This is a genomic window from Streptomyces sp. NPDC005017 (assembly GCF_042873115.1).
Lineage (GTDB): Bacteria > Actinomycetota > Actinomycetes > Streptomycetales > Streptomycetaceae > Streptomyces.
The window spans coordinates 57,672-114,578 of sequence record NZ_JBIALD010000001.1 but is presented as its reverse complement, the minus strand read 5'-3'; the positions used below and the strand labels follow the sequence as shown (position 1 = coordinate 114,578).

At 73.5% G+C, this 56,907-nt stretch carries 45 protein-coding genes and 1 riboswitch (1 of these 46 cut by a window edge); of the genes, 18 read left to right on the top strand and 27 right to left on the bottom strand.

Going from position 1 to position 56,907, the window contains the following annotated elements; translation table 11 throughout:
- A protein-coding gene (locus ACFYR0_RS00415) for a PLP-dependent aminotransferase family protein (protein ID WP_389319922.1) crosses the window boundary here: on the bottom strand, positions 1-1,160 show its 5' portion. It extends 232 nt beyond the left edge of the window; only the first 1,160 of its 1,392 coding nucleotides appear in the window; the start codon lies at positions 1,158-1,160; its stop codon lies beyond the left edge, outside the window.
- A gap of 47 nt (positions 1,161-1,207) precedes the next feature.
- Here ACFYR0_RS00415 and ACFYR0_RS00410 point away from each other — a divergent pair, with 47 nt between their 5' ends.
- Positions 1,208-1,705 carry a carboxymuconolactone decarboxylase family protein gene (locus ACFYR0_RS00410; protein ID WP_389319919.1) on the top strand — a complete coding sequence of 166 codons (498 nt, stop codon included), beginning with the start codon at positions 1,208-1,210 and terminating at the stop codon, positions 1,703-1,705.
- Entirely contained in the window at positions 1,702-2,469 is a 768-nt protein-coding gene (locus ACFYR0_RS00405; RefSeq protein ID WP_389319916.1) for an isocitrate lyase/phosphoenolpyruvate mutase family protein, read from the top strand. The genes ACFYR0_RS00410 and ACFYR0_RS00405 overlap by 4 nt, the downstream gene beginning before the upstream one ends.
- Positions 2,470-2,751: 282 nt before the next feature.
- On the opposite strand, the gene ACFYR0_RS00400 is transcribed toward ACFYR0_RS00405, so the two are convergent.
- The 5 genes from ACFYR0_RS00400 to ACFYR0_RS00380 form a co-directional block, all read right to left on the bottom strand.
- Complete coding sequence (locus ACFYR0_RS00400) at positions 2,752-3,705, bottom strand: ABC transporter substrate-binding protein (RefSeq protein ID WP_389319913.1); 954 nt, start codon at positions 3,703-3,705, stop codon at positions 2,752-2,754.
- Between the two features lies 1 nt (position 3,706).
- On the bottom strand, positions 3,707-5,647 hold the full coding sequence (locus ACFYR0_RS00395) for an ABC transporter permease subunit (protein ID WP_389319910.1): 1,941 nt from the start codon (positions 5,645-5,647) through the stop codon (positions 3,707-3,709).
- Positions 5,647-6,690, bottom strand: coding sequence for a glycine betaine/L-proline ABC transporter ATP-binding protein (locus tag ACFYR0_RS00390; RefSeq protein WP_389319907.1), 1,044 nt, complete (start codon positions 6,688-6,690; stop codon positions 5,647-5,649). The genes ACFYR0_RS00395 and ACFYR0_RS00390 overlap by 1 nt, the downstream gene beginning before the upstream one ends.
- The gene (locus ACFYR0_RS00385; protein WP_389319905.1) at positions 6,690-8,237 is read right to left on the bottom strand and encodes a GMC family oxidoreductase; all 1,548 of its coding nucleotides are present in this window, start codon (positions 8,235-8,237) and stop codon (positions 6,690-6,692) included. Before ACFYR0_RS00385 ends, ACFYR0_RS00390 begins: the two co-directional genes overlap by 1 nt.
- Positions 8,238-8,302: 65 nt before the next feature.
- A complete protein-coding gene (locus tag ACFYR0_RS00380) occupies positions 8,303-9,811 on the bottom strand; it encodes an aldehyde dehydrogenase family protein (protein ID WP_389319903.1) in 1,509 nt (502 codons plus the stop codon).
- Between the two features lie 204 nt (positions 9,812-10,015).
- On the opposite strand from ACFYR0_RS00380, the gene ACFYR0_RS00375 reads away from it, so the two are divergent.
- Positions 10,016-10,801, top strand: coding sequence for a hypothetical protein (locus ACFYR0_RS00375; protein WP_389319900.1), 786 nt, complete (start codon positions 10,016-10,018; stop codon positions 10,799-10,801).
- A gap of 671 nt (positions 10,802-11,472) precedes the next feature.
- On the opposite strand, the gene ACFYR0_RS00370 is transcribed toward ACFYR0_RS00375, so the two are convergent.
- The 4 genes from ACFYR0_RS00370 to ACFYR0_RS00355 all read right to left on the bottom strand — a co-directional run bounded on the left by ACFYR0_RS00370 (position 11,473) and on the right by ACFYR0_RS00355 (position 15,816).
- On the bottom strand, positions 11,473-12,462 hold the full coding sequence (locus ACFYR0_RS00370) for a malate dehydrogenase (protein WP_389319897.1): 990 nt from the start codon (positions 12,460-12,462) through the stop codon (positions 11,473-11,475).
- Between the two features lie 444 nt (positions 12,463-12,906).
- Complete coding sequence (locus tag ACFYR0_RS00365; RefSeq protein ID WP_389319894.1) at positions 12,907-14,085, bottom strand: DUF2690 domain-containing protein; 1,179 nt, start codon at positions 14,083-14,085, stop codon at positions 12,907-12,909.
- Between the two features lie 413 nt (positions 14,086-14,498).
- Positions 14,499-14,972 (bottom strand): DUF3017 domain-containing protein, encoded by a 474-nt coding sequence (locus tag ACFYR0_RS00360; RefSeq protein ID WP_389319891.1) that lies wholly within the window; start codon positions 14,970-14,972, stop codon positions 14,499-14,501.
- Entirely contained in the window at positions 14,959-15,816 is an 858-nt protein-coding gene (locus ACFYR0_RS00355; RefSeq protein WP_389319888.1) for a bifunctional methylenetetrahydrofolate dehydrogenase/methenyltetrahydrofolate cyclohydrolase, read from the bottom strand. The genes ACFYR0_RS00360 and ACFYR0_RS00355 overlap by 14 nt, the downstream gene beginning before the upstream one ends.
- A gap of 273 nt (positions 15,817-16,089) precedes the next feature.
- Here ACFYR0_RS00355 and ACFYR0_RS00350 point away from each other — a divergent pair, with 273 nt between their 5' ends.
- Entirely contained in the window at positions 16,090-16,656 is a 567-nt protein-coding gene (locus ACFYR0_RS00350; RefSeq protein WP_389319885.1) for a hypothetical protein, read from the top strand.
- A gap of 263 nt (positions 16,657-16,919) precedes the next feature.
- A complete protein-coding gene (locus tag ACFYR0_RS00345) occupies positions 16,920-17,501 on the top strand; it encodes a peptidoglycan-binding protein (protein WP_389319883.1) in 582 nt (193 codons plus the stop codon).
- Positions 17,502-17,572: 71 nt separating this feature from the next.
- On the opposite strand, the gene purH is transcribed toward ACFYR0_RS00345, so the two are convergent.
- Positions 17,573-19,138: a bifunctional phosphoribosylaminoimidazolecarboxamide formyltransferase/IMP cyclohydrolase gene (gene purH / locus ACFYR0_RS00340; RefSeq protein WP_389319880.1), complete on the bottom strand. Its 1,566-nt coding sequence runs from the start codon at positions 19,136-19,138 to the stop codon at positions 17,573-17,575.
- On the bottom strand, positions 19,135-19,764 hold the full coding sequence (gene purN, locus ACFYR0_RS00335) for a phosphoribosylglycinamide formyltransferase (protein WP_389319877.1): 630 nt from the start codon (positions 19,762-19,764) through the stop codon (positions 19,135-19,137). Before purN ends, purH begins: the two co-directional genes overlap by 4 nt.
- A gap of 313 nt (positions 19,765-20,077) precedes the next feature.
- On the opposite strand from purN, the gene ACFYR0_RS00330 reads away from it, so the two are divergent.
- A complete protein-coding gene (locus ACFYR0_RS00330; protein WP_389319874.1) occupies positions 20,078-20,878 on the top strand; it encodes a hypothetical protein in 801 nt (266 codons plus the stop codon).
- Positions 20,879-20,905: 27 nt separating this feature from the next.
- Here ACFYR0_RS00330 and ACFYR0_RS00325 read toward each other — a convergent pair whose 3' ends face one another.
- Positions 20,906-22,648, bottom strand: a complete 1,743-nt coding sequence (locus tag ACFYR0_RS00325; protein ID WP_389319871.1) for a DUF6350 family protein — start codon at positions 22,646-22,648, stop codon at positions 20,906-20,908.
- A 97-nt stretch (positions 22,649-22,745) separates the two neighbouring features.
- On the opposite strand from ACFYR0_RS00325, the gene ACFYR0_RS00320 reads away from it, so the two are divergent.
- On the top strand, positions 22,746-24,128 hold the full coding sequence (locus ACFYR0_RS00320; RefSeq protein ID WP_389319868.1) for a helix-turn-helix domain-containing protein: 1,383 nt from the start codon (positions 22,746-22,748) through the stop codon (positions 24,126-24,128).
- Between the two features lie 82 nt (positions 24,129-24,210).
- Here ACFYR0_RS00320 and sucD read toward each other — a convergent pair whose 3' ends face one another.
- The 7 genes from sucD to ACFYR0_RS00285 all read right to left on the bottom strand — a co-directional run bounded on the left by sucD (position 24,211) and on the right by ACFYR0_RS00285 (position 34,577).
- Positions 24,211-25,095 carry a succinate--CoA ligase subunit alpha gene (gene sucD, locus ACFYR0_RS00315; protein ID WP_386377411.1) on the bottom strand — a complete coding sequence of 295 codons (885 nt, stop codon included), beginning with the start codon at positions 25,093-25,095 and terminating at the stop codon, positions 24,211-24,213.
- 27 nt (positions 25,096-25,122) lie between these two features.
- Positions 25,123-26,304 carry an ADP-forming succinate--CoA ligase subunit beta gene (gene sucC / locus ACFYR0_RS00310; protein WP_389319865.1) on the bottom strand — a complete coding sequence of 394 codons (1,182 nt, stop codon included), beginning with the start codon at positions 26,302-26,304 and terminating at the stop codon, positions 25,123-25,125.
- Between the two features lie 427 nt (positions 26,305-26,731).
- Positions 26,732-28,351: a hypothetical protein gene (locus ACFYR0_RS00305; RefSeq protein WP_389319862.1), complete on the bottom strand. Its 1,620-nt coding sequence runs from the start codon at positions 28,349-28,351 to the stop codon at positions 26,732-26,734.
- Positions 28,352-28,609: 258 nt separating this feature from the next.
- On the bottom strand, positions 28,610-29,554 hold the full coding sequence (locus ACFYR0_RS00300) for a hypothetical protein (protein WP_389319859.1): 945 nt from the start codon (positions 29,552-29,554) through the stop codon (positions 28,610-28,612).
- Between the two features lie 230 nt (positions 29,555-29,784).
- Positions 29,785-30,951: a VWA domain-containing protein gene (locus ACFYR0_RS00295; protein WP_389319857.1), complete on the bottom strand. Its 1,167-nt coding sequence runs from the start codon at positions 30,949-30,951 to the stop codon at positions 29,785-29,787.
- Positions 30,948-33,281, bottom strand: coding sequence for a DUF5682 family protein (locus ACFYR0_RS00290; RefSeq protein WP_389319854.1), 2,334 nt, complete (start codon positions 33,279-33,281; stop codon positions 30,948-30,950). Before ACFYR0_RS00290 ends, ACFYR0_RS00295 begins: the two co-directional genes overlap by 4 nt.
- A 153-nt stretch (positions 33,282-33,434) precedes the next feature.
- A complete protein-coding gene (locus ACFYR0_RS00285; protein ID WP_389319851.1) occupies positions 33,435-34,577 on the bottom strand; it encodes an AAA family ATPase in 1,143 nt (380 codons plus the stop codon).
- 134 nt (positions 34,578-34,711) lie between these two features.
- Here ACFYR0_RS00285 and ACFYR0_RS00280 point away from each other — a divergent pair, with 134 nt between their 5' ends.
- Together ACFYR0_RS00280 and ACFYR0_RS00275 are read left to right on the top strand one after the other, a co-directional pair.
- Complete coding sequence (locus ACFYR0_RS00280) at positions 34,712-36,049, top strand: SWIM zinc finger family protein (protein ID WP_389319848.1); 1,338 nt, start codon at positions 34,712-34,714, stop codon at positions 36,047-36,049.
- A gap of 256 nt (positions 36,050-36,305) precedes the next feature.
- Positions 36,306-38,063, top strand: coding sequence for a DUF5691 domain-containing protein (locus tag ACFYR0_RS00275; RefSeq protein WP_389319845.1), 1,758 nt, complete (start codon positions 36,306-36,308; stop codon positions 38,061-38,063).
- A gap of 188 nt (positions 38,064-38,251) precedes the next feature.
- On the opposite strand, the gene ACFYR0_RS00270 is transcribed toward ACFYR0_RS00275, so the two are convergent.
- Positions 38,252-38,668 (bottom strand): cobalamin B12-binding domain-containing protein, encoded by a 417-nt coding sequence (locus ACFYR0_RS00270; RefSeq protein ID WP_386377400.1) that lies wholly within the window; start codon positions 38,666-38,668, stop codon positions 38,252-38,254.
- Positions 38,669-39,195: 527 nt separating this feature from the next.
- Here ACFYR0_RS00270 and ACFYR0_RS00265 point away from each other — a divergent pair.
- Both ACFYR0_RS00265 and ACFYR0_RS00260 read left to right on the top strand, forming a co-directional pair.
- Positions 39,196-40,080 carry an esterase/lipase family protein gene (locus ACFYR0_RS00265; protein WP_389319842.1) on the top strand — a complete coding sequence of 295 codons (885 nt, stop codon included), beginning with the start codon at positions 39,196-39,198 and terminating at the stop codon, positions 40,078-40,080.
- Between the two features lie 312 nt (positions 40,081-40,392).
- Positions 40,393-41,958, top strand: a complete 1,566-nt coding sequence (locus tag ACFYR0_RS00260) for a M23 family metallopeptidase (RefSeq protein ID WP_389319839.1) — start codon at positions 40,393-40,395, stop codon at positions 41,956-41,958.
- A gap of 270 nt (positions 41,959-42,228) precedes the next feature.
- Here ACFYR0_RS00260 and pcrA read toward each other — a convergent pair whose 3' ends face one another.
- On the bottom strand, positions 42,229-44,709 hold the full coding sequence (gene pcrA / locus ACFYR0_RS00255) for a DNA helicase PcrA (RefSeq protein ID WP_389319836.1): 2,481 nt from the start codon (positions 44,707-44,709) through the stop codon (positions 42,229-42,231).
- Between the two features lie 229 nt (positions 44,710-44,938).
- Positions 44,939-45,108: riboswitch (cyclic di-AMP (ydaO/yuaA leader) on the top strand.
- Between the two features lie 7 nt (positions 45,109-45,115).
- On the opposite strand from pcrA, the gene ACFYR0_RS00250 reads away from it, so the two are divergent.
- Positions 45,116-46,312 carry an NlpC/P60 family protein gene (locus ACFYR0_RS00250; RefSeq protein ID WP_389319833.1) on the top strand — a complete coding sequence of 399 codons (1,197 nt, stop codon included), beginning with the start codon at positions 45,116-45,118 and terminating at the stop codon, positions 46,310-46,312.
- Between the two features lie 427 nt (positions 46,313-46,739).
- The gene (locus ACFYR0_RS00245; protein WP_389319830.1) at positions 46,740-47,756 is read left to right on the top strand and encodes a tellurite resistance/C4-dicarboxylate transporter family protein; all 1,017 of its coding nucleotides are present in this window, start codon (positions 46,740-46,742) and stop codon (positions 47,754-47,756) included.
- Here the strand turns inward: ACFYR0_RS00245 and ACFYR0_RS00240 are convergent.
- Positions 47,734-48,087: a hypothetical protein gene (locus tag ACFYR0_RS00240; protein ID WP_389319827.1), complete on the bottom strand. Its 354-nt coding sequence runs from the start codon at positions 48,085-48,087 to the stop codon at positions 47,734-47,736. The two genes, ACFYR0_RS00245 and ACFYR0_RS00240, sit on opposite strands and share 23 nt — an antisense overlap.
- 456 nt (positions 48,088-48,543) lie before the next feature.
- Between ACFYR0_RS00240 and ACFYR0_RS00235 the strand changes: the two genes are divergently transcribed.
- Entirely contained in the window at positions 48,544-49,617 is a 1,074-nt protein-coding gene (locus tag ACFYR0_RS00235) for an NlpC/P60 family protein (protein WP_389319824.1), read from the top strand.
- Between the two features lie 108 nt (positions 49,618-49,725).
- Here ACFYR0_RS00235 and ACFYR0_RS00230 read toward each other — a convergent pair whose 3' ends face one another.
- Positions 49,726-50,460, bottom strand: coding sequence for a LuxR C-terminal-related transcriptional regulator (locus tag ACFYR0_RS00230; RefSeq protein ID WP_389319821.1), 735 nt, complete (start codon positions 50,458-50,460; stop codon positions 49,726-49,728).
- Entirely contained in the window at positions 50,457-51,749 is a 1,293-nt protein-coding gene (locus ACFYR0_RS00225) for a PspC domain-containing protein (RefSeq protein WP_386377391.1), read from the bottom strand. Before ACFYR0_RS00225 ends, ACFYR0_RS00230 begins: the two co-directional genes overlap by 4 nt.
- Before the next feature lie 180 nt (positions 51,750-51,929).
- On the opposite strand from ACFYR0_RS00225, the gene ACFYR0_RS00220 reads away from it, so the two are divergent.
- Positions 51,930-53,558: a PspC domain-containing protein gene (locus ACFYR0_RS00220; protein WP_389319817.1), complete on the top strand. Its 1,629-nt coding sequence runs from the start codon at positions 51,930-51,932 to the stop codon at positions 53,556-53,558.
- The gene (locus tag ACFYR0_RS00215) at positions 53,545-53,772 is read left to right on the top strand and encodes a hypothetical protein (protein ID WP_389319815.1); all 228 of its coding nucleotides are present in this window, start codon (positions 53,545-53,547) and stop codon (positions 53,770-53,772) included. Before ACFYR0_RS00220 ends, ACFYR0_RS00215 begins: the two co-directional genes overlap by 14 nt.
- Before the next feature lie 154 nt (positions 53,773-53,926).
- Here the strand turns inward: ACFYR0_RS00215 and ACFYR0_RS00210 are convergent, their stop codons facing one another.
- Complete coding sequence (locus ACFYR0_RS00210) at positions 53,927-54,442, bottom strand: DoxX family protein (RefSeq protein WP_389319813.1); 516 nt, start codon at positions 54,440-54,442, stop codon at positions 53,927-53,929.
- 214 nt (positions 54,443-54,656) lie between these two features.
- Positions 54,657-55,460 (bottom strand): class II aldolase/adducin family protein, encoded by an 804-nt coding sequence (locus tag ACFYR0_RS00205; RefSeq protein ID WP_389319810.1) that lies wholly within the window; start codon positions 55,458-55,460, stop codon positions 54,657-54,659.
- A 190-nt stretch (positions 55,461-55,650) separates the two neighbouring features.
- Between ACFYR0_RS00205 and ACFYR0_RS00200 the strand changes: the two genes are divergently transcribed.
- The gene (locus tag ACFYR0_RS00200) at positions 55,651-56,277 is read left to right on the top strand and encodes a hypothetical protein (protein ID WP_389319807.1); all 627 of its coding nucleotides are present in this window, start codon (positions 55,651-55,653) and stop codon (positions 56,275-56,277) included.
- Between the two features lie 136 nt (positions 56,278-56,413).
- On the top strand, positions 56,414-56,887 hold the full coding sequence (locus ACFYR0_RS00195) for a pyridoxamine 5'-phosphate oxidase family protein (RefSeq protein WP_389319804.1): 474 nt from the start codon (positions 56,414-56,416) through the stop codon (positions 56,885-56,887).
- Positions 56,888-56,907: the final 20 nt, after the last annotated feature.

The following is a 56,907-nucleotide window of genomic DNA, read 5'->3' as shown; positions in this document are numbered from 1 at the left end:
GTGACCTGCGGGGCGCGTTCGGCGAGGGCCGCGACCAGGGCGTCGCGGCGGCGCCGGTAGCGCAGCCGGGCGGCGCGCAGATGGCGGTCGTAGGCGCCGGAGGCGATGAACTCGGCGAGGGTGAGCTGCTCGACGACGCCGGCCGAGCGGGCCCCGCCCAGTGCGGTGACCTCCTCCACCAGCGGGCGCGGCAGCACCAGCCAGCCCAGACGCAGGCCGGGGGCGAGGGACTTGCTGGCGGTGCCGAGATAGGCGACGCGGTCGGGGTCGAGGACCTGGAGGGCGCCGACGGGCTGGCGGCGGTCGTAGCGGAACTCGCCGTCGTAGTCGTCCTCCAGGATCACCCCGCCGGTGCGGCGGGCCCAGTCGACGAGGGCGGCGCGGCGGTCGGAGCGCAGTGCGAGACCCATGGGGAACTGGTGGGCGGGGGTGAGCAGCACCGCGCCCTCGGCGGCCAGGCCCTCGGTGACGGTGCCGTGGTCGTCGAGCGGCAGCGGGGCGGTGCGCAGGCCCTCGCGTTCCACCAGGCCCCAGTGCGTGTCGAGGCCGTAGGACTCCACGGCGAGGGTGTCGAGGCCGCGCCGGCGCAGGGCCTGGGCGAGCAGCCGCAGCCCGTCCGCGAAGCCCGCGCAGACGACGATGCGGTCGGGGTCGGCGCGCACCCCGCGGGCGCGGGAGAGGTATCCGGCGAGGGCCGTGCGCAGTTCGACGCGGCCGCGCGGGTCGCCGTAGCCGAGGGCGTCGTGCGGGGCGGCGGCCAGGGCGCGGCGGGCGGCCGTGAGCCACTGGGCGCGCGGGAAGGAGGAGAGGTCGGGGGTGCCGGGGATCAGCGAGTAGGCGGGGCCGGCGGCCGGGCGGCGGTGCGGGGGCGGGAGCGTCTCGGGCGCGGCGGGCGCGGTGCGTTCGGCGACCCTGGTGCCCGAGCCCTGCCGCCCGGTGAGCCAGCCCTCGGCGACGAGGTCGGCGTAGGCGTCGGCGACGGTGTTGCGGGCGATGCCCAGGTCGGCGGCGAGCGCGCGGGAGGACGGCAGCCGGGTGCCGGGGGCGAGCCGGCCGGTGCGCACGGCCTCGCGCAGGGCGTCGGTCAGACCGCGGCGCAGCCCCGGTCCGGCGGGTTCCAGATGCAGGTCGATGCCGAAAGTGGCCCACGGTTTCGCCATGACAATGGACCATACCCGTGGGCCTTCGGGTTCCTAGGGTCGTAGGCATGACTACGGAAGAGACGGTCGAGTACGCCCCCGAACGCCCCGCCCGCCTGGCCTGGGCCGAGCTCGCGCCCGATGTGTACAGGGCGATGGTCCGGCTGGAGACGGCCGCGAGGAAGGGCCTGGACGCGCGGCTGGTGGAGCTGGTCAAGATCCGTGCCTCGCAGCTCAACAACTGCGCCTTCTGCCTCGACATGCACAGCAAGGACGCGCTCGCCGCGGGGGAGAGCGTGGAGCGGATCGTGCAGCTCGGCGCCTGGCGGGAGTCGGAGCACTTCTACACGGAGCGGGAACTCGCGGCCCTGGAGCTGACCGAGGCGGTGACCGTGCTCACCGACGGGTTCGTGCCGGACGAGGTCTACGGGCGGGCCGCCAAGCGGTTCGAGGAGGCGGAGCTGGCCCAGGTGATCGCGGTGATCACGGTCATCAACGCGTGGAACCGGTTCGGTGTGACCTGCCGGATGGCGCCCGGGCACTACCGGCCGGGGGCGCACACGTGAGCGACGGGCGGTCCGGCCCCGGGAGCGGCGGCGGGGCGGCGGTCCTGCGCGCCCTGCACCGGCGCCCCTCCCCCGCCGACCCCCTGGTCCTGCCCGGCCCCTGGGACGCGGCCGGTGCCCGGGTCCTGGTCGAGGCGGGGTTCCCCGCGCTGGCCACGCCGAGCGCCGCCATCGCCGCCTCGCTGGGGTACGAGGACGGGCGGACCCCGGCCGACGAGATGTTCGCGGCGGTCGCGCGGATCGCCCGGGCCGTGGACGTGCCGGTGTCCGCGGACGTCGAGGGCGGGTACGGACTCGCCCCGAAGGAGCTGGTGGAGCGGCTGCTGGAGGCCGGGGCCGTCGGGTGCAACCTGGAGGACTCGTCCCACGGCGTTCTCAAGGACCCGCGGCGGCATGCCGACTGGCTGGCCGAGGTGCGGTCGGCGGCGGCGGACCAGCTTTTCGTCAACGCGCGCATCGACACGTTTCTGTACGGGGTCACCGATCCCGACCGGGCCATCGAGCGGGCCGCGCTGTACGTGGCGGCGGGCGCCGACTGCGTGTACCCGATCGGCGCCCCGCACGCTCTGCTGCCGCTGCTGCGGTCCGGGATCCAGGGGCCGGTCAACGTCCTCGCGCCGCTGGGGGACGGCGGGGACGGCGGAGGCGAAGGCCTCTCGCTCGCCGAGCTCGGTGAGCGAGGGGCCACCCGGATCACGTTCGGCCCCGGCCTCCAGCGCCGGGCGAACCGCGCGCTGCGCGAGATCGCCGAACGGCTGGGATGACGGCGGGGACGGCCGCGTACGGGCCGGCCTCCGGCCGAGGGCCGGGCCGGCCCGTACGCCGGGCCTGCGTGCGCGGGGGCGTCAGGACCACCACGCACGCCGGGCCCGCTCGGGGGGGGTGTCAGGACCATCACGCACGCCGGGCCCGCCCGGGGGACGGTGTCAGGACCACCGCACACGCCGGGCCCGCTCATGGGCAACGTCAGGACCACCACGCACGCCGGGCCCGCTCGGGGGCGGCGTCAGGACCACCACGCACGCCGGACCCGCCCGGGGGCGGCGTCAGGAGAGCCAGGCGCGCCAGGTGGACTCGTGGCCCTCGACCCACTTCCGCGCCGCGTCCTCGGGGCTGAGCTTCTGGTCGGCGATCATCAGGGAGACCTCGTTCTGGTCCTCGGTGGTCCACTCGAACTTCTTCAGGAACGCGGCCGCCTCGCCGCCGGACCGGGCGAAGTCCGCGTTGAGGTACTTCTGGAGCGGGGTGTGCGGATAGGCGCAGGCGACCTTCTCCGGGTCGGCGTCGCAGCCCTCCTTGTACGCGGGCAGCTTCACCTCGGTCATGGGGACCTTCTCGAACAGCCACTGCGGCGCGTACCAGTAGGTCAGGAACGGCTTCCGGGCCTTGGCGAACTGCTGGATCTGGGTGATCTGCGCGGCCTCGGACCCGGCGAACACGACCTGGTAGTCCAGGTCGAGGTTCTTCACCAGGGCCTTGTCGTTGGTGATGTAGGACGGGGAGCCGTCCATGAGCTGGCCCTTGCCGCCGCTCTCCGGGGTGCGCATCTGCTCGGCGTACCTGTCCAGGTTCTTCCAGTCGGTGACGTCCGGGTGCTTCTTCGCGAAGTACGTCGGCACGAACCAGCCGATGTGCCCGGTGACGCCGAGGTCGCCGCCGCGGGCGATGGTCTTCTTGTCCTCGACGTAGCGCTGTTCCTCGTCGGGGTGGCCCCAGTCCTCCAGCAGGGCGTCGACGCGGCCCTGGCTGAGCGCGTCCCAGGCGGGCACCTCGTCGATCTGGACGGTGTCGACGCGGTAGCCGAGCTCGTGCTCCAGCAGGTACCGGGCGACGGCCACGTTGGCCTGGGCGCCCACCCAGGACTGCACGGACAGGGTCACGGTCCGGGCGCCCTGGGCGTTCGCGAAGGGCGAGGCCTGCCGGGTCATGTCGGCCGCGCCGCAGCCGGTGAGCAACAGCAGCGCGCCGGCGGCGGCCAGGGCGGTGGTACGGGTACGCATCTCAGGCTCCCTTCGTCGCGCGCCGTTCGGTGGGCTGGGTCACGCGGTCCAGCATCAGGCCCAGGCAGACGATGGCGGCGCCCGCGACCAGACCGGTGGCCAGATCGCCCTGGGCGAGGCCGAGGACGACCTCGTAGCCGAGCGCGCCACCGCCGACCAGGCCGCCGATGATGACGACGGCGAGGACCAGGACCACGCCCTGGTTCACCGCCAGCAGCAGCGCGGGGCGGGCCAGCGGCAGCTGCACCTGGCGCAGTTGCTGCCAGGCGGTCGCGCCGAGCGAGCGGGAGGCCTCCAGCGCGGCCGGGTCGACCTGGCGCAGGCCCTGGGCGGTGATCCGCACGACCGCGGGCAGCGCGTAGACGACGGCGGCGACGACGGCCGGAGCGCGGCCGACGCCGAACAGCGCGACCACCGGGATCAGGTAGACGAACTGCGGCATCGTCTGGAAGACGTCGAGGACGGGCCGCAGCAGCTTCTCGAAGCGCTCGCCGCGGACCGCGGCGACGGCGGTGGCGACGCCCAGCACCAGGGTGACGGCGACGGCGGCCAGCACCTGGGACAGCGTGTCCAACGCGGGCTCCCACACGCCGAGCACACCGATCGCGGCCATCGCGGCGACCGCGGTCAGCGCGGTGCGCCAGGTGCCGATCAGCCAGGCCAGGGCGGCGACGGCGAGCAGCACGGACCACCAGGGCAGCCACAGCAGGCCGTCGCGCAGCGGGTCGAGCACCCAGGTGGTGAAGTGCCCGGCCCAGTCGGCGGTGCCGCCGACCACGGGCACGCCCGAGTACAGGTGCGCGGTCATCCAGCCGACCGCGCGGTTCACGGGCGCGGCGATGTCCAGCACCCAGGCCTCGGGCCACTCCAGACGGCTCGTCAGCCACCCGGCGAGGGCGGTCGCGGCCGCGGCGACCAGGGCGTACGGCCATGCCGAGCGCGCCGGTGCCGGAACCCGGCCGCTGCGGCCGGCGGCCGCGGTGACCCGGTCCAGCACGACCGCGAGCAGCACGATCGGGATGCCGGCCGCCAGGGCCGCGCCCACGTCGACGGAGGCCAGCGCCTGGTAGACGCGGTCGCCGAGGCCGCCGGCGCCGATCACCGACGCGATGACCGCCATGGACAGGGCCATCATGATCGTCTGGTTGAGGCCGAGGAGGAGTTCCTTGCGGGCCAGCGGCAGGCGGGCGGTCAGCAGCCTCTGCCTGGCGGTGGCGCCCAGCGAGTCGACGGCCTCCAGCACGCCCGGGTCGGCGCCGCGCAGGCCCAGCGCGGTGAGGCGGGCCATGGGCGGGGCGGCGTAGACGACCGTGGCGAGCACGGCCGCGGGGACGCCGATGCCGAAGACCAGGACGACGGGCAGCAGGTAGGCGAAGGCCGGCAGCACCTGCATGGTGTCGAGCACGGGCCGCAGCGCGCGGTGCGTCCGCGCGGACAGCCCGCCCGCGAGCCCGAGGAGGGCGCCGACGGCGACGGAGGCGGCGACCGCCACCACCATCAGCGCCAGCGTCTGCATCGTCGGCACCCACATGCCGAGGGCGCCGCAGGTCAGGAAGGCCGCGGCGGTGCCCGCGGCGAGCCGTGCCCCCGCCACGCGCCAGGCGACGGCCGCACCGATCGCCGTCACACCGGCCCAGCCCACGGCGAGCAGGGTGAGGTAGACGGCGCGTACGGCGAGGACGACGCCGTTGCTGACGTGGCCGAGGCCGTAGAGGAACACCGGGTGGGTGTCGCGGTTGTCGATGATCCACGCACCGGCGTCGGTGAGGGGCTTGTCGAGGTCGACGGTGAGCGCGTCGGGCCAGGCACCGCCGGCCCAGCGGGCCTGGGCCAGGGGGACGAGGACGGCGGCGGCGAGCGCCAGCAGCAGGAGCTTGCGCGCGGCCGGGCGTTTGAGGAAGCCGGGCAGGCTGTGGGGGGCGGGAGCGGTGAGGGTGGCCATCACGCCACCTCCTCACGCGGCTGGGCGCCCGCGACGACGCCCAGCAGCCGGGCGTGGTCCACGACGCCGAGGCAGCGACCCGACTCCATCACCCGGGCGGACTCCCCGGTGCGGGCCACGGCCTCGATCGCCTCGGCGACCGTCGCCGTCGGCGCCACGGCCGGACCGGAGACGGACTCCTCGGAGGTCGCCGGGCGCATGGCCGTACGGACGGTGATGACCTGCTCGCGGGGCACGTCACGGACGAAGTCGCGGACGTAGTCGTCGGCCGGGGAGCCGACGATCTCCTCGGGGGTGCCGAGCTGGACGACCTGGCCGTCGCGCATGAGGGCGATGCGGTCGCCGAGTCTGAGGGCCTCGCCGAGGTCATGGGTGATGAAGACCATCGTGCGGCCCTCCTCGCGGTGCAGGCGCACGACCTCCTCCTGCATGTCCCGTCTGATCAGCGGGTCCAGCGCGGAGAACGGCTCGTCGAACAGCAGCACCTCGGGGTCCACCGCCAGCGCCCGGGCGAGGCCGACGCGCTGCTGCTGGCCGCCCGACAGCTGGCTCGGCCGGCGCTGCTCCAGGCCTTCGAGGCCCACCTTCCGCACGACCTCGGCGGCCTTGGCGCGGCGCTCGGCCTTGCCGACGCCCTGGATCTCCAGGCCGTAGGCCACGTTGTCGAGGACCGTGCGGTGCGGCAGCAGGCCGAAGTGCTGGAAGACCATCGCGGCGCGGTGGCGGCGCAGTTCGCGCAGCCGGGCGGTGTCCATGGCGCGGACGTCCTCGCCGTCGATGGCGAGGGAGCCGGCCGTCGGCTCGATCAGCCGGGTCAGACAGCGCACCAGGGTGGACTTGCCGGAGCCGGACAGGCCCATCACGACGAAGACCTCGCCCTTGCGGACGTCGAAGGACACATCGCGGACGGCGGCCGTGCAGCCGGTGCGGGCGCGCAGCTCGGCCGGTTCCAGCGCCGCCAGCGCGGGGTCGGCGGGGACGCGGTCGGCCTTGGGGCCGAACACCTTCCACAGGCCCCGGACGGAGAAGACGGGGGTACTCATCACGCACCGCCTCCGATCAGCTCGACGGCCTTCTCACCGACCATGAGCACCCCGATCATCGGGTTGACGGCGGTCATGGTCGGGAACACGGAGGCGTCGGCGATCCGGATGCCGTCCAGGCCGCGGATCCTCAGCTCCGGGTCGACGACGGCCAGTTCGTCGTCGCCCGCGCCCATCCGGCAGGTGCCTGCGGGGTGGTAGACGGTGTGGGCGGCCTTGCGGGCGTACTCGCTCAGCTCCTCGTCGCCGGTGACCTCCGGGCCGGGGCACACCTCGCGCTTGAGCCAGCCGGCCAGCGGCTCGGCCTTGGCGATCTCGCGGGCGATGCGGATGCCGTCGACGAGGGTGCGGCCGTCGTAGTCGTCCTCGTCGGTGAAGTAGCGGAAGTCCAGCGCGGGCTTGACCGACGGGTCGGCGCTGGTGAGGTACAGCCGCCCGCGGGACTTCGGTTTGGGGATGTTCGGGGTCATGGAGACGCCGAACTCCGGCCGCTCGTAGCCCAGTCGCTCCGGGTTGTCCGTGAAGGGGATCTGGTAGAAGTGGAACATCAGGTCGGGGCCCTGGTGTCCGGGGTCGCGGCGGACGAACAGGCCCGCGTCGGAGTCCATCGCGGAGTTCTCCGGGATGGGGCCGTGGGTCTCCCACACGATCACCGACTCGGGGTGGTCGAGGAGGTTCTCGCCGACGCCGGGCAGGTCCAGCACCACGGGTATGCCGAGCGCCTCCAGGTCCGCGCGGGGGCCGATGCCCGAGTGCAGCAGCAGCCGCGGCGAGTCGACCGCGCCCGCGCAGAGCACGACCTCGCGCCGGGCCCTGACGAGGATCTCCTCGCCGTCCTTGGTGCGCGCGTGGACGCCCTCGGCCCGGGTGCCGTCGAGCTCCAGGCGGTGCGCCCAGGTCTCCAGCAGGATCGTCAGGTTGGGCCGCCGGTCCATCACCGGGTGCAGATACGCCACCGACGCCGAGGAGCGCTTGTTGTTCTCGGGGTGGTAGGCGAGGTCGAAGAAGCCGGCGCCCTCGGTGAAGGGTCTGGTGTTGAAGCCCTCGACGCGCGGGACGCCCAGCGCCGCCCGCGCCGCGTCCACGAAGTCGCGGGCGATGGCGTTCCGGTCCTTCTCGTCGACGGGGACGATGTTGTTGAGCAGCCGGGCGTAGTACGCCTCCATCTGCACCGCGCCCCAGCCCTTGGCGCCGGCCGCCTCCCACTCGTCCCAGTCGGACGGCAGCGGCTTGAAGGCGATCAGGGTGTTGTGGCTGGAGCAGCCGCCCAGCACACGGGCGCGGCTGTGCCGGATGTGGGAGTTGCCGCGGGGCTGCTCGGTGGTCGGGTAGTCGTAGTCGAGCTCACCGCCGAGCAGGCCCATCCAGCGGCGCAGCGTCAGTACGTCGTCGCGGCCGACGTCGCTGGGGCCGCCCTCGATGACGGCGACCGTGACGTCCGGGTTCTCCGTGAGCCGCGAGGCGATGACGGAGCCGGCGGTGCCGCCGCCGACGACGACGTAGTCGTATGTGCGGGGGTCGTGGGGGGTGTGCGTGTCATGGGTCATGCGGGGTACTCCTGGAGGCGTGGGGGCCTGGGGACTCGGGGGTCCTGAGGGACCGGGGCGGCGGGTCAGCCTCCGAACCAGCGGACCGGACGGGGCGCCAGGTTCTGGTAGACGTGCTTGGCCTCCCGGTACTCGGCGAGCCCGGAGGGGCCCAGTTCCCGGCCCACTCCGCTGCGGCCGAAGCCGCCCCACTCCGCCTGCGGCAGGTAGGGGTGGAAGTCGTTGATCCAGACGGTGCCGTGCCGCATCCGGTCCGCGACCCGCCGGGCCCGCCCCGCGTCGGCGGTCCACACCGCGCCCGCCAGGCCGTACTCGGTGTCGTTGGCGAGGAACACCGCCTCGTCCTCCGTGCGGAACGTCTCGACGGTGAGCACCGGGCCGAAGATCTCCTCGCGGACGACCTTCATCCCGCGGTGGCAGGCGTCGAGCACGGTCGGCTCGTAGAACCAGCCGGGCCCCTCGGGGCGCTTGCCGCCGGTGCGCAGTACGGCGCCCTCCGCCAGCGCGGAGGCGACGTGGGCCTCGACCTTGGCGCGGTGCTGCTCGGAGACGAGCGGGCCGCACTCGACGCCGTCCTCGGTGCCGCGGCCCAGGCGGATCCGGGAGGCGCGCAGGGCGAGTTCGGCGACGAAACGGTCGCGGACGGACTCCTCGACGATGAGGCGGGAGCCGGCCGAGCAGACCTGGCCGCTGTGGATGAAGGCGGCGTTGAGGGCCTGGTCGACGGCGGTGTCGAAGCCCTCCTCGCTCGCACAGGCGTCGGCGAAGACGACGTTGGGGTTCTTGCCGCCGAGTTCGAGGGCGACCTTCTTCACCGAGACCGCCGCGGCCTGGGCGACCTTGACGCCGCTGGCCAGGCCGCCGGTGAAGGAGACCAGGTCGACGTCGGGGTGCTCGGCGAGCCGCACGCCGGCCGAACCGCCGGGTCCCGTCACGAGGTTGGCCACGCCGTCGGGCAGTCCGGCCTCGACGAGCAGGTCGATCAGGGCGATCGTCGTCAGCGGCGTGATCTCGCTCGGCTTGACGACGAAGGTGTTCCCGGCGGCCAGGGCCGGGGCGATCTTCCAACTGGCCTGGAGCAGGGGGTAGTTCCAGGGCGTGATCAGCGCGCAGACGCCGACGGGCTCGTGCACGACGACGCTGTGCACCTCGGGGGTGCCCGCGTCCACGACCCGGCCCGGGGCCTCGGCGGCGACCAGGTCGGCGAAGTAGCGGAAGGCGTCGGCGACGCAGTCGATGTCGACGCGGCCCTCCTCGACGGTCTTGCCCGCGTCGCGGCTCTCCAGCAGGCCGAGGCGCTCGCGGTCGCGCACGAGCAGGGCGGCGACGCGGCGCAGCAGGGCGGCGCGCTCCGCGGCGGGCGTGCGCGGCCAGGACCCCTGTCCGCCGTCGAAGGCGCGGCGGGCCGCCTCGACGGCCAGGTCCGCGTCCTTCTCGTCGCCCTCCGCGACGACCGCGAAGGGCAGGCCGTCCGCCGGGTCGAGGATCTCGCGCGTCGCGCCCGAGGCCGCGTCGCGCCACTGTCCTGCCACGTGGACGGTCCGCCCGGTCCGATGTTCCGCTGTGTCCGCCATTGCCTGGTTCTGCCTTCCGTTCCTGTTCCGTGCCCCTGTGTCACTCGCGTGTCACTGTCGGGGACCGGGTTCGCCTGCCCCTCCGGTACGAGGGCATGCGGAATCCGCGGTCGAAAGTGCTCGGCGTCACTGAGAATCCCGGCAAACGGGCCATCTCGCCGCAGGATGTGCGGGCAAAAGGTGCGAAACGTACGCTGAGGGGACATGCGCACCGGAGGTGACGCCATGGCCGCACGAAGGCTGACGACCTGCCTGGCGGCGAGCGCGGCCCTGCTCCTCGCGCCCGCCCTCGCCCCGGTCGCCCGGGCGTCCGACGGTGACGACCTCTCCGCCCGCGAACTGGCCGACCAGGCGCGGAACAACCTTCTCGACGCCGAGTCCGTCCATCTGAGGCTGACGGACCGGAGCAAGGGCGTGGAGGTCAGCAGCACCCAGCCGACCTCGATGGACCTCGCCCTGGACCGCGACGGCAACTGCGCGGGCGAGATGGAGATGGGCCGGGACGGCGGCACCGTGGAGATCGTCAAACAGGGCGACGAGGTGTGGATGCAGCCGGACACCGACTTCTGGAAGGCCCAGGTGCCCGGCAGCCAGGGCGAGGCGGCGGCCGAGCTGTTCGAGAACCGCTGGATCCACGGCTCCACCGACGACGCCCTGCTCAAGGGCATGGCCGACACCTGCGACCTGAAGACCTTCCAGAAGGACATCGGCGCGGGCAACGGCACGGCGCCCACCCTGGCCAAGGGCGGGAAGACCGAACGCGACGGCACCGAGGTCTTCCCGCTGACCGGCAGGGAGAACGGCACCACCCTGACGATGTACGTCACCGCCGACTCCCCGCACCGCGCGATCCTGATCACCCAGCGCGGCGACGGCACGGACATGTCCGTCACCTTCAAGGACTACGACAAGCCGGTCCCCACCCGGACACCGCCTCCCGGCGAGAGCGTCGACGTGAGCAGGCTCCAGGAGGAACTCCAGAGCATCTGACACCGCGGCGACCCTCCGGGTACACCCGAACTCCCTCGCCGCACGGGCACCTGGTGCACCGCCTCAACGCGGCACCGGAGGCGACGGACCGAGCCGGAATCGGCCTGCTGTCCCCTGGAAGAGTCCAGTAACGCCGCAAGGCCCCTGCCGCGGTGAGCGGAAGGGGCCTTGCGATATGGAGCGCCGGGCAGGCCTTGCACCTGCATTTCCCCGCAGGAAGCGGGGCGTCTTTCCTTGGACCACCAACGCACAGTCGACTTCAGGAAGTTCCGTCGGCCGGTGTGTGATCAACTATACCGCACCCCCACCCCAAAATCACCCACCCCCAACGATCCCTCTCGGAGGCGCGAGGTCGGGGGGCGCGAGCCTTTTTGGGGGCGCGGGGAACTGCGCAACCTTCCAGGGACGCGGGGAACCACGCGATCTTCGAGGGACGCGAGGACCCACCCACCCCTTAGAGGCGCGGGGAACTGCGCGATCTTTAAGGGACGCGAGGACCCACCCACCCCCTAGGGGCGCGGGGAACTGCGCGATCTTTAAGGGACGCGGGGAACTGCGCAACCCGGGCCACGGGCAACCGCTCCACCCCGAGGCCCAGTTGACGCCGACCGCAGGTTACGCGCGCGGCCGGCCGCACAGTCCCCCGCCCCTCAACACCGAGGCAGGGCGACTCAGATGAGCCCGAGCGCCCGCACCGCCTCGCGCTCCTCCGCAAGCTCCTGAACGGACGCGTCGATCCGCGCACGGGAGAACTCGTTGACGTCCAGCCCCTGCACGATCTCGTACTTGCCGTCCCTGCAGGTGACGGGGAAGGAGGAGATCAGACCCTCCGGCACGCCGTAGGAGCCGTCCGACGGAATACCCATGGAGGTCCAGTCACCCTCGGCCGTGCCGTTCACCCAGGTGTGCACGTGGTCGATCGCGGCGTTGGCCGCGGAGGCCGCGGACGAGGCGCCACGGGCCTCGATGATCGCCGCACCGCGCTTGGCGACGGTCGGGATGAAGTCCTCGGCCAGCCACTTCTCGTCGCTGACGACCTCCGCGGCGTTCTTGCCCGCGACCGTGGCGTGGAAGATGTCCGGGTACTGGGTGGCGGAGTGGTTGCCCCAGATCGTCAGACGCTTGATGTCGGCGACCGTGGTGCCGGTCTTCTTCGCCAGCTGGGTCAGCGCGCGGTTGTGGTCCAGACGGGTCATCGCGGTGAAGCGCTCCGCCGGGACGTCCGGGGCGGCGGCCTGCGCGATGAGCGCGTTGGTGTTGGCCGGGTTGCCGACGACCAGGACCTTGATGTCGTCCGCGGCGTTGTCGTTGATGGCCTTGCCCTGCGGCTTGAAGATGCCGCCGTTGGCGGAGAGCAGGTCCCCGCGCTCCATGCCCTTGGTGCGGGGGCGGGCACCGACGAGGAGGGCTACGTTGGCGCCGTCGAAGGCGACGTTCGGGTCGTCCGAGATGTCGATCCCCTGGAGCAGCGGGAACGCGCAGTCGTCGAGCTCCATGGCCGTGCCCTCGGCGGCCTTGAGCGCCGGGGTGATCTCCAGCAGGCGCAGCTTGACCGGCACGTCCGCGCCGAGCAGCTGGCCGGAGGCGATGCGGAAGAGCAGGGCGTAACCGATCTGGCCGGCCGCGCCGGTGACGGTGACGTTCACGGGAGTGCGGGTCATGGCGTTCTCCGTATGAAGCTGGGGGTGGGGCGGCACTGCCCCGGTGCGGACGTACAGATGATCGATCTCTTGGCATCAAGAGACTTCAGCGGTCAGGCTATCGCGCCCGCGTGATCCCCGACGTCCGGGTCGGTGTGGCCCGTCCCACAGGATGGGCCCGAACGGCGAGAACGAGCCTGCCGGCGCGAACGGCCGCCGCCCCGGCGGAAGGTGCCCGCGCGAACCGTCCGGGCCGCCTGTCGCGAACGCGGACGGCGGTGGCGGGGCGGGCCGCCGTGAACGCGGACGGCGGCCGCCCGTCCGGGAGAGGCAGAGACGGGACGGCCGCCGGGCGGGGGACCGATCTGACCGGACTCCCGTGGGGGTACGGGACGCGTGCCCCGTATCCCGGCGGCCATTCCTGTTCCCGCGGATTTCCCGGAAAGAATCCCCGGGTTCGTGGCGTCAGTCCGTGCAGCCGGTCGTCCCGGCCGCCAGCGTCACGCACGCGACCGCGTCGCCCGCGTCCTTCACGGCCACCATCGGCGTGTACGCGCTGGTGTCACCCGCCTGGGTGATGTCGCCGGTCTCGGTGGCCTTGCCGGCCGTCACCTTCACCTCGTCGCCGGGCGCGGCGGCGGTGATCCGGCCCCACGCGGTCTGGCAGGTCTCGCTGTAACGGACCTCCACGACGGTCGTGCCGACGGTGGCGGTCGCGGCGGTGGTCACCAGGTCGCCGCTGCACCCCATGGCCTCCGCGTCCTTGCCGGTGCAGGTCTCGCCGAGGCAGTCCACGCCCGGCGGCAGCACGGGTTCCTTGGTGACGGTGGGCGAGGGCTTGGTGCCGCCCTCGTTCTTCTTGTCGCCGTCGCGGTTGGTGAACAGGTACGCGCCGACCAGCACGACCACCACGCCGACCACGCCCGCGAGGAGCATCGGCGTCCGCCGTCCGCCCTTGCCGCGGCCGCCCGTGCGGGGGCCGCTGGGGGGCGCGCCGAACGTGCCCGCGGGCTGCGCCGCGTGTGCGCCGGAGGGCGCCGCGGGGGCCGACGGACCCGCCGGGCCCTCGCCGGGGCGGCGCCCGCTCGGGGAGGGCCCGCGGTATCCGGCGATGTTCCAGGAGTTGACGGACGACGCGTCGTCGTCGGAGGGCCCCGCGGCGCGCGGCGGCACGGCGTCGCGCACGTCGGCGTCCGCACCCGACGGGTGCACGGGCACGCCCGGCATGGCCGTCGTGCGGCCCGCCCCGGACGGCCTCGACGACCCCGACGACCCGGAGCGCCCGGCGCCCCCCGGCTGCGGCCCGAACTCGCTGAGCGCGGCCCGGGCCTGCGATATCCGGATCGCCTCCATGGTCATGTCGTGCCGCATCTCCGAACGGCTCCAGGCGCGCTCGGCGAGCTCCCACATGGTGGTCAGGTGGACCGGGTTGGTGCCGGTGACCTCGGCGAGGGCGACGATCGCACCTTTGGGCGCGAGCAGCCGTCCGTTCAGATAGCGCTCCCAGGACGTCTTGCTGTAGCCCGTGCGGTCGGAGACCGCGGCGACGCTCAGGCCGCTGCGGTCCACCAGGCGCCGCAGCTGGCTGGTGAACTCTCTGACCTGTGGATCGAGTTCATCGGGCAAGGCCTTCCAGCGAGGCATTGCGTTCCCCCTCTTCCCCCCGGTACGTGCTCAATGGTCTCCCCCCGCGCATGGTCGCCCGCCTGCCGAGTCCCGTGCTGGCTACTCTCAGGGATGCGCCCGCTCAGGATCTCAGTTCCCGGGGTGGGGGCGCACGGGAGCGTCCGGACCTGTGGCGATGCACCGTTGCACGCCGTCCGGCCCGCGGTCCAGTGTTCCACCGACTTCGTCGGGGCGCGGCGGCAACCCCCTGGTAAATCGGCCCACGCAGGCGTTCAGGACGTCCGGGAACGTCCCGGTCCAGGACGAAACGTCCAGGGACGTCGAGCCCGCGGAGCGCGTCCGCGAACTTGTCAATACATCGACACAACGGACACGGATACGTGACCTCACGCGTCCCGCCGCCTCCTGAGAGGTCGCGGGACGCGCCGCGGTCAGCCGTCGACCGTGAAGTGCAGGGTGTCCTTCAGGAACGGGACCTCCAGCCACGGATCCGGCTGGACCATCAGCGCCAGCAGCACGATCGCCAGCCCCAGCACCCCGTACGTGACGATGTCCGTGAAGCGGGAGCGCACGGCGAGCATGCCGACGCCGGGCAGCAGCCAGCGCAGCAGCGCCCCGCCGAGCAGGGCGGCGCCGATCAGCAGCGTGCCGACGCGGAAGCGGTCCAGCGCGGTGACCAGCAGACCGGCTGCGACCGTGCCGAGCACGACGAGCATCGGCCACTGCCGGGCGGGCGCGGGCGCGGCACCGGAGGCGGCCCTGCCCCCGCCCTCGGGCCGCGCGGTGTCCGCGGTGGTCCGGGGGAAGCGCCGGGTCGTACGGCGCGGGTGCCCCTCGGCGTCGGGCGCGCTGACCGCGTCCCGTACCTGGGGCCCGTCGCTCTCGGGGTTCCTACCGTCCGACACTGCGCTCCGCCGCCTCGACGACGTTGACCAGCAGCTGGGCCCGGGTCATGGGGCCGACACCGCCGGGGTTGGGGGAGACCCAGCCGGCCACCTCGCGCACGTCCGGGTGGACGTCGCCGACGATCCTGCCCTCGGCGCTGCGGGAGACACCGACGTCGAGGACGGCCGCGCCCGGCTTGACGTCCTCGGCGCGGATCAGATGGGCGGAACCGGCGGCGGCGACGATGACGTCGGCGCGCTTGAGGTGGGCCGACAGGTCGCGGGTGCCGGTGTGGCACTGGGTCACGGTGGCGTTCTCGCTGCGGCGGGTCAGCAGCAGCGGCATCGGGCGCCCGATGGTCACACCGCGGCCGACGACCACGACCTCGGCGCCCTTGATCTCCACGCCGTAACGGCGCAGCAGGGTGAGGACGCCGTTGGGGGTGCAGGGCAGCGGGGCGGGCTCGTTGAGGACGAGCCGGCCGAGGTTCATCGGGTGCAGACCGTCGGCGTCCTTGGCCGGGTCCATCAGCTCCAGGATGCGGTTCTCGTCGATGCCGCGGGGCAGCGGCAGCTGGACGATGTAACCGGTGCAGGCCGGGTCCTCGTTGAGCTCCCGGACGACCGTCTCGATCTCCTCCTGGGTGGCCGTGGCGGGCAGTTCGCGCTGGATGGAGGCGATGCCGACCTCCGCGCAGTCGCGGTGCTTGCCGGCGACGTACTTCTGGCTGCCGGGGTCCTCCCCCACGAGAATGGTGCCGAGGCCGGGCGTGACGCCCTTCTCCTTCAGCGCCGCCACGCGGGCGGTCAGATCGGACTTGATCGCGGCTGCGGTGGCCTTGCCATCGAGAATCTGGGCGGTCATGACCCCATCCTCCCGGATGACCGCCCCCTGGTTCCAATCCGGGTCCGCGCGGGTGCCCCGGCCGGCGATACGCCCGCTTGCGCCCAAGATCGACGAGGTTGCACTTGCACAACACCTCCGCTCCCCGGCTGGACAAGGCCTCGGCCGCTGAAGAACGATGAGCGGCACAGTGCCGCGGACAGTACCGGGGGGACCAACCGCATCTGTCGAACTCTCCTCCGCACAGTGCCGCGCCTCGTCCCCGCACTCGGAAACAACGGAGGAAACAGCGCCATGAGTTTCGGCGATCCCAACAACCCCTATGGCGCCCCCCAGGGCCAGCAGGGCTACGGCCAGCCCGGTTACGGCCAGCCGCAGCAGCCCGGCTACGGCTACCCGGCCGCCCCGCCGGTCGGCGGCTACGCCCCGCAGGCGCCGACGTCGATGCCGGGCACGGTGAGCACGGCCCGCATCCTGCTGTGGATCATCGTGGGCTTCCAGCTCCTGGGCACGGCCCTGTTCGCGTTCTCGGCCGCGAGCGTCAAGGCCGCGCAGGACGACGAGCGGCTCAAGGACGACGCCGCCTTCCAGCAGCTCGCCGACTACTCGGCCGGCATGCTGTGGGGTCTGACCGCGTTCGCCCTGGCCTGGGGCGTGTTCGCGCTCGTGCTGGCGCTGAAGTTCGGCAGCGGCGGCAACGGCGCGCGCATCACGATCCTGGTGTTCGCCATCATCACGGCGATCCTGGGCCTCTACCCGTTCATCGTGGTCGGCCTCGTCCACACCGTCCTCGCCATCCTGGTCGCCGTGTTCGTCGGCAACCAGGCGGGCTCGGCCTGGTTCAACCGCCCGCGCTACTGAATCGTTTCGCCAACACTCGAGGGCCGTACCCCCGCCGGGGGTACGGCCCTCGGTGCGTATCGGGACACTTCGCGCGGCCGCGCAATCGGCGCCCTCCCGGTGCAACCGGACGGGCGCCCGGGGACGTCTGGACGCACAACGGCGGTTGGCCGAGAGCCGCACCACCGGCCACGCCGTACGCACCCGCGAGCGCCCCTGGGGTTGTCATGCCCCGGACGCCCGGGCCGGCCGTACCAGGCCATACCAAGGGGGAAGGAAGAACCATGAACATGCGGACCACCCGGGCCCGTGTCACCACCGGCGCCGTAGCAGCCCTGGCAGCCGGGGCCCTGGCGCTGGGCGCCTCGCCGGCCTCCGCCGCCGCATCCGACGGGTACGTCAGCGGCAGCGGAACGTTCTACGACGACTTCGGCGACGAGGGGAACCTCTCGACCTCCTCGCACAGCACGTCCAACGCGACCTGCTTCTGGCAGATCATCCTCTACGCGGAGGGCGTCAAGGAGAGCGACGGCACCCTCTACGACAAGTCGGACATCGACGGGGAGTTCGGCCCGAACACCAAGTACGCCACCAAGCAGCTCCAGAGGGCCTGGGGGCTGACGCAGGACGGCATCGTCGGCAAGAGGACCTTCGGTGCCGCCGACGAGAAGTGGAACGCCTCGACCGGCGCGGGCGAGCTGGAGTACCGGGCGTACAGCTCCAACGCGAGCACCCGCTACAAGCTGCGCTACCACGGCTCCCGGTACTACTTCGACATCTACCGGGCCGCGAACGGCAAGTACCGCTTCTTCCACAACAACAAGTGGATGTACGCCTCGTACAACGGCACCGGCTGCGCCTCCTGACACAGGACGGCGCGGGACGGAACAGGGAGGGTGTCCCCGGTCCGGGGGTACCCTCCCTGCGTCCGGGCGCGTCAGTGGAAGAAGTGGCGCGTCCCCGTGAAGTACATCGTGACGCCCGCCTTCTTCGCGGCCTCCACGACCAGCTCGTCACGGACCGAACCGCCCGGCTGCACCACGGCCTTCACCCCGGCCGCGACCAGGATCTCCAGGCCGTCGGGGAAGGGGAAGAAGGCGTCGGAGGCGGCGTAGGAGCCCTGGGCGCGCTCGGCGCCCGCGCGCTCGACGGCCAGCTTGGCGGAGTCGACGCGGTTGACCTGGCCCATGCCGACGCCCACCGAGGCACCGTCCTTGGCGAGCAGGATGGCGTTGGACTTCACCGCGCGGCAGGCCTTCCAGGCGAAGGACAGCTCGGCCAGCTCCTCGGCGGACAGCGCCTCGCCCGTCGCCAGGGTCCAGTTGGCCGGGTCGTCGCCGTCGGCCTGGAGGCGGTCGGTGACCTGGAGCAGCGCGCCGCCGTCGACGGGCTTGAGCTCGACCGGGGCCGCGGGCGCGGCCGGGGCCTTCAGCACCCGGATGTTCTTCTTCTTGGCGAGCGCCTCCAGGGCGCCCTCCTCGTAGTCCGGCGCCACGATGACCTCGGTGAAGATCTCCGCGACCTGCTCGGCCATCTCCCTGCTGACCGGGCGGTTGACGGCGATCACACCGCCGAACGCGGACAGCGGGTCGCAGGCGTGCGCCTTGCGGTGCGCCTCGGCGACGTCCGCGCCGACCGCGATGCCGCACGGGTTGGCGTGCTTGATGATCGCCACGGCCGGCTCGTCGTGGTCGTACGCGGCACGGCGGGCGGCGTCCGTGTCCGTGTAGTTGTTGTACGACATCTCCTTGCCGTGCAGCTGCTCGGCCTCGGCGAGGCCGGCGCCGCTGCCGTCGACGTAGAGGGCGGCGGGCTGGTGCGGGTTCTCGCCGTAGCGCAGGGTGTTCTTGCGCTCCCAGGTGGCGCCCAGGAAGTCGGGGAACCGCGACTCGTCGACGGGCGCGTACTCGGAGGCGAACCAGCTCGCGACGGCCACGTCGTAGGCGGCGGTGTGCTGGAAGGCCTCCCCCGCGAGCCGCTTGCGGGCGGCGAGGTCGAAGCCGCCGTCCTTCACGGCCGCGAGGACGTCGGTGTACCGCTCGGGGCTGGTGACCACGGCGACGGAGGGGTGGTTCTTCGCGGCGGCGCGGACCATGGACGGGCCGCCGATGTCGATCTGCTCGACGCACTCGTCGGGCGTGGCACCCGAGGCGACGGTCTCGCGGAACGGGTAGAGGTTCACGACCACCAGGTCGAACGGCTCGACACCCAGCTCGGCGAGCTGCTCGCGGTGGCTGTCCAGCCGCAGGTCGGCGAGGATGCCCGCGTGCACCCGGGGGTGCAGCGTCTTGACCCGACCGTCCAGGCACTCGGGGAAGCCGGTCAGCTCCTCGACCTTGGTGACGGGGACGCCCGCCGCGGCGATGCGCCCGGCGGTGGAGCCGGTGGAGACGAGCTCGACACCCGCCTCGTGCAGCCCACGCGCGAGGTCCTCGAGCCCGGTCTTGTCGTAGACGCTGACGAGCGCCCGGCGAATCGGCCTCTTGTTGCTCTCGGCGGTCACTGGATTACTACCTTTCGTCCCTCGATGCGATAGCCGTCGCGCGCCAGGCGCCCCACGACGTCGACGAGCAGCCTTCGCTCGACTTCCTTGATGCGCTCGTGCAGAGCGCTCTCGTCGTCCTCGTCCCGGACCTCCACCACGCCCTGGGCGATGATCGGGCCGGTGTCGACGCCGTCGTCGACGAAGTGGACGGTGCAGCCGGTGACCCGGGCGCCGTAGGCGAGCGCGTCGCGCACACCGTGGGCTCCGGGAAAACTGGGGAGGAGCGCCGGGTGGGTGTTCACGAACCGGCCGCCGAAGCGGGCCAGGAACTCCTTGCCGACGATCTTCATGAACCCGGCGGAGACCACCAGATCGGGTTCGTACGCGGACACGGCCTCGGCGAGGGCGGCGTCCCACTCCTCGCGGGTCCCGAAGTCCTTGACCCGGCACACGAAGGTCGGCAGCCCGGCGCGCTCGGCGCGGGCGAGCCCCTCGATGTCCGGGCGGTCGGCGCCTACGGCCACGATCTCGGCGCCGTAGGACCCGGGGCCGACGGCCTCGATCTCGTCGAGCAGCGCCTGGAGGTTGGTGCCGGATCCGGAGACCAGCACGACGAGGCGCTTGGCCACGGGCTTGGCGGCCACGGTGGGGCCCTTTCTCGGGGGTGCGTCTGTAACCGGCCGGGGTCGCACGTCCGTCATACTTGTACGTTCGTACGAATGCTTCGGGTCTCCCGATACGGGGAAGCCTACGAAGCGGGCGGCCGTCAGCAACGATACCGGCACTCCGGACGGCCCCCACGGGACGGGGGCGTGGCCGGGGGGTAGCGTCTGGGAGGAGCCGGGCCGGGAACGCGCCTCGCGCGCGGTGCGTTGAGCAGTCGACGGACCCGGTCGGCCCGTAGCCGTCAGTCGTTGCCACCAGTCGTTTATCACCAAGGGGAAGACGCCCACTTTGATGCCGGACCGAAGCCTGCGACTTCTCACGCTCCCCCCGCGGTCCGCGCGGGGCGGGGAGCGCGGCGGCCTGCTGTGGCGGGAGAGCCCCTCCTCGCCGCCGGACGCGCCTTCGGGCGGTCCCGAGGGCGGCGGCCGCGGTGGCCGGGACCAGGACGACAACCCCTTCGCCCCGCCGCCCGAGGGCACGCCCGACCGGCCGTGGCAGCCGCGGCACCCGTCCTCCGGCGACGGCCGGGGCGAGGACCGGGGCGGCGACGGCCGGGACGACGACTCCCCGTGGGGCAGTCAGTGGAGCGACCGCCAGCCCGGCCGCTCCCCCGGCGGCTTCGGCGACCGGCCCCGCGGCGACCAGGACGGCGGCCCCGGCGGCGGCAGGCCCGGCCCCGGCCCGCGCTGGGACCCCACCGACCCCGCCCAGCGCCGCGCTCGCTACGCGCTGCTCTCCGGTATGTGGGCCTTCTTCTTCGCCCTCTTCGGCTGGCCCTACGTCGGCCTGATGCTGGGCGCGCTCTCCCTGTACTGGGGCATCAGCTCGCTGCGCGCCAAGCCCCGTACCCCCGACCCCGACCAGCCCGCGCCGACGGCGGCGCCGCCGGGCCGCCCCCGGACCACCGCCGCCGTCGGCGGCCTGGTGACGGCGTCCCTGGCCATCGCCCTGGTCGGCGCGTCCTTCACCGCACAGCTGGTCTACCGCGACTACTACACCTGCACCCAGGACGCCCTCACCAACGAGGCGAAGCAGTCGTGCAGCGACCTCCTGCCGGAGGAGCTGCGCGGGGTGCTGGGAGTCGACCGCTAGCGCTCCCCGTGGTTCGGGGCCGGGCGCCTACGGGGTGTCGTCCCGGGGCGGGACTTCCGGGGTGCCCCCGGGCACGGCTTCCGGGGTGTCCCGGGGTGCGGCCTCCAGGGTGTCCCGGGGGCGGGCCTCGGGGGCGTCACGGGGTGCGGCCTCGGGGGTGTCCCGGGGCATGGCCGCTTCCCTCAGGGCCGCCCAGCGGGCCTCCCGGGTGAGGTCGTGCCAGGCGGGCGGCTCCGGTCCGGGGTCGGCGGGGAGGAAGTCGTACGGCCCGAAGGCCGGGTATCCGTCCGAGCTGTCGTCGGGGGCGGAGGGCGGCGCCCCGTCGCCGAACGGGTCCGGGGCCTCGGCGTCGTAGAGGCCGGTCGTCCGCCGGGACCGGGGCACGGGCTCGGCCTCGGGCCGTGCGGTCGGCCGCGCGGACGGCTTCACGGTCCCGGCCCGCTGTCCGGCGATCCTCAGGGCGCGCGGGACGCGGCCCCGGGAGCGCCATGTCTGTGCGCCCAGGGCCACCGGGAGCGCGACCAGCGCCCCCCAGAGCAGCGCCGCCGGTCCGGTCTGCCACCACACCGGACCGAAGCGGGCGAGTGCGGCCACCCCGAGGGAGCCGCCGGACAGCGCCGACGCCGCCGCGAGGCCCAGCGCGCACAGGGCGACCGCGAGCCCGGTGACGCGCGCGAGCCGCCTGACCGGCCAGGGATGATCCTCCGACGCCTCCTCGGGCTCGGCGGCGCGGGCCGTGAACCAGCCGACCGTCACCCCGGCCGCCAGCGGCACCGCCGCGGCCGCCCAGTTCGGGGCCGTGCCGGGGCCCGCCTCCGGAACCGCCGCCAGGAGCGGGAAGGGCGGCAGCAGCGGGGCGGGGTCGGAGGACAGAGGGTGCGTCACATGGCCGACGGCCAGGGCGAATCCGGGGCCCAGGGCGTAGCAGGCCGCCCAGATCGCGGCGTTGGGCAGCAGGGCGAGACAGATCAGCAGCACCGCGAACCGGCCCGACCAGCCCTCCGTGAGCTGCGCGAAGGACGCGCGGGCCGCGTCCCCGTGCCACACCAGCGAGGCCCCGACCAGCAGCGCGCCCCCGCCGAGGTGCACGGCGAGGCCCGCCGCCGCGGCCCGGGCCGCCGTGCCCAGTCCCTCGCGGGCCCCCGGGTCCAGGGCGACCCGTCGCGGGCCGGGCGGCAGCAGGAGCAGCAGGCCGTCGAGGATGTCGCGCGGCCGGCCGTACGCCGTCCAGACCCCGGCCCCGGCCGCCGCCGTCACCACCAGCGGCAGACAGACGCCGGTCCAGGGCCAGTGGGGCCGCAGGCCGCCCGCGGCGGCGTACAGCGCGACGGGCGCGGCGACCGCGAGATAGCCGAGGACCACCCCGGCCCACGCGGTGCGCCAGTCGACCGGAGGCCCGTCCTCGCCCGCTTCCACCGCGTCCCGGGCCGCCCGGTGCAGCAGCCACAGCGGCAGGGCGAGCAGCAGCAGCGGGGTGAGGCCCACCGGGGCGGGCACACCGGAGAGGGTGTCGGCGCGGACCAGTTCGGCGCCGTGCCCGAGCAGCCACAGCGAGGCCGCGACGTTCAGGGCGCCGCCGGGACCGCTGTCGGGGTACGGCGAGCTGATCCAGAGCAGCATCACCGGAACGGTGAACGTCCCGAGGCCCAGGCCCGCCGCCAGCGCGCCGCCCAGGACACCGGCGACCGCTCCGGACGTACGTCTGCGCATCCGGGCGAGCACGAGCGACAACGGCGGCCGGCGGGCTGTCATCTGGATCACGCCCGCCATGCTCCCAACGTCACACGCATTCCCGTCGCAACAGGCGAACTTCCGACGTGTCACCCAATATGTGTTTCATGTTCTTTATCGCTCGAAGGGGCGTGCTGTGACGCAGAGCCCCACGCCCCCTCTCCCGCCCCCGAAGGAACGCCGACGCCTGCGTGAGGCCGGTTCGCTGACCCAGGGTCAGCTGGCCCGGCGGGTGGGGGTCACCCGCGAGACCGTGCGCGCGTGGGAGAGCGGGCGTACGGCTCCGCGGGGCCGCAAGGGCGAGGCGTACGCCAGGCTGCTCGCCTCGTTCACCCGTCCGGGCGACGAGCGGACCGCGCTTCCGGGCGACGCGGAGACCACCGGGGTGACGGCGGGTCAGCAGTCCATTCCCGTCGTGGCCGTGACGCGCGGACAGTCCGGGCCCGTCGCGGCCGAGGTGGTGGAGGGGCCGGAGCCCGTCGCGGCCGAGGGGCGGGAACAGTCCGGGCCCGTCGCGGCTGAGGTGGCGGAGGGGCCGGAGCCCGTCGCGGCCGAGGTGCGGGAACAGACCGTGCCCGTCGCGGCCGAGGTGGCGGAGGGGCCGGAGCCAGTCGCGGCCGAGGGGCGGGAACAGACCGGGCCCGTCGCCGCCGAGGGGCGGGAACAGACCGGGTCCGTCGCCGCCGAGGGGCGGGAAGAGGACGCCGGGGCCGGTGGGTCGTCGCTGACGCCGTCTCAGGCCTTCGACGCGCTGTACGCGTTCTGCGCCCCCGCGCTCGTACGCCAGACCTATCTGCTCAGCGGCCGGCGGGAGCTGGCCCGGGAGGCGGTCGAGCAGGCGTTCCAGCTGGCCTGGGACCGTTGGCCCGAGGTCGCCGTGGACCCCGACCCGGCGGGCTGGGTGCGGTCGGCCGCGTACGAGTACGCCCTCTCCCCCTGGCACCGCTTCCGTCCCCGCTACCGGCACCCCGAGCCGCCCCCCGCCGACGCCTCCGACCGGGCGCTGCTGGACGCGCTGCTGACGCTGCCGCCGCCGTACCGCCGCACGCTGGTCCTGCACGACGGCGTGGGGCTGCGGCTGCCGGAGACCGCGGCGGAGACGGAGGCGAGCACCCCGGCCGCCGCGCGTCGGCTGGTGCACGCCCGCGAGGCCGTCGCCGCGCGGCTGCCCGAGCTCTCCGACCCCACCACGCTCGGCCGGCGCCTGGCCGAGCTGGCCTCCGCGGAACGGCTGCGGGCCGCCCGGCCGACGGCCGTACGGGCGGGCAGCGAGCGGCGGGCACGGTTCTGGACGCGGGCCGCGATCGCCTTCACCGTCGCGATCATCGGCGCCACCGCGCTGACCGTGCGCAGCGCCCCCACGCACTACGAGCCCCCGGTGGCGCCCGGCGAGACCGTGCGGGGCCTGCCCCCGAAGGCGGCGCCCGGCCCGCTGTCGCAGGCCGAGCTGAAGCTGCGCGCCAAGCTGCGGCGCGAGGCGGCGAACGGACCGGAGCGGCTGCTGCCCACGGCCCGCTGAGACGTCCCCGGGTCAGGTCCCCGGAACAACGCGCGAGGCCCGCACCCCCGACGGGGTGCGGGCCTCGTGTCGCCTCGGGGCGTCAGCCGGCGAGGATCTCGCGGGCGAGCTTGGCGGTCTCGGTCGGCGTCTTGCCGACCTTGACACCGGCGGCCTCCAGGGCCTCCTTCTTCGCCTGGGCGGTGCCGGAGGAGCCGGAGACGATGGCGCCGGCGTGGCCCATGGTCTTGCCCTCGGGCGCGGTGAAGCCCGCGACGTAGCCCACGACAGGCTTGGTCACGTTCTTCGCGATGAAGTCCGCTGCCCGCTCCTCGGCGTCGCCGCCGATCTCGCCGATCATGACGATCAGGTCGGTGTCGGGGTCGTCCTGGAAGGCGGCCAGGGCGTCGATGTGCGTGGTGCCGATGATCGGGTCGCCACCGATGCCGACGGCCGTGGAGAAGCCGATGTCACGCAGCTCGTACATCATCTGGTACGTCAGCGTGCCGGACTTCGAGACCAGGCCGATACGGCCCGGCTTGGTGATGTCGCCCGGGATGATGCCGACGTTCGACTGGCCCGGGGTGATGATGCCGGGGCAGTTCGGGCCGATGATGCGGGTCTTGTTGCCCTTCTTGCCGGCGTACGACCAGAAGGCGGCCGTGTCGTGCACGGCGATGCCCTCGGTGATCACGACGGCCAGCGGGATCTCGGCGTCGATGGCCTCGACGACCGCGTCCTTGGTGAACTTCTCCGGCACGAAGATGACGGAGACGTTGGCGCCGGTGGCCTCGATGGCCTCCTTGACGGTGCCGAAGACCGGTACCTCGGTGCCGTCGAAGTCCACGGTGGTGCCCGCCTTGCGCGGGTTGACGCCGCCCACGACCTCGGTGCCGTCACCCAGCATGAGCTTGGTGTGCTTCATGCCGGTGGCGCCGGTCATGCCCTGGACGATGACCTTGCTGTCCTTGTTGAGCCAGATAGCCATGGTGTGTTGTGTCCTCGTCCTGAGTGCTTACTTTGCGGCGTGGGCCAGCTCGGCGGCCTTGTCCGCCGCGCCGTCCATGGTGTCGACGCGCTGCACCAGCGGGTGGTTGGCGTCCGTGAGGATCTGCCGGCCCAGCTCGGCGTTGTTGCCGTCGAGGCGGACGACCAGCGGCTTGGAGACGTTCTCGCCGCGGTCCTCCAGCAGCTTGAGGGCCTGGACGATGCCGTTGGCGACCTCGTCGCAGGCGGTGATGCCACCGAAGACGTTGACGAACACGGACTTGACGTCCGGGTCGCCGAGGATGATCTCCAGACCGTTGGCCATCACCTGGGCGGAGGCACCGCCACCGATGTCCAGGAAGTTGGCGGGCTTGACGCCGCCGTGGTTCTCACCGGCGTAGGCGACGACGTCCAGGGTGCTCATGACGAGACCCGCGCCGTTGCCGATGATGCCGACCTCGCCCTCGAGCTTGACGTAGTTGAGGCCCTTCGCCTTGGCCGCGGCCTCGAGCGGGTTGGCCGCGTCCTTGTCGTGGAGCTCCTCGTACTCGGGGTGGCGGAACTCGGCGTTCTCGTCGAGCGACACCTTGCCGTCGAGGGCGATGACCTCGCCGGAGGCGACCTTCGCCAGCGGGTTGACCTCGACGAGGAGGGCGTCCGACTTGATGAAGGTGTCCCACAGCTTGACGAGGACGTTCACGACCTTGTCCGCGACCTCGGCCGGGAACTTGGCGGCCTCGACGATCTCGCGGGCCTTGGCCTCGTCCACACCGTCGATCGGGTCGATCGGGGTCTTGGCGACGGCCTCCGGGCGGGTGGCCGCGACCTCCTCGATCTCCATGCCGCCCTCGACGGAGGCGATGGAGAGGAAGGTGCGGTTGGCGCGGTCGAGGAGGTAGGAGACGTAGTACTCCTCGACGATCTCCGGGGCCGTCTCGGCGATCATCACCTTGTGGACCGTGTGGCCCTTGATGTCCATGCCGAGGATGTCGTTCGCGCGGGCGACGGCCTCGTCCGCGGAGGCGGCCAGCTTCACGCCACCGGCCTTGCCGCGGCCACCGACCTTCACCTGCGCCTTGACGACGGACTTGCCGCCCAGACGCTCCGTGATCGCGCGCGCCGCCTCAGGCGTGTCGATGACTTCACCGGCCAGCACCGGTACATCGTGCTTGGCGAAGAGGTCCCTCGCCTGGTACTCGAACAGGTCCACGCGCTTCCGTCCCTATCAGTGATCTCGCGGTTCGTTGGATGCGTGGGCGTGCCGCGAAGGGCAACGTGACGACCGCTGTGTCACAGGGGGTGCGCACACGGTGTCCGAGCGCGCGGCATGTCCGTCTCGCAGGTTATCGCTGGTTCCCGGAGGCCTCTAAATCGGGCGTCACACCTGAGCGGTGATACCTGTCACATGATGCCGCGCTCACCGGCACGGCGTGCCGCGTGTGAGCTGCGAGGCAGGGCCTCACCGGGCTGGGGTGGACCCGGTGAGACCCCGTGAACAGCCCCGATGCGGGGCCGGACGGGAGATCCCCACCCCAATGGGGACCTCCCGTCCTCACTTCCGCGACCCCGTTTCCGGACGGACCGACGGGTTTCGGCCGTCCGGGGGGTGGGGGCGCGGAATCCGGAACCGGACGGGATCAGATCCGGTGGTTCGGGTGGGGCACGTGCCCCGGGACGGCGTCCTGCGCGAGACCCCGGCCGCCGTCGGCCGCGTGCCCGGCCAGCGGGCCCGCGGTGCCGTGCAGGGTGCCGCCCAGTTCCCGCGCGAACGGCCCGGCCTGCCCGGTCACACCGTGGGCGAAGGGGGTGACCTCGCCGGCGACGCCGTACGCGAACGGGGTGACGTCGTCCGTGGTGCCGTACGTGAGCGCGGTCGCGGCGCCCACGACGCCGTGGACGGTGTGGCCGGCTCCGTCGGCGACCGGACGGACGGTGTGCGCCACGGCGTCGACGACCGGGCCGACGGCCTGGGCGACCCCGTCGACGGCCGGCCGGACCGTTCCGGGAATGCCCTGCGTGAACGGCGGGACCTGGGCCGTGACGCCCTCGGCGAAGCCGCCCGCCTGTCCGGCGACGCCGTACGCCACCGGGGGTACGCCGGCCGCGACGCCGTCGGCGAAGGGCCGCACGTCGCCCTGGACGCCGTACGCCAGCGCGCCCGCGTCCGTGACGGCCTGCCCGGCGACGGGCACCGCCCCGTGCACCGCGGCGTGCGCCACGGGCGGCAGGACGGCCCCCGTCACGTCGCCGGCGGCCCGGCCGGCCAGACCGCCGGCGTAGGGCGGGAGGTCCGCCGCGACGCCGCCCACGACGGTCCTGGCCCCGGCGACGGCCTGTTCGGCCACCGGGACCACACCCCGCACCGCGTGCCGGGCCACCGGGTTGACGCCGTCGACGGCGTAGACGGCCAGCGGCGGCACCGCGGAGGCGGCCGCCTCCTGGGCCAGGGGGGTGACGGTGCCCGGCGCGGACGACGCCGTGGCCCCGGCGGTGGAGATCACGCCCGCCGAGGTGCGGCCCGCGGCGGCGGCCGTCTGCCGCGCCTGCGTCCGTATCGCGCCGTCGACGCCCTGCGCCCGGGCTCCGGCCGCGGTCCGCGTGCCCTGGAGGCGGGTCTGTGCCGCCGCCAGGGCCTGCTCCAGTTCGGGGGCGAAGGCGGAGAGCGGGCCGAAGAGGTAGTCGACGAAGCCTTCGGGCGTGCGCGGCAGGTCGGGGACCTCGTCGACCGCCCGGCCGGCCGTGTCGGCGGCCCTCGCCCCGGCGGCCGCCTGCGCGGCGCGCGCGGTCCTGGCGCCCTGGATGGCCTCGGCGCCACGGATCGCGGTGGCCTTGCGGGCCGCGGCCTCGCCCTCGGCGGTGGTGCGGGTGTGTGCCACCTGGGCGGTGGCCCGGTCGGCCTGGTCGGTGAGGGGGGATGTGGTGGAGGCGGTGGCGGTGGCGGTAGCGGTGGCGGTGGTCGCGGAACGGGTGACGTCGGCGATGGTGTCGCCGGCGTCGGCCGTGAGGGTGCTCGTCAGGCCGCCTGCGAGGTCGCTCGTCAGGCCTGCGGTCGAGCCGGATGCCGGGGTGCCGGTGAGGTCGACCGCCACGTCGGCCGTCCGGTCGGGGGACTGGTCGGACGTCAGGTCGGTCGTCGCGTCCGGTGCGGACAGCGGGGAGGAAGGCAGCTCGCCGGCGTTGGCGACCGTGGAGCCGAGCGCCCACGCGCCCGTCACTCCGGCGGCGATGACGATGGAACGGCGGATGTTCTTGTTCATGCGTGCGTCAGTTCCTTCGAACGGCACGGGCCGCCCGCACCGGGTCGACGACGACCGACGGCGGGGCTCGCGCCAGGGGACTTGGGACATGGCGGCACCGGCTCCGGGGACGCGGTCCGGGACAGGGGACCGAGGACCGGGAATCGTCCGGGATACGGTGCGCCGGCTTTCCGTCCGGAGACCGTCGGAGGCGTCCGGGCGGGCGGGCAGACCTGATCCGCCCCCGCGCGGCAGGTCGACGGGGCGGTACGGCCCGCCCTAGCCGGGGAAGACGGGGATGTCCCGGTGCCGGTCCCGGGTCGCGGGCACCTCGGCCCGCACGGCGGCGCCGGGCAGCAGCCGCAGCGGCGCCCGGTGGTCCGGGGTCACGGCGTGTGCGTCCCCGTGTCTGGGCGAGCCGGTGTCACCGGCCGAACCGTTCGCCGGCACACCGTCCGCGGGCCCGGGCGGCGGCGGACCTCCGGTGTCGTGCGCGGACGTGCGGTGAGGCGAACGCGTGGTGGGGTGCTGCGCCGCGTACCCGTCCGGTGCCGGGAGGACGGCTCCGGAGAGCGCGCCGGTGGGCGCCTCGGCCGAGGGCACCTCGGCGGCCGGCTTCCGCTGCGCCGGAGGCGCGGGGGTCGCGGCGGCCGGCGGCGTGGCCGGGTCCGGTGCCTGGCCGGAGGGCGGTACGGAACCGTCCGGGAGGCCGGGCAGCACGGGCAGTTCGGGTGTCGTGGGGGTGCCGGGTACCAGGGGCAGCTCGGACGGCGATCCGGGCAGATCCAGGCCGGGCGGCGGCGCGGGCAGGTGCGGCAGCGGCAGGGCCTGTTCCCGCGCACGGTCCCGCGCCTCGGCGAGGCCGTCGACCACCGACCCCACGAGCCCGGTGACCGGCTGTACGGGCTGTACGGGCTTGTCGTCCAGGAGCTGCGGCGCGCCGGTGGACCGAGCCTCCCCGGCAGCCGGGGCGTCGCCGATCCTCAGGGACTCGTCGGCCTTCAGGGCCTCGTCGGCCCCCGGCGCCGCGCTCCCGTCGAGGGCGCTCTCCCCTGCCCCGGTCACGGCCGCCGGCAGCGGCTCGGCGGCCCGTGCCTGACCGCCGTACAGCAGTCCGAGCACGAACAGTCCGCCCACCAGCAGCACCACCCGCAGCGCATACCGCCCGGCCGTCGTACGCGGGACACGTACGACGGCTGCGGGAAGCGCGGCCGAGAAGGTCAACAGGGGACGGGTCCTCCCGTGCGGCGGAACGGATCGCGGGCGGGCGACGCGGCACTGGTGCGTCGCCCTGCGGGTGCACCGCGATGCGACGCGGTGCGTGAGCGGTGTGTGCCCGATGCGTGTGCGGCGCGGCGCACCGGCACAGGCGGCCACGATCCTTGCACGGGACTCCCGAGGCGGCGCAAGTCCCCTGTTACCGATGGGCACTCATATCCCTTTTCCCGCCTCCGTCATGAGGTGTCCGGTATGGGAAGCGGGCGCTTCTCGACGGCCGCCGCCATCACCTCGGGGAACAGGTCGGGCGTGCAGGCGAAGGCGGGAGTCCCCAGCGCCGCCAGCGCGGCCGCGTGCTCGTGGTCGTACGCCGGAGCCCCCTCGTCCGACAGCGCCAGCAGCGCCACGAACTGCACCCCGGAGGCCTTCATCTCCGCCACCCGCCGCAGCATCTCGTCCCGGATACCGCCCTCGTACAGATCGCTGATCAGCACCACGACCGTCTCCGAGGGCCGGGTGATCCGCGACTGGCAGTACGCGAGCGCCCGGTTGATGTCGGTGCCGCCGCCGAGCCGGGTGCCGAACAGTACGTCGACCGGGTCGTCGAGCCGGTCGGTGAGGTCGGCGACCGCCGTGTCGAAGACCACCAGCCGGGTGCTCACCGCCCTCATGGACGCCAGCACCGCCCCGAACACCGAGGCGTACACCACCGAGGCCGCCATCGAACCGGACTGGTCGACGCAGAGCACGACCTCCTTGCGCACCGACCGCGACGACCGCCCGTGGCCGACGAGCCGCTCGGGCACGACCGTGCGCCGGTCGGGCAGGTAGTGGCGGAGGTTGGCGGCGATCGTGCGGTTCCAGTCGATGTCGTGGTGACGGGGCCGCTGGACGCGGGCGCCGCGGTCGAGGGCACCGCCGAGCACGGCCCGGGTACGGGTGGCCAGCCGCTTCTCCAGGTCCGCGACGACCTTGCGCACGACGGCCCGTGCCGTCTCCCTCGTCGTCTCCGGCATCGCCTTGCCGAGGGAGAGCAGGGTGCCCACCAGGTGCACGTCGGGCTCCACCGCCTCCAGCATCTCCGGCTCCAGGAGCAGCGCGGACAGCCCCAGCCGCTCGATGGCGTCGCGCTGCATGACCTGGACGACGGAGGAGGGGAAGTAGGTGCGGACGTCCCCGAGCCAGCGCGCCACCGAGGGCGCGGACGCCCCGAGTCCGGCCCCGCGCTCGCGCCCCTCGCGCGGGCCGTCCCCCTTCCCGTAGAGCGCGGAGAGCGTGCCGTCCATCGCCGCGTCCCGCCCGGCGAGCGGGTGCCCGGTGCCGTCCGCCGTGCCGCCGCCCAGCACGAGCCGCCATCGCCGCAGCCGCTCCCGCGCGGCCGCGTCGGCCGGTTGTGCCGTCATGTCCCCACCTCCAGCGGTTCGTTGTCGTCCAGGCCCAGCAGCAGCCGCACCACCGGCAGCACGGCGTCGGCCCGCGCGGTGTCCGCTCCGGCCGCGAAACCCGGTGTGCCGGTGCCGGCGGCCCCGGCCCGGCCGCCGGGCCCGCGCCGGACCAGCTCGCCGAGCGTGCGGCGCACCGACGGGTCGTACGCCGAGAAGGTGCGGCGCAGCAGCGGCAGGACGTCGGTGAAGGCCTCGGCGGGCACCCCGGTCAGCCAGCCGTCGACGAGGTCGAGCAGCGCCTCGTCGTGCACCAGCAGCAGTCCGCCGCCCGAGCCGCCGCCGACGAAGCCCTCGATCCACGCGGCCGCCTCGCCCGGTGGCGCCCCGGGGGACAGCGCCAGGCCCATCAGCCGCGCGGCCTCGTCCCGCGGCAGGGCTCCGCCGTCCAGCAGCAGCCGCACGGCCCGGCCCCGGATCGCCCCGGGCACGCCGTCCCGGCCGGACAGGACGCCGAGCACGGTCTGCCAACGGGCGGGCAGCGCGGCCCGGTTCGCCGGTCCCGGCAGCTCCTCGTCCGCCAGCAGCGCCACAGCCCCGTGCACGGCGTCCACCTGGCGGCGCATCTCGTCGGCCGCGTCCGCGTCCAGTGCCGTGCAGGCCGCGGGGAGTCCGACGAAGATGCGCTCGGCGAGGCCCACGGCGACCTCCGCGAGCGCGCCGGTGTCCGTGCCGCGCACGTCGCCGTAGCGCAGCGAGCGGACCAGGGCGGGCAGGGCCTGCGCGAGATGGCCGACGTCGGTGTCGAGCGCGGCCCGGTCGGCGAGGACGCGCATCACGGCGGGGAGCGCGTCCGGCAGCCCGGCCGGCAGGCACCGCTCGGCCAGCGCGGTCACCTCCGCGAGGGTCCGCGCGGTGACGGCGTCGGCCTCGGCCTTCGCGGTCGCCGCGGCCCGCACGGTCGTCCCCCACACCCCCGCCTCGGCGACCCGCAGCGCCAGCTCCGGCTCCCAGCACAGCCGCCAGGTCTCCCGGAACGTGCCGGTGCTGCCGCGCGAGACCGCCGGCCGGCCCCAGGGAACGCCCAGCAGCCGCAGCCGGTGCAGCAGTCTGCTGCGCTCCGCGTCCGTCTCCTTGCGGACGTCGAGCTCCAGCTCGCGCCGCCCAGCCTCCGGTCTGAGGCGCAGCCGGCGCTGGTGCCTGTCGAGGTCCCGCTGCAACGGCACCGCGGGCGCCGAGGCGGGGACCTGGCCCAGCACGTCCCCCACCACCAGCCGGTCGTGCACCAGCGCCAGCGGTACGTCCGAGCCCTCGCACATCACCGCCCGCACCGCGTCGGTGGTCTCGGCGAGGCCCGGCAGCGGGCGGCCGCGCAGCGCGGCCAGCGTCTCCGCCAGCCGCACCGCCTCGATGACATGCGCCGGGGAGACGGTCCGGTCCTCGGCACGCAGCAGCCCCGCCACCTTGGCCATCCACCGCTCGACGGGCCGGTCCGGCGCGGCGAACAGATGCCCGTACCAGCCCGGCGACTCGATCCCGGCCCCGTACCCGCCGGCCCGAGCCAGCCTGCGGTACGTCCACGGCACCCAGGTCAGCTCGGCCTTCACCTTGGGCAGCCCCTTGAGCAGCGCCCGGTCGGCGGCGACGGTGGTGCGTTCCCGCAGCGCGGGCACGTGCCACGCCCCACACACCACGGCCACCTCGTCGCCGCACTCCCGCCGCGCGGCACGCAGCTGGAGCCGCATGTACGCCTCGCGCACGGGATCCCGGTCGTCGCCCCCGTCGCCGTACGTCTCCCGTACGGCGACCATGGCCTCCTCGACGGCCTCGAACGGCGCGAGCGGGCCGTCCTCCCCGGTGGCCCGGTGCTCGACGACGTCCTCCCACCAGCGCTCGGGGTCGTCGTATCCGGCGACGCCGGCGAGCACGGCGAGGGGGTCGAGACGGAGGTCGGGGGTGTCGGCCCCGGGGCCGGGCCGTCCGGGTGCGGTCGCCGGGTCGTCCTCCTGGCTCCCCCGGGCGAGGGTGTGGGCGGCGGGCAGATCGATGAACCGGGCCGGCACCCCGTGCTCCAGCGCCCAGCGCAGGGCCGTCCACTCGGGGGAGAACCCGGCCATCGGCCAGAAGGCCGAGCGGCCGGGCTCGTCCACGGCGTGCGCGAGCAGCGCGACGGGCGGCCGCATGCCGGGGTCGGCGGCCAGTGCCACGAGCGCGTCGGCCTCGGGCGGCCCCTCGATCAGCACGGCCCGCGGCCGCGTCGCGTCGAGCGCCGCCCGCACGGCACGGGCCGAGCCCGGCCCGTGATGCCGTACGCCGAGCAGTGCGGGCCCGGTCCGGGCCCGCACGCTCATGCCTTGCTCACCGCCCCTCACCACTCGCCCCGTTCGCCCCGGGTGCCGGCCGCCTTCGCCGCGGCCAGGCCGTGTCGTCCTCGCGGCGGCCGTGCGTGACCGCCGCCGTGCGCCTCTTCGAGCGTCCCCAGATGGACGTGTTGTCGTCGCCGCTCACACGCTCACCTCCCGGCACGCGCGGTAGAAATCGGTCCAGCCGTCCCGTTCCCGGACGACCGTCTCCAGGTACTCCCGCCAGACGACCCGGTCGGCGGCCGGGTCGCGGACGACGGCGCCGAGGATGCCGGCGGCGATGTCGTCCGCCCGCAGCACGCCGTCGCCGAAGTGCGCGGCCAGCGCCAGCCCGCCGGTGACGACCGAGATGGCCTCGGCCGTGGACAGCGTGCCGCTGGGCGACTTCACCTTCGTACGGCCGTCGGAGGTGACGCCGTCGCGCAGTTCACGGAAGACGGTCACCACCCGGCGGATCTCGTCGATCCCGTCGGGCACCGCGGGCAGATCGAGTGAGCGGCCTATCTGGCCGACGCGCCGGGAGACGATGTCGACCTCCGCCTCCACGCTCTCCGGCAGCGGCAGCACCACCGTGTTGAAGCGGCGGCGCAGCGCGCTGGACAGCTCGTTGACCCCGCGGTCGCGGTCGTTGGCGGTGGCGATGAGGTTGAACCCGCGGACCGCCTGCACCTCCTGCCCCAGTTCCGGTATCGGCAGTGTCTTCTCCGAGAGGATCGTGATGAGGGTGTCCTGGACGTCGGCGGGGATGCGGGTCAGTTCCTCGACCCGCACGGTCGTCCCCGTGGCCATCGCCCGCATGACGGGGCTGGGCACGAGGGCGTCGCGGCTGGGGCCGTCGGCGAGGAGCCGCGCGTAGTTCCAGCCGTAGCGGACGGCTTCCTCCGGGGTGCCGGCGGTGCCCTGCACCAGCAGGGTGGAGTCGCCGCTGACGGCTGCGGCCAGGTGCTCGGAGACCCAGGTCTTCGCGGTGCCGGGGACGCCGAGGAGCAGCAGGGCGCGGTCGGTGGCCAGGGTGGTGACGGCGACCTCGACGAGACGTCGCGGGCCGACGTACTTCGGGGTGATCACGGTTCCGTCGGGCAGGGTGCCGCCCAGCAGATACCGGGACACGGCCCATGGCGACAGCTTCCAGCGGGCCGGTCGCGGCCGGTCGTCGTACGCGGCCAGCGCGGTGAGTTCCCCGGCGAAGGCGTGCTCGGCGTGTGGCCGCAGCGCCTCGGTCCGGGGCTGGTTCGGATCGGTGGTCGACGGATCGTCAGGCATCGTTTCGACAGACACGGACATGGCTGAGTGCCCCCTACGGCTCGGCCGGTTCGGATCTGGTGTCCACCGTGCACCACGCCACTGACAATGCGTTCCGACCTGCGCAAACGCCCGCGCAGGGCCGATTGTCAGTGGGGGGATCTACCTTCGATGGCATGACACAGCAGGGGGTGCGCTGGACGGCGGACCAGGTGCTGGCACTGGCGCCTGACTCCGTGTCGCGCGAGGCGGGAAGCAGGCTCGGCGCGGCCGGGCCGTGGTCCGGGACGGGCCGTTCCGACGAGGGGGCGGTGTGGGGTCTGTGCAAGGGGGGCGGCAGCCTGCCGTACCGCACGGCCGTCGATGTCGCGGGGCCTTCCGGCCCCGCGTATCTGTGCAGTTGCCCGAGCCGGAAGTTCCCGTGCAAGCACGCGCTCGGGCTGCTGTTGCTGTGGGCGGACGGCGGTGACTCGATGCCGGCGGGGCAGGTGCCGGACTGGGCCGAGGAGTGGATGGAGGGGAGAAGGGAGCAGGGCGGACGGAAGGCCGTGCCCGCGCAGGGGGGTCCGGGGTCCGCGTCCTCCGGTCCGGAGGCGGCGGCCCGCCGCGCCGAGCGCATCACCGCGGGCGCCACCGAGCTCGAACAGCGCCTCGCCGACCTGCTGCGCGGCGGGCTGGCCACGGTCGAGCAGGCGGGCTACGGGCTGTGGGAGGAGACCGCGGCCCGCATGGTCGACGCGCAGGCTCCCGGGCTGGCTTCGCGGGTGCGGGAGTTGGGGGCGATCGCGGCCTCGGGGCCCGGCTGGCCCGTGCGGCTGCTGGAGGAGTGCGCCCTGTTGCATCTCCTCGACCAGGGCTGGCTGCACCGCGAGCGGCTGCCCGAGGGCCTGGCGGCCACGGTCCGCTCCCGCGTCGGCCTGACCGCTCCCGCCGACGGCCCGCCGGTCCGGGACCGCTGGCTCGTCCTCGCCCAGTACGACACGACGGACCCCAGACTGACGACCCGCCGGATCTGGCTGTACGGCACCGGCTCGGACCGTACGACCCTGCTGCTGTCCTACGGCGCGGCCGGCCGGGCGCCCGATGTGGCGCTGCCCGTGGGCCTCGCCCTGGACGCGGAGGTGTCCTCTTATACAGGGGGGCCGCGCGGCGTCCTGGGCGAGCGGTTCGCCCCGCCCGGCCCCACGGCCGCCCGCCCCCCGGGCGTCACGGCCGGCCGTGCCCTCGCCCGGTACGGCGAGGCGCTGCGCGACGACCCCTGGCTGGAGTCGGTCCCGGTCACGCTCGACCGGGTCGTCCCCACCCCGGACGGCGACTCCTGGCAGCTCGCCGACACCACCGACGACACCGCCCTCCCCCTCACCCCCGCCGCGCGCGCCCGGCCCGGCCTGTGGCGCCTGGTCTCCCTGTCCGGCGGCGCCCCGGTCAAGGTCTTCGGCGAATGCGGCCACCGCGGCTTCACCCCGCTGACCGCCTGGCCGGAGGGGCCGGGTGATGCCGTGCCGCTGTGTTGATCGGGGGCAGCGGCCGGGGAGCGGAGGCTTCGCCGGGACGCCGAGTCCCGCGTCCGCCGGAACGCCTCGACCCCACCCAGGGCTCGGAGGCCCTGCGAAGGACGCCGAGTCCCGCGTCCTTCGAAACGCCTCGCCCCCCACCCACCTCTCACCCGCCCCGGGCACACGCCCCAGCCGTCCCCGGCCCCGGCTCGCGCCCGCCCGAGCCCACTCCCACGCCCCACAAGCCCACAGGCCCCACGGAAGGAAGCAGCCCATGACCAGGCCTCCCGCTCCCGCGGACCCACCCGAGCCGGGCGTCTGGGAGGAACTCGTCACCACGGCCCTGCTCGGCACGGACCGCCGTAGGCCGCCCGCCGAACCCGGCGACCACCGCCGTACGCCGCCCGCCCGACCCGGCGACCACCGCCGTACACCCACAACCGGCCCAGGCGAAGACGGCCACGCGCCGACAGTCGACCCCGGCGGCGACGGCCGTCCCGGCACCTCCGCCCCGGCCGTCCTCCTGGACACGGCCGCCCGCGAGACCGTACGGCGACGGGCGGGGCTGCGGCCCGCGCGGGCGGCCCGGCGGCCGGAACCGGCCCCGGCGGACCCGCGCCCGGCGCTGCCCGCCGCCGCGGCCCGGCGGCTGGCGACGCTGCTGGCGGACCGGGCCGGCACGGCGGGCGGCGGACGGCGGGGCGCGGCGCCCGACCTCACGGAGCTGCTCCCCCAGTGGCTCGCCCTGGCGAACGCCCACGGCTACGCGGCGCCCCCGGAGCTGCTGCCCGCCCTGCTGGACGCGGCGCGGGGCCGTACGGACCTGCGGCCCGCGGCGCTGGTCCTCGCGGGCGGGCGTGCCCTGTGGCTGGCGCGGCTCAATCCCGACTGGCGGTTCGCCCTGCGGGCCACGCCCGGAGGCGGCACCACGACGCCCCGTACCGAGGACCCGGACCGTCTGCGGAGGCTGTGGCAGGAGGGGCTGTTCGCCGAGCGGGTCGCGCTGCTGGCGGCGATCAGGTCGCGGGAACCGGCCGCCGCGCGCGAGCTGCTCGCCTCGACCTGGGCGACGGAGCGGGCCGAGGACCGGCTGATGTTCCTGGACTCACTGCGGGTCGGACTGGACGCGCGGGACGAGCCGTTCCTGGAGCGGGCGCTGGACGACCGGAGCCGCAATGTGCGGTCGACGGCGGCGGAGTTGCTGTCGGCGCTGCCCCTGTCGGCGCTCGCCGCGCGGATGGCGGTGAGAGCCGCCGCGTGTGTGGCGCTGGACCATACGCTCCAGCCCGCCACGATCAGCGTTGAAGCGCCTCACGAGTGCGATCCGAGCATGGAGCGGGACGGTGTCGTGGCCAGGCCTCCGGCGGGACGGGGTGAACGCTCATGGTGGTTGGGCCAGTTGGTGGAGGCCGCGCCGCTGGGCACCTGGCCGGGGCGGCTCGGCGGGCGCGCTCCGCGCGAGATCGTGGCGCTGCCGGTCGCGGACGGCTGGCAGGGGGAGCTGCACGCTGCCTGGTGCCGGGCGGCGGTACGGCAGCGGGACGCGGCCTGGTCGCGGGCGCTGCTCGGCGCGCCGGGCGCACCGGAGGCGGGCGGCCCCGGAGCGGTGTCGCTGGCCGAACGGGCGAGACTGCTGAGCACCCTGGACGCCGGCGAACGGGCCGACTGGGTGGCCGGGTTCATCGCGACACACGGGCTGTCGGAGGCGTTCCAGCTGCTCGGCGTGTGCGCGGTGCCGTGGGCGCCGGCGCTGGGGCGGGCGGTGGTGGACGCGCTCGACATCGCGCGGGACGCGGGGAGCTACCCCTGGAGTTTCAGCGGCGTCATGGGCCTGGCCGAGCGCTGTCTGGACCCGGCGGAGGCGAGCCGTTTCGATGCCCTGCTGGCGACACCGGAGGAACCGGAGGACGCCTCGCCCGGCGCGGGCGGCTACTGGTCCGAGGCCTTCCAGCGTCTGGTCTCCACCCTGCGGCTGCGCGCGGCGATGACGCGGGAGCTGACGCCGCGGCCCGGCCCGGAACCCGGAGCCTGACAGCGCACGGCCCCGCGACCGGGCCGTCCGACTGCACCCGGCAGTACGGCCACCATGCGGGACCGCGGTCCGCCCCGGCGGCTCACCTCGCCCTACAGACCGGAGGAGCTCACCTCACCGCACCGACCGGAGCAGCTCACCTCGCCCTACAGACCGGAGCGGCTCACCTCACCGCACGGACCGGAGCCCTACGCCCCGGCCGGCTGGCGGACGTTCGCGCGGACCCAGTCCACGACGGACGCGGTCGTGGCGCCCGGAGTGAAGATCTCGGCGACGCCCTGCTCCTTCAGCGGCGCGATGTCCGCCTCCGGGATGATGCCGCCGCCGAACACCAGGATGTCCTCGGCCTCACGCTCGCGCAGGAGTCTGATCACGGCGGAGAAGAGCGTGTTGTGGGCGCCCGAGAGGATGGACAGCCCGATCGCGTCGGCGTCCTCCTGGATCGCCGTGTCGACGATCTGCTCGGGGGTCTGGTGGAGGCCGGTGTAGATGACCTCCATACCGGCGTCGCGCAGCGCCCGCGCGATCACCTTGGCGCCACGGTCGTGGCCGTCGAGCCCCGGCTTGGCCACCACCACGCGGATCGGACCGGCTGCCACACCCATCACTGCCTCCATGAAGCGAATGCATCCATCCGTATCGACAAGTACCGCACACATCCGACACCTCACGCATGTGATGCAGATCACACGCGGGTGCGCGGACGCCTCGCCGGTCCCGTCGCCGACCGGGGGCGGCGCCGCCGCGGCACGGACGCCCGAACCTCACCGGCCGGAGAAGTGAACGCACGTTATCGCCGACATCCCGTAACCGGCTGTTTCGCGGAGGAACCGAGGGGGAAATCACACGTGGGACATATTCGCCGCGCACACTTCCGAGCCACCGCGGCCCACGCGCCGCGGCATCCAGCGGCCGAAGGACCGCACACCCGGCCGGAACACGCGCCAGGAGAGCCGCGACGAGGCCGCCGCACCGGCGGAGAACCTCACCAGACCACCGGCGCCGCCCGCGCCACCTCCCGCGCACCGGGCACGCACTCCGTCCGGGCCCGGCCCACCACACTCGCCATGGCTCTCCACGCAGGCTTACGGGGGACAGAGCCGTTCTTCCGTGTGCCGAGGGGAGGTCGGTCATGAAGGTCCTGGACCCCTTGCGCCTTCAGTCGCTGTACAGGCTCCTTCTGCCCGGCAGACTCACCGGCCTGTCCGTGGCCCTGCTGAAGGCGACCGCCCTGGAGATAGCCATCCTCGGCGGCCATCTGCTCCTCTACCCCTCCGGAATCACCTCGGAGCGCCGCCCCGAGCCCACCTCGGCCCCGTCCCGCGCGGGCACCGAGGACCCGCCCCGGCTCCCCACGCGGGAGCGGACACCGGTCGTGCTGCTGCACGGCTTCATGGACAACCGCTCGGTGTTCCTGCTGCTGCGCCGCTCCCTGGCCCAGCACGGCCGCCCACGGGTCGAGTCGCTCAACTACTCTCCGCTCACCTGCGACATCCGCGCGGCCGCGGAGCTGCTCGGCCGGCACATCGAGGAGATCTGCGAGCGCACCGGCAGCGGCCGGGTCGACATCGTCGGACACAGCCTCGGCGGACTGATCGCCCGTTACTACGCGCAGCGGCTCGGCGGCGATCTGCGGGTGCGCATCCTGGTCACGCTGGGCACCCCGCACTCCGGCACCCGGGTGGCGCCGCTGGCGGACGCGCATCCGATCGTGCGCCAGATGCGCCCGGGTTCGCGCGTCATAGAGGAGCTGTCCCGGCCGGCCCCGGGCTGCCGTACGCGGTTCGTCAGCTTCTGGAGCGACCTCGACCATGTGATGGACCCGCTGGAGGCCGCCCGGATCGACCACCCCGACCTGCTGGCGCACAACGTCCAGGTGACCGGGATCGGCCACCTCGCGCTGCCGGTGCACCCGGTCGTGGCCGACGGGATACGGCGAGCCCTGGAGAGCGCGGACACGGCGGACTCCCCGGCCGCGCCGGCCGGCGCCGGGGCCGGCGGACTGACCGTGGCCTGACGGCGGCCAGTACACCGATCGGCAACCACTGGTTCACTCGGGCAACTTGACGCATCGGCCGAACGGACACCCGCCCCCCGGAAGCCGCTCGAAGCCTCCCGGAGGGCCGTCCGAGAGGTACTCGAGGGGGCCCAGAAGTCGAACGGTTATCGAACACAAGGCCAAAGTCGTGCCCACAGTCCGCCGAAAGGCGGCCGAATGCCCGTTTCCTGCGCGCGCGAAACCTGAGGAAGATTGTCGTGCCCGCATACCGCCGGGTACAGTCACCGCACTGCTCTGGCAGCCCCTGTTGTCGAGGCGAAAGAGAAGTTGGTGAACGACCGTCACCCGTCGGGGACCATGACCACCCCGGCTTCGGCTTCCGACGCCGACTCGGCGCACTACGCGTCGTACGGCACCCAGGAAGCCCCGTACGGCGACTTCACCACATACGGCGCCTACGACGCGACCGGTTTTGCGGCCGGTGGCCACGCCACCGGGACCTACACCGCGGACCCCCTCTTCGGTGCCATGCCCGCGGGCCATGACACCGGCGCCTACGACGCCACGCAGTGGAACTCCGGCAGCCACCAGACCGCGCACTACGACACGTACGCGGCCCAGCAGCACGTCACCTACGGCACGGGCTCCTACGACGCCACGGCCTGGGCCACCGGCGACCAGCAACTGCCGCTCGTGCCGCCGCAGGCCACCGCCGCGGACGCCAGCGGCCAGTGGGACGCGAGCGCCTGGCTCCAGCCCGACCAGTCCGCCGCCCCGGCAGCCGACCAGACCCAGCAGTGGTACTGGGGCACGCACGGCTCCGACACCGGCGCCTACGACGCCACGCAGTGGAACTCCGACGGCACGGCCGCCGCCGAGTACGAGCTGCCCTTCGACCAGCAGGCCACCGCCACCTTCGACCAGGTCGCCCACGACGAGCAGACCGCGTACGAGGAGCACACGGCCCACGACACGCACGCGGCGTACGACGAACACGCCGGGTACGAGGCGCACGACGAGCAGACCGCGTACGACGACGAGGCCGGGTACGAGCACGGCGACCCGGGCGACACCGGGGAACTGCCCGCGGTGGACCTCCTGGACGACCAGGAGGAGGCCACGCCCCTGCCCGCGCCCCGCGCCGCCTCGCGCGGAGCGGCCCGCTCCCGCCGCCGTACCCCCGCCAAGCGTTCCGCGCTGCTGACGATCGCCGTGCCCTCCGCCTGCGTGATGGGCGTCGCCGGGATCGCCGCGGCCTCCGTGGGCAACCTGACCGGCGGCGACAGCAAGGACGCCACGACGACCGCCGCGGACGCCGTGCCCGTCAAGCCGTCCGCCGCCAACAACAAGCTGGACACCCAGCTGGCGAGCCTGAGCGCCGAGGCCGACGACTTCGCCGACCGCGCGAGCCGCACCCAGGAGCGCATCGACCTCAAGGCGCAGCAGGAGCTCGAGCGGAAGCTGGCGGCGGAGGAGGCGGCCCGCAAGGAGCGGCTGCGCCCCAAGTTCGCGCTGCCGGTCGCCCAGCACGGACTGAGCGCCTACTACGGCCAGTCCGGTGTCAACTGGATGTCCATGCACACCGGCATCGACTTCCCCGTCTCGTACGGCACTCCCGTGATGGCCGCGACCGACGGCACCGTGCGCACGCAGTGGAACAGCGCCTACGGCAACATGGTGATCGTGACGGCGATGGACGGCACGGAGACGTGGTACTGCCACCTCTCCAGCTACCAGGTGCCCTTCGGCGCGACCGTGAAGGCCGGCGACACGATCGCCTACTCCGGCAACTCGGGCAACTCCACCGGCCCGCATCTGCACTTCGAGGTGCGTCCCGGCGGCGGTTCGTCGATCGACCCGCTGTCCTGGCTGCGCAGCCACGGCCTCGAGCCCTAGGGCGTCCTTCGAAAGTCGCGCCTGCCCCGCGACGCCTGGCCCGCCCTCCCAAGAGAGGGACCCCAGCTGCGTTGCCGAAACGGCCGAACAGCTCCGCTGTCAGGGCGCTCCGGCGCCTTGTGATCGCGCCACCGGACGCCGCGGGGCCCGCCCTTCGGGCGGACGACGGGACTTTCGAAACACGCCCTGGTGGCCCCCGCGTCCTGGTGAGCCCTGCCTCTCTCTCGTCGAAAGCCCCGCCGGACGTCGTCCGGCGGGGCTTTCGCGGTCCTACAGCTTCTCGACCGGGGCGTACCGCAGCAGCAGCCGCTTCGGCTTGGCGTCGCCGAAGTCGATCGTCGCCTCGGCGTTGGAGCCGGTGCCCTTGACCGCCATCACCGTGCCGAGGCCGAACTGGTCGTGGGTGACGCGGTCGCCGACCGCGAGCCCGACGACCGGCTGCTCCGCGGTGCGACGGGTGGCGAAGCCCGAGGCGCCCGACGCCGAGGAGCGCGAACGCGAGGAGGACAGCGAGGCGGCGATCCCGGAGGCCGGGCCGGAGGAGACGGGCGTGGTCGCGCCCGTGCGCTTCCACTCCAGGTGCGTGGGCGGGATCTCCTCCAGGAAGCGGGAGGGCGGGTTGTAGGAAGGCTGTCCCCAGGCGCTGCGCATCGTCGAGCGCGTGAGATAGAGCCGCTCACGCGCGCGGGTGATGCCGACGTAGGCGAGGCGGCGCTCCTCCTCCAGCTCCTTGGTCTGACCGAGGGCCCGCATGTGCGGGAAGACGCCGTCCTCCATGCCGGTGAGGAAGACGACCGGGAACTCCAGGCCCTTCGCGGTGTGCAGGGTCATCAGGGTGATGACGCCGGAGCCGTCCTCGTCCTCGTCGGGGATCTGGTCGGAGTCGGCGACCAGCGCGACGCGCTCCAGGAAGTCCGACAGCCCGCCCGGGGCCTCCTCCGACTCCTGCTCGAACTCCAGCGCCACGGCGGCGAGTTCCTGGAGGTTCTCGATACGGGTCTCGTCCTGCGGGTCGGTGGAGGCCTGCAACTCGGCCAGATATCCGGTGCGTTCGAGGACGGCCTCCAGGACCGTGGCCGGTCCCGCGCCGGACTCCACGATCGTCCGCAGCTCCTCCATCAGCGTGTTGAACCGCTTGACCGCGTTGGTCGACCGCGCGGCCATGCCGTACGCCTCGTCGACGCGCTTCAGCGCCTGCGGGAAGCTGATCTTCTCCCGCTGGGAGAGCGCGTCGATCATCGCCTCGGCGCGCTCGCCGATGCCGCGCTTGGGCACGTTCAGGATGCGGCGCAGCGGGACGGAGTCCTCCGGGTTGGCCAGCACCCGCAGGTAGGCCAGGACGTCCCGGACCTCCTTGCGCTCGTAGAAGCGGACGCCGCCGACGACCTTGTAGGGCAGGCCGACGCGGATGAAGACCTCTTCGAAGACCCGGGACTGGGCGTTGGTGCGGTAGAAGACGGCGACGTCGCCTGCCTTCGCGTCGCCCGCGTCCGTGAGGCGGTCTATCTCGTCGGCGACGAACTGCGCCTCGTCGTGCTCGGTGTCGGCGACGTAGCCGGTGATCTGCGCGCCCGCGCCCGCGTTGGTCCAGAGGTTCTTGGGGCGACGGGACTCGTTGCGCTCGATGACCGCGTTGGCCGCGGTCAGGATGGTCTGGGTGGAGCGGTAGTTCTGCTCCAGCAGGATCGTCGTCGCGTCCGGGTAGTCCTCCTCGAACTGGAGGATGTTGCGGATGGTCGCGCCGCGGAAGGCGTAGATCGACTGGTCGGCGTCACCCACCACGCAGAGCTCGGCGGGCGGCACGTCGTACTCGCTGGACGGTGCGTCGACCGGGTGCTCACCGGTGCCCACCAGCTCGCGCACCAGGGCGTACTGGGCGTGGTTGGTGTCCTGGTACTCGTCGACCAGGACGTGGCGGAAGCGGCGGCGGTAGTGCTCGGCGACGTCCGGGAAGGCGCGCAGCAGATTGACCGTCGTCATGATCAGGTCGTCGAAGTCGAGGGCGTTCGCCTCGCGCAGCCGCGACTGGTACATCGCGTAGGCCTGGGCGAGGGTCTTCTCGAAGCCGTCGGACGCCTGGGCGGCGAAGTCCTCCTCGTCGATCAGCTCGTTCTTCAGGTTGCTGATCTTGGCGCTGAAGGACTTCGGCGGGAAGCGCTTCGGGTCGAGGTCCAGGTCGCGGCAGACCAGGGCCATCAGGCGCTTGGAGTCGGCGGCGTCGTAGATCGAGAAGGACGACGTGAAGCCGAGCTTCTTGGACTCGCGGCGCAGGATGCGCACGCACGCGCTGTGGAAGGTCATCACCCACATCGCGTTCGCCCGCGGGCCGACGAGCTGCTCGACGCGCTCCTTCATCTCGCCCGCGGCCTTGTTGGTGAAGGTGATCGCGAGGATCTGGCCCGGGTGCACATGGCGCTCGCCCAGCAGATGCGCGATGCGGTGGGTGAGCACACGGGTCTTGCCGGAGCCGGCGCCGGCCACGATGAGCAGCGGGGAGCCGGAGTGGACGACCGCGGCTCGCTGGTTGTCGTTGAGACCGTCCAGCAGGGCCGCCGCGTCGATCACCGGGCGCGGGGCGCCGTCACGGTAGTACTGGTCCCGGTCCGGGGGCACGTCGAACTTCCCGCCGAACAGATCCTCCGGAACGCGCTCCGGAGCATGCTCGTCCTCGGGCGGCGGCGGGTGCTCCTCCTCGTGCCCGCGAGGGGCCTGGAGGTCCGCCAGGAAGCTGTCGTCAAAGAGGCTGCTCATCGCTCTCCGAGTCTAGGGGCCCCCACCGACAACCGGCCGCCGTCCGGAGAACTCCCCGCCACCACCCTGCGTAGCGCCGACGGCACAGCCTGCGGCACAACAAGCGCGTGCACGACAAGGTCACAAAAATGTATCGGGCATATCGCCCATCAACCTTCACACGTGCCACACGAGTTGGCTACGGTTCCGGGCAGGCCGTACGACCCCCACCGGCGAACGACGCCGGGCCGTACCGCCTCCGCCGAGTCCGGTGCGCCCGAACGCCCGCCGGAGCCGGGGACCCACAGATCCCGGGGTGAATCGGCTCACTTCCTCGCGGGAGCGAGCCGTAGGGCAACCCTTCCGAACCACCCGCCCGAACCCGACAGCTAACTCGGTAGGCGGCCGATGGAAGGAGTCGCCTCTCTTGGCGTCGCACCGCAAGCCGCGTCCCGCCGGGACGCGTGTCGCAGGCATACGGACCCCCGCCCTGGCCACGGCGGCCCTCACCTCCGTGGCCCTGCTGTCCCAGACGGCCAACGCCACCCCCTCGGACGACGACCGGCCGAGCCTGGAGGAGGTCGAGAAGAAGGTCGACGATCTCTACCGCCAGGCGGAGTCGGCGACCGAGAAGTACAACTCCGCCAAGGAGCGGACCACCAAGCAGCGCAAGCAGGTCGACACCCTCCTGGACGACGTCGCCAAGCGCACCCAGAAGCTCAACGACGCGCGCGAGGAACTCGGTTCCTTCGCCGCGGCCCAGTACCGCACCGGCTCCGCCGCGCCGGACACGGCGACCTTCCTCCTCGCCGACAGCCCGCAGGACTACTTCGACCAGAACCAGCTGATGGACCGGCTGACCGGCCGTCAGAAGGACGCGGTCGACGACTACGTCACCCAGCAGTCCGAGACCATGGAGAAGCGCCGCGAGGCCACCGAGAGCCTCGCGACGCTGACCGACTCCCAGACCGAGCTGAGGACGGCCAAGGCGACCGTCCAGAAGAAGCTCTCCGACGCGCGCGAGCTGCTGTCGCAGCTGACCGCCGAGGAGAAGGCCCGGCTCGCGCGGATCGAGGAGCAGAAGCGCGAGGAGGCCGCCCGCAAGGCCGCCGAGCTCGCCGCGCAGCAGGCCGAGGAACAGCGCGAGCGCGAGGCGGCCGCCGCGGAGGCCGCGGCCCGGGAGGCGGCGCGGCCGGACCCGGCCCCGTCGCCCTCCACCGGCACCACCGAGACGCCGTCCACGCCCGCGCCTGACACCTCGACCTCCACCAAGGGCGACAAGGCGGTCGCCTTCGCCCGCACCCAGATCGGCAAGCCGTACGTGTGGGGCGCCACGGGGCCCGACTCCTACGACTGCTCCGGCCTCACCGGGGCCGCGTGGAAGGCCGCCGGCGTCACCCTCCCGCGCACCACGTGGGACCAGGTCAACGCGGGCACCACGGTCTCCCTCACCGACGCCCGGCCCGGTGACCTCGTCTTCTTCTACGACGACCTCAGCCACGTCGGCCTCTACATCGGCAACGGCATGATGATCCACGCCCCCAAGCCGGGCGCCTACGTCCGCGAGGAGTCGATCTACTACGACGGCGAGGGCTCGATCCACAGCGTGGTGCGGCCGGGCTGACGCGAGAACGCGGCACGCGCGCGTGAGGGCCGTACGCGGCTGGTACGCGCGCGTGAGGGCGGTTACGCGGCTTCGTAAGCGCGTGTGGGTGCGTGAGGGCCGTACGCGGCGGCTCGTACGTGCGCACGTGGGCGCGTCATCGGTGTGCCACGGGGCCATGGGTGCGCCACGGGGCACCCCGGCCGGGGTCGTCGCGCAGTTCCCCGCGCCCCTTAGGGGCGTGCCCTTGAGGCGTCTCAGGGCCGGGGCCCCGCTTTTAGGGGTACGGGGAACTGCGCGATCAACCACGACGAACCCGCACGTTCAAATCAGGGGGCGCCGGGAACCGGGCGGCGCTGTGGGCTGTTCGGCGGGCGACGGCGTGGTTTCGGCCGTGCCCGCGCGTGGCCCGCGTGCGCGGCACGGGCTGGTTCCTAGCATCGGGCGCATGCCCGCTACCACCACTTCCCCGAGCGCCTGGTGGGCGCAGCGTCCGCCCGCGGCCGGGGCCGCCGTGATGGCGACCGGCATCCTGTCGGTCGGTCTGCATCTGTCCGGCCACGAGGTGCTGTCGCGGATCCTGCTCGTGCTCGCCTGCCTCGCGTGGCTGGGCCTGGCGGCGGACTTCGTCCTACGGCTGCTGCGGGAGCGGGGGCGGTGGCTCGAGGAGGCGGGGTCACCGGCCGCCCTGACGGCGGTGGCCGCGACGACCGTGCTGGGCACGCGTTTCTCGGTGCTGGGCTGGCAGTCCCTGGCCTACGCGCTGCTGGCGCTCGCCACGGTGCTGTGGCCGGTGCTGATGGTCGACGTGGTCGGGCGCTGGAAGCAGCGGATGCCCGGGGCGGTGTTCCTCGGCTGTGTGGCCACGCAGGGGCTCGCGGTGCTCGGGGCGACCCTGGCCGGGGCGGAGGAGGTGGCCTGGCTGGCGCGCGCGGCCATGGTGCTGTTCTGGCTCGGCCTCGTCGTCTACGGCTTCGCGCTGGCCCGTTTCGATCCGCGTCAGGTGGTCAGGGGCGCCGGTGACCAGTGGATCGCGGGCGGCGCGCTCGCGATCTCCGCCCTGGCCGGATCGAAGCTGATCGCCGCCGACAGCCCGCGGCTGTACCTGTGGAACCAGGACGACTACGACGTCCTGCGCTCGGTCACCCTCACCCTGCTCCTGCTCGACGTCGCCTGCTACGTCGTCCTGCTCGCCGCCGAGGCCGGATGGCCGCGGCCGGGCTACGACGTCCGGCGCTGGTCCACCGTCTTCCCCATGGGCATGACGGCGGCGGCGGCGCTGTCCGTGTCCACCGCCCTGGACGTCCCGTGGCTGAAGGGCCCGGGTCAGGTGCTGCTGTGGATCGCCGTGGCCGCCTGGCTGGCGGTGGCCGCCCTGGCCGTCGCGGCGGCCCGAGCGGAGCTGCGGGGCGAGCGGGCCCCGCGGCACTCGGCGGAGGGCGTCAGGTCCAGAGCACGGCGATGAAGACGTTCACCGTGGTCAGCAGGCCGACCAGCCCGAACAGGCGCTTGTCCACCGTCTCCTCGTCCCGCTGCACATAGACGAGGCCCAGGATCACGATCAGCAGGGCCAGCTTCACACCGACCTTGATGTTGTTCACCGACTGGTCGTCGGCCTGGTTGAGGCCGACCAGGATCACACCGGTGACCAGCATCGTCAGGGCGCCGTGCAGCATCGCCGGGACGAAGCGCGCGGTGCCCTGGCCCATCGCTTTCATCTGGGTGAGGAAGCCGCCCAGGAGCGAGGCGATGCCGATGATGTGCAGGCCCACGAAGAGATGGATGAGTACGTCCATGGGGCCGGAGCCTAATCAGGGCCCGGCGGCCCCCTCACACCGCCCCCGCCCGCCCTGCATATATGCGCTCCATAGCACTCGGCCCGCCCTTCGGCCCCTGGAACAGCCGGTTCGGTCATCGCACTCCGTGAAGCCGACCGCCCTGGTCCCAGACCCCGGTCATATACGGTCACCTATCGACCCACTCACGGCACTTCCTGACATTGCGTTACCAAGTCGTCACTATCGGGTCTAGCGTCCAGCTCCAGGTGACCGGCTCCCCACCGCCGCCCGGGCCAGGGGCGGCAGCCGGACACCACCGCCGAGAGGGTCCGGCGGCACCGGCTCCCCCTGTGCGGGCGCCGCCGGACCCGCGGGACGTCACCCGGCGACCCGCACGCCGCTCCCCCCTGGCGGCCGAACCGTCCCCGCGCCCGCGGGGACACCCGGCGGGCCCAGGAAAGGACGTAGGTCCACGTGGCAGCGCACCGCAAGTCCAGACAGCGCTTCGTCGGCGGCAGCACCGTCCGTAAGGCAGCCACCCTCGCCCTCGCGGGAGCCGCCGGCGCGACCGCTTTCGAGGGCGTCGGGCAGGCCGCCCCGGAACTGACCCCGGAACAGGTCAAGGCCCGGGTGGACAAGCTGTACCAGGAGGCCGAGGTGGCCACCGAGAAGTACAACGGCGCCAAGGAGAAGGCCGACACCGCCGAACAGCGCCTCGAAGAACTGCGCGACGAGGCCGCCCGCAAGGAGGACCGCCTCAACTCGGCCCGCGAATCACTGGGTTCGATCGCCGCGGCACAGTACCGCGAGGGCGGCCTCGACCCCGCCCTGCGCCTCGCCCTGTCCGACGACCCCGACACCTTCCTCGACCACGCGGCCTTCGCCGAACGCGCCGGCGACCGCCAGTCCGCCGCCGTGCACCGCGTCCGCGACCAGCTCCGCGAGATCGAGCAGCTGCGTGGCGCCGCCGAGGTCCAGCTGGCCTCGCTGAAGTCGCGCCAGGAGGAGCTGAAACGGCACCGCGCGACCGTCACCGGCAAACTGACCACGGCCCGTCGGCTGCTCGCCCGGCTCACCACCGAAGAACGCCACCGCCTCGCCGCCACCAGCGCGGACCAGGACCGCGCCTCGCGCGACACCGCGACCGCCCGCGACCCCCTGCGGGCAGCCGGCCCGGCCGCCGCGCCCGCCGCCCCCACCTCACGCGCCGCGGTCGCCGTCTCCTACGCCTACAGCAAGCTCGGCAGCCCCTACGTCTGGGGCGCCACCGGTCCCGACGCCTTCGACTGCTCCGGCCTCGTCCAGGCCGCCTACCGCTCCGCGGGCGTCGAACTGCCCCGCACCACCTACGCCCAGATCGGCGCCGGCCGCCGCGTCTCCCGCTCCGAACTCCAGCCCGGCGACCTGGTGTTCTTCTACTCCGCCATCAGCCACGTCGGCGTCTACGTCGGCAACGGGCAGATGGTCCACGCCCCCAACCCGTCCGCCCCGGTCCGGGTCGCCCCGATCGACGAGATGCCCTTCGCGGGGGCGACGCGGGTGGCGTGAGCCGGCAGGTGTGAGCCCGGCTCCGCGACGCGCAGGGTCCCGCAGCCGGGAGCAGCGCAGGATCCGTAGGGCCTGAGCAGCCCCGGGCCGGGCCCTGCTATCCGTAGGTCAGACCAGCCGCCGCGCCGTCGCCCAGCGCGTCAGCTCGTGCCGGTTGGACAGCTGCAACTTCCGCAGCACCGCCGAGACATGGGACTCGACCGTCTTCACGGAGATGAACAGCTGCTTGGCGATCTCCTTGTACGCGTACCCCCGCGCGATCAGCCGCAGCACCTCGCGCTCGCGCTGCGTGAGCCTGTCGAGGTCCTCGTCGACCGGCGGGGCGTCGGTGGAGGCGAAGGCGTCGAGCACGAACCCGGCCAGCCGGGGCGAGAAGACGGCGTCGCCCTCCTGGACCCGGAAGATGGAGCCGATCAGGTCGGACCCGGTGATCGTCTTGGTCACATAGCCGCGGGCACCGCCGCGGATCACACCGATCACGTCCTCGGCCGCGTCCGACACGGACAGGGCCAGGAAACGCACCGGCTCCTCGGCGTCCGCCATCAGCGGCGCGCACCTGCGCAGCACCTCGACACCGCCGCCGCCCGGCAGGTGCACGTCCAGCAGGACCACCTCGGGCCGGGTCGCCGTGATGACGGTGACCGCCTGGTCGACGTCCGCCGCCTCGCCGACCACCTCGACACCGGTCTGCGCGGTCTGGCCGATCTCGGCCTGCACGCCGGTGCGGAACATCCGGTGGTCGTCGACGAGGACCACCCGCACCCGGCGCCCGCCGGCCGCCTCCGCGCCCTCGGCCGTCTCCGCGGCTCCCGCGCCGCCGTTCGTCTCGGTCGGGTCGCTCATGACGTCTTCTCCGCCCTCTCCATCTCCAGCTCGACCTCCGTGCCGCCGTCGGGTACCGCGCGCAGCCGCGCCGTGCCGCCGTTGCGCTCCATGCGGCCGATGATCGATTCTCTAACGCCCATGCGGTCGGCGGGTATCGAGTCCAGGTCGAAACCGGGGCCGCGGTCCCGGACGGACACGAACACCGACCTGTCCTCGACCTCGGCGTAGACCTGCACGGCACCGCCCTCGCCACCGTACTTGGCGGCGTTCACCATCGCCTCGCGCGCGGCCTGCATCTGTGCCCCCAGTCTGTCGTCCAGCGGGCAGTCGCCCACGACCACCACCTCAATCGGGACGCCGTGCTTGTCCTCGACCTCCGCGGCGTTGCGCCGCACCGCGTCGGCGACGGCGGTCGGCTCGTCGGCCTCGTCCTTGCCGGTGCCCTCCGGTTTGTAGAGCCAGGTGCGCAGATCGCGCTCCTGGGCGCGGGCGAGACGGCGTACCTCGCCCGCGTTCTCCGCGTTGCGCTGGATCAGCGTCAGGGTGTGCAGCACCGAGTCGTGGACATGGGCCGCGACCTCCGCTCTCTCCTGGGCCCGGATGCGCATCAGCCGTTCCTCGGAGAGGTCCTGCGTCATGCGCACCAGGTACGGCCCGGCGAGGAGCGTTATACCGACGAGGACCGCGAGGGCGGCCTGGAGCACCGAGCCGAGGTGGGACGCGGAGCCCTTGAGGACGAAGACTCCCGACACACCCGCGGTGACCAGCAGGACACCGGCCCCCGCGCGCAGCAGGGTGAGGGTGCGCCGACGTCGGCCGACCTCGACCCAGCGGGCCCGTCGGGCGTTGTCCGCCTGCCGCCAGACGAGGGCGACGCCCGCGCCCACCAGGACGGTCGGCCAGAGATAGGCCTTGGCGCCGTTGCCCAGGTTCACATTGCCCACGAAGACCATGGCCACGACGACCATGAGGAGCAGGGCGACGATCTGGCCCTTGTCCGGCTTGCGCGCGACGAGTCTTCGTCGGCCGTCGGGCGCGGTCTCCGCGGTGACCAGGGAGGGGGGCCGCTCCGCGTCGACCCCGCCGAAGCCGAGCGGCACGAAGAACCAGAAGGCGGCGTACAGCAGCGCGCCGAGGCCGTCCGCCATGAACAGGCCGACGAAGACGAGCCGCACCCAGATCACGGGCAGTCCGAGATGCCCGGCGAGCCCCCGCGCCACGCCACCCAGCCAGCGTCCGTCGCTGCTGCGGTAGAGCTTGCGCGGCGGCCGCGGTTCGGCGATGGGTGCTGCTGCGGCTTCCGGCATGCCATCGATGGTCACACGGCCGGGCGCGGCGGAGCATCAGGGTTGTCCCCCGAGACGCCCCTGATCTTCGGCCGGCGCGTCCGTCGAACACCTCCCGCCCGCTGTGTCAGGGGCGATATCAGGGTCCGGCCAGGGTCGTACCGACTGCCGCCGCGCCGACCGGACCGTCACCATGGACTCATGACAGATCACCAGCACGCCGCGGACGCCGGCGCCGACCCGGGCGGCTCGTCCGGCCCGCCCTCGGCCTCGGCGGGCGGGCAGCCGCCCGCGAGCGGCGGCGTGGGCGCGCACGCGGGCCCACAGGCCCACGCGGGCGGGCACGCGGGCGCGGGCGCGCACGGGCGGGCGGGCGCGCGGACGAAGGGGACAACGGGCGCCGGGCCCGCGGACTCCGCCTCCGCTGGTGAGCCCGCCGATACCCGTCCGCCCGGCAAGCCCGGCAAGACCGGCGGGCCCGGCAAGGCCGGTGCGGCCGACGGGACCAGTGCCGCCGACGGGACCGCGACGGCCGGTACCGGCGACGAGCTCGAGCCGCCGCACCGACGACTGCGCCGCGAGCGGGAGCACAAGATGCTCGCGGGCGTGTGCTCGGGTCTGGGCCGCCAGTGCGACATGGACCCGGTGATATTCCGCATCACGCTCGCCGTGCTGGCCGCGACCGGCGGCATCGGCCTGATCTTCTACGGCTTCGCCTGGCTCTTCCTGCCGGACGAGGACGAGGACGAGAACGAGGTGCGCAGGCTGCTGACCGGCCGGGTCGACGGCCAGGCCCTCGCCGCGGTGCTGTTCGCGCTGGTCGGCTGCGGGGTCTTCCTGACGATGATGAACAACGGCGGGGTGCTCAGCTTCGCCGTCATACTGTCCCTGCTGCTGGCGGGCGCGGGGTACTGGTCGCAGCGGCGCGGGGCGCCCGACCCAGATCCGCTCGCCGCCCAGGCCGTCGCGGACGCCCCGCCGGAGGCGAAGGCACCGCCGGTGCCCGCCTCCCACCCGTCCTGGTGGCGCGATCCCATCGTCAAGGACGGCAAGCACGTCGGCGGCACCGGATATCTGTGGGGGCCGCGCGACTCCCGCGACCGGGACATCGCGGCCGCCGTCACCATCGGCCGTGAGGCCTACGAGCCGGGCACTCCGACGCCCCGCACCACCCGCCCCGAGCCGCGAAGAGCACGGGACCAGCGCTGGATCGGTGGCTGGGTCTGTCTGCTCGCCCTGCTCGCGGGGGCCCTGACCATTCGGCTGACGTGGGAGGAACACCCGCTGGGGACCAGTGTGCAGGCAGGACTGGCCTGCACACTGATCGTCCTCGGCGTGGGTATATCGGTGAGCGCTTTTCTGGGGCGTACGGGCGCCGGGTCGGTGTTCCTCGCTGTGCTGACGGCCGGGCTGCTGGCCGCGGCGACGGCCCTGCCCAAGGACATCAGCACCCAGTGGACCAGGACGACCTGGCGGCCGGCCGCCGTGGCGGACGTAAGGCCCCACTACGAACTCGGCACCGGGGTCGGCACGCTGGATCTGTCCCGGCTCGACCTCCGCCGGGGCGGGCTGGTCAGCACCAGCGCCGAGGTCGGCGTCGGCCGGCTGCTGATCGTCGTGCCGCCGGACGTGACCGTGAAGGCGAACATCGACGTGGGTGTCGGTGACATCCAGCTGCCGGGCGAGGACAAGCAGGACGTGGATGTGGCCGCGGGCAGGACGAAGGAGACGACCCTGGCCCCGGCCGAGGGCACGGAGGCCCAGGGCGTCATCGAGATCGACCTTCAGGTCGGTGTGGGACAGGCGGAGGTGAGCCGTGCTGCGTCATGAGTTCCGGCCGGGGAAGCTGGTGGCCGGTCTTTCCGTCGCCGCCGCGGGCGTGCTGTACGCGGGTGACGCGGGCGGCGCCTGGGAGACACCGTGGTTCGTGGTGATCCCCGTCGTCGTGGGCGGTCTGTGCCTGGCGGGCGTGGCCGGACTGGTCGGCCGCGGCATACGCCGCCGCCGGGGCGACCCCTCCGCGGGCGGCCGGGTCACCGGCTAGGGCCCTTCTGATGGATCTCCGTGGGAGAAGGAGCGGCGTTCGGTGCGGGCGATCGCCGTGCGGCTTGGGGGTACCTCCCGCGCTCTTGAGGCAGTGGGGGAGGGCGTACCGGGCGTCGCGACGCCGCGGAGATCCATCCGAAGGGCCTAGGGCCCTAGGCGTGCCGTCGTCGGGCGTGCAGTACGGCGTCCAGCGAGAGATAGGGCGTGCCCGCCAGCACCAGGGGGAGCCAGGCCATCAGGTAGGCGAGGTCGTTGCCGTAGTAGTACGGGTCGGAGGCCCAGCTCACCGTGAGCCACAGGCTCAGGGAGATCAGGGCCCCGCCCAGCGCGGCGAGACGGCCGAACAGCCCGAACAGGGTGCCCAGGCCGACGGCGAGTTCCCCGAAGGCGATGGCGTAGCCGAAGCCGACGGGACTCTTCAGTGCCAGGTCGACCATCGCGGGGATGGCGGCGGAGTCCCGGACGCCGCGCATCATCTCGCCGATGGAACCGGCGCCGGAGTCCTGCATGAAGGAGCTGTCGGTGAGTTTGTCCAGACCGGCGTAGATGAAGGTGACGCCCAGGAAGACGCGGAGCGGAAGGAGCGCGTACTGAGAGGCGGTCTCGCGCCAGCCGCGGGGGCCGCCGGGGTAAGGAGTGTGCGTGTTGGGATGGAAACCGTGAGTCATCGCTGCCAGCCACCTCTCGCCCACGTGACGTGATCCCTCGGTCGACGATACGTAGGAAAGGCGGGGGGCGCTCAGTACCTGGACGCCGGATTTTCCGCGGGGTGTCCTGGCGGGGCCGGTGGGACACGAGGGAGGAGGAACGGGCGTGGGCAGCCCGGCAGCCCCCAGGGCCCGGCCCTCTGGCCACGACGGCATGGAGATCCGCCGGAAGGGCCTAGCTCAGCAGATCCGGTTCGGTGCGGCTGATGTCCCTCCACAGGGGCTGGTAGTTGATCCAGGCCACGAGGTCGCCGCCGAGCTGTTCGCGGGTGGCGACGGCCATGCGGTGGTCGATGAGGACGGGGCGGCCGGCCGCGCGGGCGGTGAGCTGGACCTGGGCGGAGCGCTCCATGGAGATGAACCACCAGGCGGCGGCGTCGACCGAGTCGCCGACGGTGAGCAGCCCGTGGTTGCGCAGGACGAGGGCCTTGTGGGAGTCCAGGGCGGCTGCGATGCGGCGGCCTTCCTCGGTGTCGACGGTGACACCGGTGTAGGCGTCGTAGAGGGCGTGGTCCTCGTAGAAGGCGCAGCTCTCCTGGGTGATGGGGTCGAGGAGGTCGCCGAGGGCGGCCAGGGCGCGGCCGTGCACGGAGTGGCAGTGGGCGACGGCGACGACGTCGGGGCGGGCGGCGTGCACCTGGGCGTGGACGGTGAAGGCGGCCTGGTTGACGTGGTAGCGGCCCTCGACGACCTGTCCGTCGGAGTTGGCGAGGACGAGGTCGCTGACGGTGACGTGACGGAAGGGCATGCCGAAGGGGTTCACCCAGAAGCAGTCGCTGTACTCGGGGTCGCGGGCGGTGATGTGCCCGGAGACGCCGTCCTCGAAGCCGAGCCGGCCGAAGATCCGCAGGGCGCCCGCGAGCCGTTCCTTGCGGTGCCGGCGCTCGTCGTCGACCGAGTCGTGCATGGGCGGCATGGCGAACCGCAGCCTGTCCGTCGGGAGGGCGGGGGGCGGCGTCGGCCGGGGCGTCCCGTGCATCGGGCCTCCAGAAAAGGGTTGCTGTACGGGGCGGAAGTTACCGCCGGTCCGTCCAGGAGGACAGGCCGTTGCGCAAAAGATGACGTACGCGAAGGGACGAGTGCACAACCAAACCCGGGGTTCACCTGTCTGGGATCCGGAATCAGAAGTTCAGCGCCGATTTTCGGCCACTCACATGTCAGGAGCCCTCGTGAGCCTCGCCGAGCAGCACATCAACGCCGTCATGCGGCAGGTCGCGGCCCAGGACGTCGTCGAGATCCACCATCCCTACGCGAAGCGGCAGACGGTCGCCTCGCTCGCGTACATCGCCGAGGCGTACGGGTTCCGGTACGCGGACGCCCGGGTCGAGGGCGAGCAGAAGACGCTGCACGTCTACCTCGTACGGGACCACGACGAGCGGGCGCCGCACCGGGCGGCGGCCAACGCGGCGGCGTTCCCGCAGGCCGGGGCGGGCGGTGCGGTGCCGGGCATGCAGCCGGGCACGCTCACCCCGCTGCCGCAGGCGCAGCCCGAGGTGGACGTGCTCGGGGCGCTCATCCGGTACGACGCCTTCGGCTCGGCGGTGGACCGCAGGAAGTTCGTCCTGATGTCCTGGTCGTTCCCGCTCGTGCTGCTGCTGTTGGCCGTGGTGACCGGCAAGTACGCCGTGCTGGTGCCGCTGGCCGCGCTGCCGCCGGTCGTCCTGCTGGGCGCCCTGCGGGTGAACACCGCCCGGCGCGCGAAGCTGGCCGGGCAGCTCACGGCGGCGGGCTGCACACCGGTGCGGGACCAGCAGGGCCGGGAGCGGTACGTCCGCCCGGTGCCGCAGGGCGCCTGACGCGCGACGCGCGGGACACGCCCCCGGCGCGCGCCCCGCGTCCGGGCTCGCGACGCCTCACCCCCGGTCCTGGCCGGGGGCACGAGCACCCGGATACCCGACGGTGGATGTCCGGTATCCGCGCCACACTCGCCGTATGGCAGCGAACTGGGAGACCTTCACCACCGCCGAACCCGAGCTCGCCCGGACCGTCGAGGAGCGGTTCGGGGCGTTCACGCACCACATCCTCGCCACGCTCCGCAAGGACGGCTCGCCGCGCACGACGGGCCTGGAGGTCCGCTTCCTAGGCGGTGAGCTGTGGCTCGGCATGATGCCGGACTCTCTCAAGGCGCTCGACCTGCGCCGGGACCCCCGTTTCGCACTCCAGGCCAACCCGGGTGAGGGGACGGGCATGGGCGGCGGGGACGTACGGATCAGCGGGCGGGCGGTGGAGGTGGACGACCCGGGGACGAAGGCGGCGTACAGGAAAGAGGTGGAACCGCCGGAGCCGTTCCACCTCTTCCGCACCGAGCTGACGGAGGTCGTGCGGACCTCGGTCGAGGACGACAAGTACCTCGTCGTCCAGGTCTGGAAGCCCGGAGAGCCGGTGCGCGCTCTCAAGCGGACCTAATCCTGTGACCACTGGGCCCC

Excerpts from the sequence above, each read along its gene's own strand:
- ACFYR0_RS00410 (WP_389319919.1), top strand. The coding sequence starts at position 1,208 with ATGACTACGGAAGAGACGGTCGAGTACGCCCCCGAACGCCCCGCCCGC.
- ACFYR0_RS00400 (WP_389319913.1), bottom strand. The coding sequence starts at position 3,705 with ATGCGTACCCGTACCACCGCCCTGGCCGCCGCCGGCGCGCTGCTGTTG.
- ACFYR0_RS00395 (WP_389319910.1), bottom strand. The coding sequence starts at position 5,647 with ATGGCCACCCTCACCGCTCCCGCCCCCCACAGCCTGCCCGGCTTCCTC.
- ACFYR0_RS00390 (WP_389319907.1), bottom strand. The coding sequence starts at position 6,690 with ATGAGTACCCCCGTCTTCTCCGTCCGGGGCCTGTGGAAGGTGTTCGGC.
- ACFYR0_RS00385 (WP_389319905.1), bottom strand. The coding sequence starts at position 8,237 with ATGACCCATGACACGCACACCCCCCACGACCCCCGCACATACGACTAC.
- ACFYR0_RS00380 (WP_389319903.1), bottom strand. The coding sequence starts at position 9,811 with ATGGCGGACACAGCGGAACATCGGACCGGGCGGACCGTCCACGTGGCA.
- ACFYR0_RS00375 (WP_389319900.1), top strand. The coding sequence starts at position 10,016 with ATGCGCACCGGAGGTGACGCCATGGCCGCACGAAGGCTGACGACCTGC.
- ACFYR0_RS00370 (WP_389319897.1), bottom strand. The coding sequence starts at position 12,462 with ATGACCCGCACTCCCGTGAACGTCACCGTCACCGGCGCGGCCGGCCAG.
- ACFYR0_RS00365 (WP_389319894.1), bottom strand. The coding sequence starts at position 14,085 with ATGCCTCGCTGGAAGGCCTTGCCCGATGAACTCGATCCACAGGTCAGA.
- ACFYR0_RS00355 (WP_389319888.1), bottom strand. The coding sequence starts at position 15,816 with ATGACCGCCCAGATTCTCGATGGCAAGGCCACCGCAGCCGCGATCAAG.
- ACFYR0_RS00350 (WP_389319885.1), top strand. The coding sequence starts at position 16,090 with ATGAGTTTCGGCGATCCCAACAACCCCTATGGCGCCCCCCAGGGCCAG.
- ACFYR0_RS00345 (WP_389319883.1), top strand. The coding sequence starts at position 16,920 with ATGAACATGCGGACCACCCGGGCCCGTGTCACCACCGGCGCCGTAGCA.
- ACFYR0_RS00330 (WP_389319874.1), top strand. The coding sequence starts at position 20,078 with ATGCCGGACCGAAGCCTGCGACTTCTCACGCTCCCCCCGCGGTCCGCG.
- ACFYR0_RS00325 (WP_389319871.1), bottom strand. The coding sequence starts at position 22,648 with ATGGCGGGCGTGATCCAGATGACAGCCCGCCGGCCGCCGTTGTCGCTC.
- sucD (WP_386377411.1), bottom strand. The coding sequence starts at position 25,095 with ATGGCTATCTGGCTCAACAAGGACAGCAAGGTCATCGTCCAGGGCATG.
- ACFYR0_RS00305 (WP_389319862.1), bottom strand. The coding sequence starts at position 28,351 with ATGAACAAGAACATCCGCCGTTCCATCGTCATCGCCGCCGGAGTGACG.
- ACFYR0_RS00295 (WP_389319857.1), bottom strand. The coding sequence starts at position 30,951 with ATGACGGCACAACCGGCCGACGCGGCCGCGCGGGAGCGGCTGCGGCGA.
- ACFYR0_RS00290 (WP_389319854.1), bottom strand. The coding sequence starts at position 33,281 with ATGAGCGTGCGGGCCCGGACCGGGCCCGCACTGCTCGGCGTACGGCAT.
- ACFYR0_RS00285 (WP_389319851.1), bottom strand. The coding sequence starts at position 34,577 with ATGTCCGTGTCTGTCGAAACGATGCCTGACGATCCGTCGACCACCGAT.
- ACFYR0_RS00280 (WP_389319848.1), top strand. The coding sequence starts at position 34,712 with ATGACACAGCAGGGGGTGCGCTGGACGGCGGACCAGGTGCTGGCACTG.
- ACFYR0_RS00275 (WP_389319845.1), top strand. The coding sequence starts at position 36,306 with ATGACCAGGCCTCCCGCTCCCGCGGACCCACCCGAGCCGGGCGTCTGG.
- ACFYR0_RS00270 (WP_386377400.1), bottom strand. The coding sequence starts at position 38,668 with ATGGGTGTGGCAGCCGGTCCGATCCGCGTGGTGGTGGCCAAGCCGGGG.
- ACFYR0_RS00265 (WP_389319842.1), top strand. The coding sequence starts at position 39,196 with ATGAAGGTCCTGGACCCCTTGCGCCTTCAGTCGCTGTACAGGCTCCTT.
- pcrA (WP_389319836.1), bottom strand. The coding sequence starts at position 44,709 with ATGAGCAGCCTCTTTGACGACAGCTTCCTGGCGGACCTCCAGGCCCCT.
- ACFYR0_RS00245 (WP_389319830.1), top strand. The coding sequence starts at position 46,740 with ATGCCCGCTACCACCACTTCCCCGAGCGCCTGGTGGGCGCAGCGTCCG.
- ACFYR0_RS00240 (WP_389319827.1), bottom strand. The coding sequence starts at position 48,087 with ATGGACGTACTCATCCATCTCTTCGTGGGCCTGCACATCATCGGCATC.
- ACFYR0_RS00230 (WP_389319821.1), bottom strand. The coding sequence starts at position 50,460 with ATGAGCGACCCGACCGAGACGAACGGCGGCGCGGGAGCCGCGGAGACG.
- ACFYR0_RS00225 (WP_386377391.1), bottom strand. The coding sequence starts at position 51,749 with ATGCCGGAAGCCGCAGCAGCACCCATCGCCGAACCGCGGCCGCCGCGC.
- ACFYR0_RS00220 (WP_389319817.1), top strand. The coding sequence starts at position 51,930 with ATGACAGATCACCAGCACGCCGCGGACGCCGGCGCCGACCCGGGCGGC.
- ACFYR0_RS00210 (WP_389319813.1), bottom strand. The coding sequence starts at position 54,442 with ATGACTCACGGTTTCCATCCCAACACGCACACTCCTTACCCCGGCGGC.
- ACFYR0_RS00205 (WP_389319810.1), bottom strand. The coding sequence starts at position 55,460 with ATGCACGGGACGCCCCGGCCGACGCCGCCCCCCGCCCTCCCGACGGAC.
- ACFYR0_RS00195 (WP_389319804.1), top strand. The coding sequence starts at position 56,414 with ATGGCAGCGAACTGGGAGACCTTCACCACCGCCGAACCCGAGCTCGCC.